The sequence below is a fragment of the Paenibacillus hunanensis genome (assembly GCF_014645615.1).
Lineage (GTDB): Bacteria > Bacillota > Bacilli > Paenibacillales > Paenibacillaceae > Saccharibacillus > Saccharibacillus hunanensis.
Genome location: NZ_BMMB01000010.1, coordinates 1 through 57,671, shown reverse-complemented (window position 1 = coordinate 57,671; position 57,671 = coordinate 1). Strand labels below are relative to the sequence as shown.

The window sequence follows — 57,671 nt, the reverse complement described above, 5'->3', positions numbered from 1 at the left end:
GCGTGGACAGATGCTTGCCAAGCTCAAGCTATTATACGAAATGTTTGGGCTCGAAATGCCTGATGAGGAACTGCCCGATTACTTGCCGCTCATGTGCGAATTCCTGTATGCCGCTGACTGGCGTGGACATCCATCGGCTGCGCAAAATCTCCGTATGCCGATGGCGATTCTGGAGGATGGCACATATCATCTGGTGCAGGCACTGGGCAAGTACAATAGTCCATATGTACATCTGGTGCGGGCGCTACGTCATACGCTGAAGGCATGCATCACACAGGGGGAGCCGGTGAGTGAACATGATTGAGCAGTTTTTATGGGTGATTTTCCCGTACGCATGTATGGTTGTCTTTGTGGTAGGACATATTTTCCGATATCGTACCGATCAGTTTAGCTGGACAGCCAAGTCGAGTGAGTTTATTGAAAAGAAACAGCTGATGCTGGGTAGTATGTTGTTCCATATCGGGATCATTCCGGTCATTATGGGGCATGTGGTCGGTCTGGGCGTTCCTGCTTCATGGATGACGGCGATGGGTGTGAGCGAGCATCTGTATCATATGGGCGCGGTATATGGCGGTGGTCTGTTCGGTGTGATTACGCTGATTGGTATGCTGATCCTTACTTCACGCCGCTTTACGATTCGCAGTGTGCGTAAGCTGAGCAGTGCATCCGATCTTGTAGTTAATACGCTGCTGCTATTCATTGTGTTCATGGGTATGTATGCGACCTTATTCACCAATGCAGTACAGCCCGATTTTGATTATCGGGAAACGATTTCGATCTGGTTCCGTGGATTATTTATCCTACAGCCGGATGCGTCACTCATGCGAAATGTACCCGTTTCGTTCAAAATTCATGCGCTGACTGGATTCGCTATTTTCGCCTTCTGGCCGTTTACACGTCTTGTGCATGTGTGGAGTGTTCCATTGAATTATATCGGTAGAAGTTATATCCTTTATAGAAGACATAAATCGAGCTGAGGAAAGTGGGCGCTGCCTTCTTTCCCTCTTGTATTAGGAGCGCGAGTGAATGAACGATAAAGTGAATTACCAGCGAGAGCTGGATGAGATTCGTGCGTTGTTCGGCTATGATTTTATGGCATTAGCGCTGGCAGAGCCCGCAGAATATCATTATGTGATCAAATGGAAGTACGCTTCCGGTAATCTGAACGAGCGGTTTAAGGATATTGTGTTACAAAGCGGACGTGGTATCGCCGGTATGGTGTTCAAAACAGGCAAGCCATTCATGTTCGCTTCGGTAGAGCAGGATGTGCCACGAGATGCGATGTTTAACTATCCGATCATTCGTACCGAACGGCTAACAAGTCTCGGTGCAGTTCCCGTATGGAATGATACCCGTGTCGCCGGTGTGCTGCTAGGTGGATATCGCAATGATCAGCGTGTCACGCTCCAGATGATGCAGGAGCTGAACGAGCTGGCGCATCTTGGTATCGGAGCGTTGAATGGAAAGGAGTACACCCCGAGTTGAAACCCATGCATGAGCAAGAACAGATCAATCGACTAATGAGCAAGCTGTACAGTCAGAGCAGGGAAGCGATTTTCTTTTTTAATACAGCTGGTCGGGTGTTGTACATGAATCCGGCAGCAGAACGCATTGTGGACGATGAGGTATTACGCCAATTGTATGAAGGACATGCAGAGACGATCTGTCGTGTATGCCGTGGCTATATGAGCGAAACAGAATTGCGTACGTGTATTGCATGCTACTTTACCAATCCAGAGTCCGAGCGATTCTCATCATTTCAAGTGTATCTGGATACAGTTGGCAAAGGAGTTATTCCGTATGCAGCTTCGTACCATACGCTTGCCGATGAGGACGTACATGTATTGATGCTGCGCGATCTATCGCAGCAATTCAAGACACAGGAAAGCTTTTACCAGAATAAGATGATGAAGCATGTCATTCATGCGCAGGAAAATGAGCGCCGCCGTATCTCACGTGAGCTGCATGATAGTGTCGCACAGGAGCTGATGAGCGCGGTCATTGATCTGCGTGTGCTCAAATATATGACCGGTGAAGAAGAGCTGCTCAAGAAAATGCGTCAAACCGAGGAATCGATGACACGTCTACTGGATGATATTCGGAATCTGGCAGTTGAGCTACGTCCAGCGGCGCTGGATGATTTTGGTCTGGAGGCAGCGTTTCGCTCGCATTTTAAACGGATTCAGCAAAGCTATGGGGTCACGATTGGCTTTGAATCGAATCTGGATCAGCAGCGTTATGGCAGTGAGCTGGAGACCGTAGTGTACCGGATTGGACAGGAAGCGATTCTGAATGCGCTCAAATATGCTGATGTGGATCATATTGAGCTGATGCTACGCGAGGAAAATGGACGGATATGGCTAATCATAGAGGATCACGGTAATGGCTTTGATCCAGCGGATGATCCGATCGGCACCGGGCTTGGTCTGTATGGAATGCAGGAGCGTGCTGAGCTGGTGGGCGGTAAGGTAAGTATTTATTCGGAAAAGGGTAAAGGCACACGCATTACGCTGGATATTCCGATTATTAGCAACACGCACGGGGAGGGACAATGATGAAAATCGTAATTGCCGATGATCATGCGATCGTCCGCAGTGGATTCGCGATGATCTTAAATTTTCAACCTGATATGGAGGTCGTCGGCACAGCAGCAGATGGCATCGAGGCTTATACGATGGTGGCGAAGCATGGGCCGGATATTTTGCTGATGGATCTGAGTATGCCACCAGGTGAGAGCGGATTGATCGCTACCGGCAAGATCAAGGAGGATTATCCAGATACGCGTATTCTCATTCTGACGATGCATGATGATGAAGAATATCTGTTTCACGTTCTACGCAATGGCGCGTCTGGCTATGTTTTGAAAAATGCACCGGATGAGGAGTTGCTATTGGCGATTCGTACGATTCACGAAGGAGGCACGTACATTCATCCGAAGCTCGCTACCTCGCTCGTGCGCGAATTTGTTAAGACGAATACAAGTGCGGATTCAGAGGATGTGTATGAGGTGCTGTCGCGTCGTGAACTGGAGATTTTGCCACTGGTCGCTAAGGGCTACAGTAATAAGGATGTAGCGGAGAAGCTGTTCATTTCGGTGAAAACGGTAGAAGCGCATAAAGCCAAAATTATGGAAAAGCTCAACTTAAAAAGTCGTCCTGAGCTGGTGGAGTATGCGCTGCGCAAGAAGATTTTGGACTTTTAAGCTTGGAATGGTAAGAGCGAGAACATTACAGAGCCACTGGACATACCAGTGGTTTTTTGTTGTTCTTTTATTGCTCGTTCAATGTAATGGATACATTTTGGATTTAAATGCTGTCTTTACATAGAGTGTAGCGGTGGTACACGTTGGTATACCATCTAGCTTTACTGTAATTATTAAGCGAGATCATAGCAATATGAAAATGAGCATGCAAAGGAGAATGGAGATGCGGTTATTCGAGCTGTTGCTTGTTCTGTCTACTATCGTATTGTTTGTATGCATGGTTGTGTTTTATCCTAAACGTCGTAAAGCCTTGCTTGGAGCTGGTAGTATCATTGTGCTCGTTATACTCGTATTACAGTGGATCGTAGAAGGGTACCGAATACAGATGCTTTTGCTCTATGGCACTACGATCATACTGGTTATGATTAACGGATGTCGTTATTTTGTAAAAGGAGTATCATTTACTATTCCGCGCAGATTGAAGCAGTTCTTTTATCTAGTTATTGTATTGCAGTTTATTGTGACAGCAGGGTTATTGTATGCCTTCCCTGTGTTTCGCTTGCCAGCACCAACAGGTGAGTTCAAGGTCGGCACACAGACGTTTCATTTTGTAGACATGAATCGAAAAGAGCCATTTGATCCGACAGGAACTAGCAATCGAGAGCTAATCGTTCAGATTTGGTATCCAGCTCAAGCGAGTCAGGGAGCGTATAGGCCATGGATTGCCGACCCTGCGATTTTGCCTTATATAGCTCAGTATTACGGATTGCCTAAGTTTACTTTTCAGCATTTAAAATATGTGTCCAGTTATGCGTATGCAGACGTAGAAGTCGCTTCAGCACAGCAGACCTATCCGCTTATTATCGGGAATCCTGGGAATGGCTCTTCTCGATTCTTCCATACAGTGCAAGCACAGGAGCTCGCAAGTCATGGATATATAGTAGCGGTTATCGACCATACCGATAATACCATTGCCACGCAGCTTCCAGACGGGAGCATAATCACGAATAGAAGTGACGAGTTATTTTCACCGAGTCATGACTATAAGACCGAAAGCGAGCAACGTGACAAGTTGGGGCAGATACTAACCGATGATGTGACATTTGTATTGGATCAATTACAGTTGCTTCAATCTGGGCAAGTCACCAGTTCGCTCAAGGGGAGGCTTGATCTCCAGCATGTTGGCATATTCGGTCATTCCATTGGTGGAGCGACTGCATACGATGCCGCATATGATCCGCGTATTACAGCCGGTATTGATCTGGATGGAGGTCTATATCGATTGCATGACAGAGAGGCTCTACGTAAACCCTTCCTATTCATCAACTCGGCAAGTAATGAGCAAGAGATACAGAGGGTGATCGATCACCACGTCTATACAGATATAGAGCTGGAACAGAAGGGCTCCACAAGAGAGTGGGAGGATGGCATGATGAACGATAAGCAGCTGGAACTAGAGCGGATGCAACAAGCAGTCGCAGCAGGTGGAGGGGTGATCGCCATAGCGAATACAGAGCATCTTAATTTTACCGATGTACAGCTCGTCTCTCCTGGCTTTAAGCTAATTGGGGCTACGGGCAAAATGACACCTGATCGAGCGAATGAGATCACGAATGCTTATATGGTAGACTTCTTCGATCACTATTTAAAAAATCAACCGAGCATATTACTTGAAAAGTCGAATCGCCGCTTTTCCGAAGTGAAATTCATCAATGTATCGCGCTAGCTTAGCATAACGTTAGCTGGAGGCTGGAATAGAAAATGCTCATTAGACCTGTCATCATGACAGGTTTTTTTATATCCAAAATAAACGAACGATTCAGTCTGTGTATACGATCATTTCATCCCTTACTGCGGTTACGGGCATTCCCTCTGCATAGTCAGGGTACTCCCCTATATTCCAACCTGTCGTCAAAATTCTACAATGAGAGGGAAGAGTAAGCAGATAGGAATGAATAAAGTTATAGCGGTGCATGTGATCTTTCGCACAAGGTAGATGAGCTGAATAGAAGATCTATACTCCAGCAAAACGCCGAGCTTATCTGTACGCGAGTATGTGCTTGGTCTACCCATATTTATATGCTCAAGCGCAGCAATGTTCATATGACAGCACTATCGTGTCAACATGTCTGCCTTACGAAAACAGAACAGTCGAGAGTAAAGGGTGAATCGAATGATCAAAAAGATGCAGTTATCTTTGCAGACATTGAATCTGGTACTGGGATTCATGGTCTGGGTTATCATCTCCTCACTGATGCCATTTATCAAAGAGGATATTAGCATTCCACAGGGGAGTCTTGCGATTGTAACGGCGATTCCGGTCGTGCTTGGCTCGATTTTGCGTATTCCGCTCGGGTATTATGCCAATATTGTCGGTGCGCGAGTCGTATTTATGATTAGCTTTATTTTGCTGTTATTCCCGGTGTATTACATTAGCATCGCCTCATCTATGACCGATCTGATCATTGGTGGGCTGTTCCTCGGGATTGGTGGCGCGGTATTCTCCGTAGGTGTTACGTCATTGCCCAAATACTATCCGCGCGAAAAGCATGGTCTGGTTAACGGTGTATACGGTATGGGCAATATCGGTACAGCGATCACGACCTTTTCCGCGCCTGTTGTAGCATCGCAGATCGGCTGGCAATCAGCAGTGCGTCTGTATCTAGTGCTGCTGCTCGTATTTATCGTACTAAACTTCCTATTCGGTGATCGCAAGGAAGCGCGGGTCAAAACACCAATCATCGAACAGATCAAGGGCGTATACAAAAATGAAAAGCTCTGGTATTTCTCGTTATTCTATTTTATTACCTTTGGTTCATTTGTCGCTTTTACCGTCTATCTACCGAACTTTCTCGTTGCCAATTTTCAGCTGGATAAGGTAGATGCTGGACTTCGTACTGCCGGATTTATCGCATTAGCGACATTTCTGCGTCCGGTTGGTGGCTGGCTAGCGGATCGCTTTCAAGCGTTGTTTCTACTTATGTGTACCTTTGCAGTATATACACTGGCTGCCATTTTGCTTGCCTTTTCGCCATCGATCGGTCTGTATACGGTTGGCTGTCTAACGATTGCGGTTAGTGCGGGTATCGGAAACGGAGTTATTTTCAAGCTGGTGCCGTTCTATTTTAACAAGCAGGCAGGCATTGCAAACGGGATTGTATCCATGATGGGCGGTCTGGGTGGCTTCTTCCCGCCGCTGATGCTAGCTGCAATTCACGGACTAACCGGGCAATATTCGATTGGCTTTATGCTACTGTCTCAGGTCGCACTGGCGAGTCTGATTATTGTCGTCTGGATGTATTATCAGGACAAGCTGACACTGGTATCCGATGTATTCAAGTCTACAGCACAGGGCATTCTCGTTACCGACCCTAAAGGTTATATCAAAACGGTCAACCCTGCCTTCACCCGTCTAACGGGCTATACAGAGGAGGACGTGCTGAATCAGCGTCCGAGTATATTAAAGTCGGGGCGTCAGCCGGAGAATTTTTACGAGCAAATGTGGAAGGATATTAAGCAAAAGGGCTTATGGCAGGGCGCTATCTGGAACCGCCGCAAAAATGGTGAAGAATACGTGCAATGGCTCAACATTAGTGCGGTCAAGGATGCCACTGGCGAAGATATCCGGTATGTTGGCACATTCAGCGAGCTAACCGAGCATCCGAACCGATCCTCCTAAACGACATGACCTTCGCTTTATTTATTCACTAAACGCTGTCAGTGAGCAGAAGCAGGTTATCTATGCGTTCCCTAGATCCGAACATGCTGATACATGACAGTACATGACAGATTACCGATACGGTTACACAGCGTATTGATTATAATAAAAAGGAGTCCTTTATCATGAATCCGTCTACTGATCTGCTGGAGCGACCGATGCGCGATCTGCGTATCTCGGTGACTGACCGTTGCAACTTCCGATGCCGATACTGTATGCCAAAAGAGATTTTTGGCGATGATTACGCATTTATGCATGGCTCGGAGCTGCTGTCATTTGACGAAATGGAGCGGCTAGTACGCCTGTTTGTCGGTCTAGGCGTGCGCAAAGTACGGTTAACCGGTGGCGAACCACTACTTCGCCGAGGTCTGCCTGAGCTGATCAGCCGGATTGCAGCTATTGCCGAAGTTGAGGACATTGGCTTAACAACCAATGGATTGCTGCTTGGCGCACAGGCAAAGCCGCTTTATGATGTAGGCTTGCGTCGGTTGAATATCAGCCTTGATTCACTGCATCCACGACGGTTTGGCTATATGAATGGTCGTGGTATTAAGCCAGAGCAGATTCTTAAACGAATCGACTATGCCCAATCGATTGGCTACACGATTAAGATCAATATGGTCGTACAAAAAGGGCTGAATGATGTCGATATCGTGCCGATGGCAGACTACTTTTGTAAACGAGGCATTACACTGCGCTTTATTGAATTTATGGATGTAGGCAATGATAACGGCTGGCAACAACGGTACGTAGTGCCAGAGAAGACGATTTTGCAGCAGCTACGTACACGCTATGCACTGGAGCCGGTTGATCCTCATCATTATGGTGAGGTCGCACGCTACTATCGTTATGCGGGTACAGGTACAGAGATTGGCTTTATTAGCTCGGTATCGGATTCGTTTTGCTCTTCCTGCACACGGGCGCGATTATCGTCGGAAGGAAAGCTATACACCTGTCTATTTGCAACAGAAGGATATGATCTGCGTTCCTTGATGCGCCGTGGCGCCGATGATGTCTTCTTGTTACAGGCAATTAAGCGTGTATGGGAGCATCGACTGGATCGATATTCCGATGAACGTAGCGAGGCTGATCCAGCGCAGCAGACACGTCAGGGCAAAATCAATATGTCTTACATCGGTGGTTAAGATGAATCGATATATTCCGAATCAACATGGAGCCTGGGCGATGCTGGTATTGCCATTTCTATGTGGGATGAGTCTATCTGGAGCGAGCTGGCTACACATTCCGCTATTTCTATGCTGGCTGACGATGTATTTATTCAGCTTCCCGTTATTGCTATGGATCAAGACAGGTCGCAGTGAAAGATATCGTCAGCCGACCCTCCTGTATGGTGGATTGCTATTGCCATTGCTGGGCATTGTCGTCTGGATGGAGCCTCAGTTGCTATGGTATGGCGTAGCATTACTGTTATTTTTCATTCCAAATATGTATTTTGCACGTGCGCGCAATGAACGTGCATTGCTCAATGATGTGCTAGCTATTGCAATGTTTTGCTCGTTTATTTATCCGGTCGCTTATATGGGACAGGAGCTAAATTGGCGCATGACAAGTCAGCTATTCGTGATGCTAGTGCTGTACTTTTGCGGAACAGCAGTATATGTCAAAACGATGATTCGTGAAAAGAACAATCCCTTCTATTATCGCCTGTCTGTCGGTTATCACGTTATCATACTAGTGCTTGCAGGTTGGTGGCATCTGTGGCTATTCGTTCCAACTACACTCCTTCTATTACGAAGTATAATGCTACCCCAGCGACAACTACGTACAAGAACGGTTGGCATGATTGAGCTGGGAGGAGCTTGCATCGTTGGTTCGGTATTCGTGTTACTACCGATAATTTTGTAATTGCATGATTTGCAAAAATAGAACTTTATACGAGGCTATGAGGCTATGAGGCTATGATGATATAAATAACGAAGAACGAAGCTTTTCGCATAGAGTGGAGAATCGCTATACTGGCGATCAACCTCTATAGCTGAAAAGCTTCCTTTGCGTATGTTCCTTGCTTGCTCCAGCTTGGTGAGCAATGATAAGATTAACCCATAATTATATCATTTCAGCCATATCAAGCTACATAGAATAATATAGCTACAGAACGTTCTCAGGTGTGCTCAAGCTTGTATAGTAGATATAGCCTCTAACCCTACAGGTACAATCTGTACAAGCTTGCCGTACACCTGCACGATCTATCCATTTCTGATACCATTTATAACTATATTTATCGCAAAGGAGCGTTCCTATGTCACAATTACAGCTCAAAAATGGCGATACCGTCGCGCTGATTTCCTGCTCAGACGGCATTGCCTGGGGGAAACGAAATAGTGTAGATGAGCTTATTCAGCATTTGAGTGGCTGGGGCTTACGTGTGGAAGAAGCGAAGACGATTATGCAGACGCAGTACGGCTGGAGTGGTAGTCCGCAAGAGCGAGCAGCCGAGCTCAATCGTTTATGTGCAGACCCGAATGTAAAAGCGATCTTTGATATTTCGGGTGGCGACTCGGCGAATGGAATCCTGCCGTATCTCGATTTTGATCAAATTGCACGTTCCCGTAAGCCGTTATTCGGTATGAGCGATCTATCTGTTGTGCTGAATGCGATCTATGCACGTACAGGTGTGGGCGGCTATCATTATCAGGTGATGAACCTGGTACGTCAGCATGGAGAGCAGCAGCGACAGAAGTTTTATGCGACCTTTTTCAGTGGTGGGAATGATCTGTACGATCTTGATTTTGAATTTCTGCGCGGTGAGGATCTGAACGGCGAGCTAATCGGTGGCAATTTACGCTGTCTACTCAAGCTGGCAGGCACGCCCAACTTCCCGCATGCACGCGGACGTGTGATCATGCTAGAGGGATTGAGTGGCAGATTAAAACGCATTATCTCGATGCTGGATCAGCTAGCGCAGACAGGCGCATTGGAAGAGTGTTCTGGTTTGCTGCTAGGTACATTTACCGAGCTGGAGCAATATGGTGAGCGAGATGCGTTACTTGATTATGTGTTGAAAATAACAGCAACGCGCGGGATACCAATTGTGCATACAACAGGCATTGGTCATGGTAGCGATTCGGGTTGTATGATTCTTGGCTAGCTGGTTAGTTATACAGTAATCAATTGAAAAATGATTTATAAACGAATAAAAGCCCTTTTCTGCGCAATCAGAAAAGGGCTTTTTGGTTCATAACTATATAAAATATGTCGCGTTTCTATTCCTATCGTTCAGGATAATGATTGTGACTTAACACAACTTCATATCGTCTTGATTACTCTTTATTAACTATTAATCGAATTATGCTGCCCGCCTTCTTTGGCAGATTGAAAATTACCCTCGCCCACCAGACGACGAATATCATGCTCAGATAGCTTTGGAGCGACAGGCTGCGTGGGAATATCAGCTACTCCACCGGGCATTTCTTGCTTTTCAACGCGGGCAAAGCCTTCGTTAATCTGTTTACCTACCTGTTCACGTTCCTTGCGATCTGTCAGCTGCACTTCTTCTGGAAATTGTGCCATCATTGCGCCTCCTTCAGTATCGTTAATCGTATTGCTTCCTCCATTATTACCCGTGACAGAAAAGCAGCAATCAATGCTCCATAGTGAAGGAGCTGTGATTGCTGCTTAGAGAATAATATAACTTCGATAGTCGGTATTGCAATTGGAACATTGGTTCATGCTTGTGTATTACGACTAGCCCATTCCATTACGATTATCCAGCATATCGATCGAACTACGGAACTACGATACACATCAAGCCTACACTTCCAGTAAAACGCGCATATCTTCCTCCACAGTCGTAATACCTGCAATGCCGAAGTTTTCCACCAGTACATTTACCACATTAGGAGAGAGGAAAGCAGGTAATGTAGGGCCAAGATGAATATTTTTAACACCGAGATAAAGTAGCGATAGCAGGACAATGACTGCCTTTTGCTCATACCAGGCGATATTGTAGGAGATCGGCAGATCATTAATATCGTCCAGTCCAAACATCTCCTGTAGCTTCATCGCAATCACAACGAGAGAGTAGGAGTCATTGCATTGTCCGGCATCAAGCACACGTGGAATACCACCGATATCGCCAAGTGGAAGCTTATTATATTTATACTTCGCGCAGCCTGCCGTTAGAATAACCGTATCCTGCGGCAATTCCTCAGCAAATCGGGTATAGTAGCTCCGCGATTTCATTCGCCCATCGCAGCCTGCCATAACGAAGAAACGCTTGATCGCACCACTTTGTACCGCTTCGGCGAGCTGATCAGCTAATCCTATCACCGTACGATGGGCAAAGCCGCCAATAATCTCACCCTGCTCCAGCTCTGTTGGAGGTGGGCATTGCTTCGCCTGCTCGATCAATACGGAAAAGTCCTTCGGTTGTCCGTTCGTTCCAGCTGGAATATGCTTCACACCTGCATAACCTGTATTACCTGTGGTGTACAGACGATCCACATAGCTATCCTTAGGCGGCACAATACAATTGGTCGTCATGAGAATCGGGCCATTAAACGATTCAAATTCACTCGTCTGCTTCCACCAGGCATTCCCGTAATTGCCGACAAAATGCTCATATTTACGGAAGGCAGGGTAGTAGTGAGCAGGGAGCATCTCGCTATGTGTATACACATCCACACCTGTACCCTCAGTCTGCTTGAGCAGCTCCTCCATATCATGCAGATCATGTCCACTGATCAGAATACCTGAACGCTGACCAACCCCGATATTTACTTTTGTAATCTCCGGGTGTCCATATGTGCTCGTATTCGCTTGATCCAGCATAGCCATCGCATCCACACCGTATTTACCAGCCTCCATTGCTAAAGCGAGTAAGTCAGGCACGCCAAGTGTATCATCCAGCGTAGCTGCCAGCGCACGGCACATGAAACGGTCAACCTCTGTATTGCTATAATGCAAATGCTCCGCATGATACGTATATGCGGCCATACCTTTAAGCCCATACATAATCAGCTCACGCAATGAGCGAATGTCTTCATTCGCTGTCCGGCGTACACCGACCGTCATGGCGATTTGCTCCAAATCGGCATCCGTTTGTCCAGTCCATGTTGTAGCATGAGGTAATGTGACATTCGGCTGAGCGGCAGATGCGTATGTTTCATACACGCGCTGACGTAGCTCCAGCGCGAAGCGAATATGCTGGAAGAAGAAGTCCTTGTCAAAATTAGCATTTGTAATCGTTGTGAATAGCGCATCGGTAATGAATAGATCGACTTCCTTTTCCAGTTCAGCTGACAAAGGAGCTACCGAATGCTGGGCAAGCCAGGCGATGCCTTTCAGTGAATACAATAATAAATCCTGCAAATTGGCGACATCATAGGTCTTGCCACACATGCCTTTAATCGTGCAGCCTGTTCCCTTGGCAGCTTCCTGACACTGAAAACAAAACATCGGTGTCCCATCCATAAAAGTGTCTTGAGCTTGCATTATAAACCCTCCTGATCCTGCGACTCGATGTGTGTCTAACATGACTGGTGTCATCCACAGGTACGTATCGCTCTATGCTGAATTCAGCATATCGTGGATAAGGAGGTGGGCTTGTGATTACAATCACTATAATAGAAAAAGTATTTAGAATTCTAGCAAGGTATGTTGTAGTATAGCAATCACATTATAAGAGCTTACATACACTTGCCAATCGTACAGGTCGTATCGGATCTGGTATATATTGCATCAAGACTAATCCTTTTTTAATTGTCCCTGCACCAGCTGAATAAACTGCTGCGCTGCATAGCCGAGAAACTTATCATTTCGATGCATGATCGCAATCTGGCGTAGGGGAGGGAAGTCTTCAATTTTGATTAAACGCAGGCTTGGATCATTAAGGGAATGGGAGAGAGAGTACGGCTGTAAGCAGGCTCCCACATTGGAACGAACAAATCCATACAACGATGAGGCTGTTGACGTTTCTACTATTATATTGAGATTAAGCCCATGATCCCGGCAATGCGTTTCGATTAGCTCGCGTGCCTTGAAGCCTTTAGGGTAGGCAATCAAGGGCTGATTCCCGATTGTCTCCAGCGTAACCGATTTGCGACCAGCCAGCTCATGTCGCTCTGACACTACAAGTACGAACTCCTCCGCATAGAGTGGAATAGTTGTCAGCCTTGGATCGTTCGTCTCCATTAAAGAAATGCCCACATCGACTTGATTGTTAATGACCATATCTGCAACCTCAATGGCAGAATGAATTTTCAAATGGACTTTGGGGAATTGATGGTGAAAGTCGATCAGAATCGGGGTTAGCCGATAATCCAGCTCCGCAGCCATTAATCCGACGACCAGATTCCCCCCGTCATACTGACGCAATCCATTGATCTCATCGTACGCATCCTGTAGCTTGAGCAAAATGCCTCGCGCCTGCTTGAGCAAAATATATCCTGCCTCGGTCGGTGTAATACGTTTGCCGATTCGGTCAAATAGCTGCATCCCCAGTTCTTCTTCCATTGTACGAATCTGAATACTGAGTGTAGGCTGTGTGATGCCCAGCCGTTCAGCTGCACGTGTAAAATGCAGCTCCTCACATACTGCTACAAAATACTCCAATTGTCTGAGCTCCATATGTTTCTCCCTTCATCATTGCTTGTGACTATCATTATATTATTTTTGATTTATTTTTCCAATCTCTTGCTAGAGCGCATAAACGCTGGTTTTGTCACGTTTTAGACAAATGTAAACGATTTTATAAAATTAAAAATTTGCGCAAACATGAAACAAAAATATTGTATTTTCAAATCTATAATAGTTTTTGTCAATGATAAATACGAAATTGATAGAAAATGTTCAAATTTATCCTTTACAATATGTCAAAATGAGACTATTATAGTAACTGTGATTGATGGTTGTTTACGAAAAGTAATTAAATATTCAAAAAAGTAAGAAAGAAGGCTGTTAACTATGAACGCTTTTTATCTTGATAATGATGGATCGCTGAGAACGGTATTGCGTGGTAAAGATGTACTCGCCAATCCAATTTTGAACAAAGGCGTAGCATTTTCAGAAGCAGAGCGTAAGGCGCTCGAATTGAACGGAATCCTGCCACCAACGATTTTAACGATTGAAGAGCAGGCGAAACGTGCTTACGAACAGTTCCAAAATGAATCGAGCAATCTGCGTAAAAACATTATGCTGGATGACCTGTCGAATCGAAATGTCGTGCTGTACTATCGCTTGCTGAGCGAGCATCTGAGTGAGATGCTGCCAATCGTGTACACACCGACTGTCGGTCAGTCGATTCAGGAATATAGCCAGCACTACCATAAGCCAGGCGGCGTCTATCTCTCGATTGACAACATGGACGGAATCGAAGAAGCGTTCCGTAATAGCGGAATTAACCCTGGCGATATTGATCTGATCGTAGCAACGGATTCGGAAAGCATTCTTGGTATCGGAGACTGGGGCGTAGGCGGTATTAATATCGCAATCGGTAAACTGGCTGTGTACACAGCAGCAGCGGGTATCAACCCTGGGCGTGTATTGCCAGTTGTACTGGATGCAGGTACAAACAATGAGAAGCTGCTGAACGATCCAATGTATGTAGGTAACCGCCATGAACGGATTCGCGGTGAACGCTATGAGCAATTTATCGATCGTTATGTACAAACGGCACTCAAGCTGTTCCCGAATGTATTACTGCACTGGGAAGACTTTGGTAATGTGAATGCACGTAATATCATTAATAAATACGGTGAGCATATGCTGACATTTAATGATGATATTCAAGGTACAGGTGCTGTAACTCTCGCAGCGGTTATGTCTGGCGTACAGGTTAGTGGTACACCACTTCGTGAACACCGTGTACTGATCTTTGGACCAGGAGCTGCCGGTATCGGTAATGCTGATCAGATTCGCGATGCGATGGTTACGGAAGGTCTGACACAGGAAGAGGCAGAGCGTCGCTTCTGGGCATATGACTATCGTGGTCTGCTGACGGATGAAACCGAAGGCGTACTGGGCTTCCAGCAACCGTATCTACGTCCTGCGGCAGAGGTTCGTGATTTTGCAACTGATGCTGACGGTAAGATCAGCCTGCTCGAAGTGATCAAACAGGTGAAACCAACGATCCTGCTTGGTACATCCGGCGTTACTGGTGCATTCAGCGAAGAAGTTATCAAAGAAATGGCGAAGTATGTAGAGCGTCCAATCATCATGCCAATGTCTAATCCAACACCACTGGCTGAAGCGACACCTGCTGATCTGTTGAAATGGACAGATGGCAAAGCGCTAATCGCTACAGGTAGCCCATTTGAGCCGGTTGAATATAATGGTGTCACTTATGAGATCGGTCAATCGAACAATGCATTTGTATTCCCTGGACTGGGACTCGGAGCGATTGTAACGAAGGCAAAAGTATTTACAAAAGGGATGTTCACTGCGGCAGCCGATGCGGTTGCACATGCAGTGGATTCTTCCGCATCAGGTGCATCCCTGTTGCCACACGTTCGTGATCTGCAATCCGTATCATTTGCAGTAGCGGTTGCTGTTGCGAAAGCAGCTGTAGAAGATGGTGTAGCACGCTATTCACCGGAAGATGTAGAGGATGCAGTACGTAATGCAATGTGGCATCCTGTCTATCGTGAGATCAAGCCAGAGCAATTGACTCCGGTAGGCTAAGATTAAGGTAAAAGCTTCATACGATGAACGTAACGGTTCGATAGAAGTAAAGTTTCAATAAGCAGTATTGTGATTTACCAGGATAGATAGCCACGGCTACTTATCACGCAGCACTGAGGAGAATGAATGATAGATTCGACTACGGACTTGGCGATCTATCTTTATATAGAAGGAACACGTTTCGATTGTAATCATGCATACGGCTTACACTAAAAGGGCTGCTCATCCATCAGGACGAGCAGCCGCCCTTTTCGGGGCACTACCTGCACGTCGTTTTGCGCAACATTAAGATGGAGGTCCTGTATCATGTCAGTTGGTCATATTTTTGTGATTTTAATTCCGATTTTCTTTGTTATTATTCTTGGATTTTTAGGTGGACATTTTAAAGTATTCAGTCCAGCTTCTTCCAAAGGCTTGAACACACTCGTTACCAAATTCGCGCTTCCAGCGCACCTATTCATCGGCATTACAACGACCAGCAAGCAAACGCTGATCGAGAAATGGCCTTTTTTTATGACGATGTTTTTGGGCATTATTGGATTTTATGTCATTATGCTGTTGATCATGCGACTCGTATTCCGCATGGACCTGAATACATCTTCGATCTTCTCTCTGAACTCCACTCAGCCATCGTTCGCCTTTATGGGGATTCCGGTACTGGGCAGTCTGTTTGGAGCAGCAGAGGTGGCTATTCCGATTGCCATTACCGGTATTGTCGTCAATGCATTGCTTGATCCAATCGCAACGATCGTCAGCTCGGTTGGTAAAAAGACACAGGCTAGCAGCCAGCAGGATGGAGAGCATCAGAATCTGTTCAAGCTAACCATTCACTCCATTTTGCACGGTTTACGTGAGCCACTTGCCTGTGTTCCATTGATCGGCGTTATTCTGACACTGCTCGGCTTCCATGCACCACAACTGTTGCAGGATTCACTGGATCAAATCGGTGATATTACCTCCGGTGCGGCACTGTTCGCGATTGGTGTTACCATTGGTCTGAACCGTATTAAACTGAGCGGAAGTGCAATCAGCATCTCTGTACTCAAAGTTATCGCTCTGCCACTGCTGACACTGGCCTTCGCCGCTATGCTGGGACTGTCCAGTGATGATGTAACGATGGCGGTATTGCTCGTATCGTTCCCAGGCTCTGCTGTAGCTGCCATGATTGCGACACGCTTTGAAACACTGGAGGTCGAAACGGCATCTTCATTCGTACTTAGCTCCATTTTATCGTTGATTTCACTGCCAATTTTGATCTCATTATTGCTCTAATCGTTGGTAGTTGGAACGAGTATGAAGACAGCCACAGAGAGATTGCATTCTAAACAAATGGCATCCTATCGCCATATACTTTGAATTTAAACTATATAAATTGCAAGTATAACGCGCTGTATGACCGGATTAATACGATGAATAAGCTTCATTTAGATGAAAAGAATATGGATTGATATGCAACAAATATGGATGCTCTTACTTGCTGTACCTGTTCATCCATGTCAATATAATAGAAAGGCTGCTGCAACGGATCGTCATTAGGCGATAGCGAGTAGCAGTCTTTTTTGTATTATCGAAATCTGGATGGGAGCGATATTATATATCATCAGCTGCTTGTAGGATAAAAGGGCGCTCGAATTAGCTAATCGGAGCATATGGAGCATATATAGATAACTAATTCTGAAATGTCCTTATTGTACTGAAGCATAATAGATGAAAGAGGAGCGTGCTGTACATTGGAAAATACGGTTCATATGATGACATTTCAGGCAGAAGCAGCAACAACCTGGCAAGCTCGTGTTGCTGACATGATCGTACATATTCAGCAGGAGGAATACGGAATTCCGATCACACGAGAACAGCAGCCCGATCTACAGGATATTAGAGGCTTTTACCAGCATGGGAACGGTAACTTCTGGATTGCCTGTGTAGGGGAGCAGGTTGTAGGTACGATTGCCTTACTGGATATCGGTGAGCAGCAGGTTGCCCTCCGTAAAATGTTTGTACATCAGGATTATCGTGGTAAAGCATGGGGCGTATCTCATGCACTGCTGACACAGGCGCTCGAATGGGCACGGGAGCGAGGTGTGCAGGATATTTACCTGGGTACAACTCCACAATTCAAGGCAGCTCATCGCTTTTATGAAAAGAATGGATTCGCTGAGGTGGAGCAAGAGAGCTTACCAGAGAGTTTTCCTGTAATGCAGGTGGATAAAAAGTTTTATCGCTATGCTATTTAGGTTCGCTCTTTATTTAGAAGTGAGATAACAATAAAGCATGATTGGATATGAATATGTAGCATCAGGTATATGTAATATTAGGAAAGTTTCCATGTTGCCAACGCAGCAGGGAAACTTTTTTTTATTGTTATTTTTATCGGATCTGTTTTGTATATCATTCCAATAGCGTAATGCTCATGCTAGCGACATCCTGCATAACGTTTGTGCTTATAGATTCACCTGTAGAAATGTTGACAAACTTTTAGCAGAAGATTATATTATTAATCATTAATCGTAATTATTACGATTAATGAGGAGTGAAAAAGTATGAAGAAACGATGGGATTGTCTGATTATCGGTGCAGGTGCTGCCGGTATCGGTATAGGAACGGTACTGAAGGAGCTTGGATTACAGCATTATGCTATTTTGGAGCGACATTCGATTGGTGCATCCTTTGGTATGTGGCCTGATGAGATGCGTTTGATCACGCCTTCATTCACAAGCAATGCGTACGGAATGCTTGATCTTAATGCAGTTGCTTTAAATACTTCACCTGCCTACACACTAAATACAGAGCATCCTACAGGTCAGGAATACGCGAAATACTTGCAAGCATTAAGCGATTATCATGAATTGCCCGTACATTGCGGTATAGAGGTGACTGAGGTACAGCAGGAAGCGGATGGATTCTGTGTGACGACGAGCACAGGGGATTGGCATGCACGCTTTGTCATCTGGGCAGCAGGCGAATTCCAATATCCCCGCTTGGATGCGATTCCCGGCAGTGAGTACGCTATTCATAATAGTCAGGTTACAAGCTGGGCAGCGCTGGAGGGAGAGCAGGTGGTAGTGATTGGCGGATATGAGAGCGGAACAGACGCCGCTATCCACCTGAGCCGATCAGGGAAAAAAGTAACGATGCTGGATCGACGTTCGCGCTTGCTCGACAAAGGCAGTAGTGATCCAAGTATGGAGCTGAGTCCCTACACAAAGGATCGTCTGCGACAGGAAATTCAATATGGGCGTATCTCATTCATCGGCGGTTGCGAAGTGCAGTGGATAGAGCCAGAACCAAATGGTGGATACAACATCTATTGTGAAGATGATCATGGTAAGCAGCATGTGATCCATAGCGAAGCGACCCCGATTCTAGCGACAGGCTTCAGTGGCAGTCTGCACCTGATTGAGCATTTAATACAGCGGAGCGGGAATGGAGCAGTGAAGCTAGGGCCAGCGGACGAATCTCTGATTACACCAGGCTTATTCGTTAGCGGTCCCAGTGTCATGCATGATCAATTGATGTTTTGCTTTATTTATAAATTCCGGCAACGCTTTGCTGTTATCGCGCATCGGATCGGTACATTGCTCCAGTATGATGTGTCTCGGCTGGAGCATTATCGCCGTGAGGGCATGTTCCTTGATGATCTGTCCTGCTGTCAGGAGAACTGCACATGCTGAACGAACGACAGAACCAGCCAACTACGCCGCGTGCGGTGGTGCTGATTGGTCTGGAATCAACGGGTAAGTCTGCACTATTTCGCAGTTTAAGTGGGATGGATACAGGTGCAGAGTCGAATTTTCGAGGCTCGACGGTTACGGTACGTCGTACAGACATGATCATACCCACATCACAATCGAGTGTGGAACTGGTCGATACGCCAGGTATTCGTGTTCAGGATGATAGCCTGACAACAGAGCTGGCCTTGAATATGCTAGGTCAAAGTGACATCGTCCTACTCATCGTTCGTGCTACGCATGCTGCTCGTGAGCTACCGTTACTGTTGAAGATGCTCGACTTGATTGGAAAAAATATCGTCCTTATACTTACCTTTGCTGATCGGGCGAGTACGCTAGTAGAGGCTTACACAACCCACTATCGGCAAATGTTAGGCATTTCTGTACTCGCGGTCGATTCACGGCAACTGGATATAACGACAAGAGGTACACTTTTACAGGCGATAAATATGGCGCGTCCTATGAAACGAAAGCCAGTACTAACAGAGCCACCGGTGGAAGAGATCAAGGAGGCACAGATCACCTGGTTTGAGCATACGACATGGGGAAGAACGGTATCGGTCATTGCCTTACTGCTGCTATTTGCTGTACCGGTATTTCTCGCTTATGTATTATCCGGCTGGCTACAGCCCTTAGCCGATCATTGGTTGCTCGATCCGTTACGTAATCTCACTTTACAGCTTCCTGACTGGTTGAAAACTATGCTTCTGGGTAGCTATGGTGTACTCAGTCTCGGTATCTACTCCTTTATCTGGGCATTTCCAGTCGTACTGTTCGTTGGACTTAGCGTAGCATTGACCGAAGAAAGTGGGCTGAAAGATCGTATTACCGATTCTCTGGATGGGTGGATGAGACGGATCGGGCTGAATGGACGGGATCTTATTCCGGTACTGAGTGGGTTTGGCTGCAATGTGGTTGCTGTATTTCAAAGCCGTACATGTAGCCGCTGCACACGGCGCGCTTGCGTGTCGCTTATTGCCTTTGGCTCTGCATGCAGCTACCAGATCGGTGCCAGTCTATCGATCTTCAGCTCTGGTGGACGGCCGTGGTTATTTCTGCCTTATCTGCTGATCCTCGTGCTGGTAGGTGCGGCTCATACACGGTTGTGGAACAGGCAGTCGTCTAACTTGCAGTCTGTTGTGGTTGGGCGCACATTTTTGCAGTGGCCATCACTGCGAGCGGTGCGCTGGCGTTTGCATGCGGTACTCAAGCAATTTTTAACACAGGCGATGCCGATTTTCCTCCTGATCTGTGTAGGAGCGAGCTTACTGCAATGGAGCGGCATATTGGATCGACTCACAAAGGGAATTGCACCCTTATTGTCTTTATTTGGACTTCCCCATCAGGCGACAGCCGGAATTTTGTTTTCTATACTGCGCAAGGATGGCTTGTTAGTGCTGAATCAGGACGGAGGGCAATGGCTGGTACAGCTGAGTGGAGGGCAACTGCTTGTACTTGTCTATCTCGCTTCCACTTTGACCGCATGTCTTGTTACCCTGTGGACGATCTCAAGGGAGCTTGGAGTCGGATTTGCATTAAAGCTTGCGGGTCGGCAATTACTAACTTCGTTAATAAGCACATGGCTGATTGCCGTGATTGTGATCGCATGAACAGCATAAAGCATAACAAATTAACGCAGACATAAGAGAGCAGATTGGAGGAGCTGTAATGACATTGGACACCTTTACCATTCGCCGAATTCAGCAGATTATGGATGGCTATATCGATGCCAAGGTGCCGGCTTCGATGCGAACTGCGGTACAGCTCGTGTATGAATTAGAGCTGGATGGATTGATTCTATCGGAGCTTCGTCCCTCTGAATCGTTACGTGGCTGGGAGCGAACCGAGTTTGCCTGTCTGCGTTGCCAATCGGATGGCTGCTGGCATGTGTATGCTCGTAAAAATAAGCTATCTGCGCAGGAACCCCCATTATGGAATGCAGTAACCGAAGCGGGTGGGCAGCGTGATTTCGAGCTACAGCTGCAATATGTGGAAGAAGATCCGCTGGAGCTGTTCTGGCCTGATTGGCAGGCACATGATGAGCAGGAGGATTACGTATAGCATGGTCGTCATGCGTACGTGCTGAAGATTCATCTGGCAAAGGAGGTAGAACGATGAATGAAATCGATGATCCACGCATTCCGGTAACTATTGTGACTGGCTTTCTCGGTGCAGGCAAAACAACGTTGTTAAATCATCTATTAACCTCAGATCACGGGCAGAAGATCGCAGTGATCGTAAATGAGTTTGGCGAGATCGGAATTGATCATGAATTAATCGTTGGCGCTGATGATGAGATTATCGAGATGAACAATGGCTGTATTTGCTGTACAGTACGCGGTGATCTGGTGAGGATTGCCTTACAGCTATTGGATCGCAAATTCAGTATGAAAGGGCAAGCCTACAATTTTGATCGGATTGTAATTGAGACGACTGGTCTGGCTGATCCCGGCCCCGTTATTCAAACTTTTCTTGCGGAAGAGCTGCTTGCTCAATTTTTCAAAATGGATGCGGTCGTTACGCTTGTGGATGCGTGTCACGCCCATCTGCATCTGAATCAAGGACCGGAAGCGCAGGCACAGGTTGCTTTTGCTGATATTCTACTATTGAACAAGTCGGATCTGGTTACAGTAGAAGAACGAACGGCGCTCGAAGCACGTCTACGTCATATGAATGTGTCAGCGCCGATCTATCATACCTGTCAATCTACACTGGATGTTCGTTATGTGCTAGATGTGAATGCATTTGATCTGAACCATAAGCTGGAGATTCGTCCGAATCTGCTACATGCTCATCATCACCATCATGAAGATCATGTGCACTCTATCATATTGCAGGACGAGCGTCCAGTGCAATTACAGAAGATCAATCGCTTTATGGATGAGTGGCTGGTTAATCATGCGGAGGATACGTATCGCTATAAAGGTATTATCCATGTGGATCAGGTGGATCGGCGTGTCGTATTCCAGGGTGTGCATATGATGCTGGGCATCAATACCGATCGCAACTGGCGCGATGACGAGCAACGGCTAACTCGAATCGTCATTATTGGCAAAAATCTGGACGAAGCCTGGTTTCAGCAACGGTTTGCAGAATGTATCGTGGAGTCAACAGAGTCGACATTGTGAACTACGATATAACAATAATCATTTGAATTTATAACTAAAGGAGTCCTACAACGATGCAGCAAGATTGGCAGCACGAATCCCTTTGGCCGGACAAATCGGCGAGATTAAAGCTATTTGGTTCGATTCCATCTGTACCTGGAGAAAAACCGATAGAGGCGGAAGGGATGCAAGATTTGCAAAATTCACACCATAATTTTCTGTTTGCTCTGGATCAAGTGGGGATTGGCAATCTTCGTTATCCACTTATTGTCCTCTCGACGTTGTCTCCATCCAAGATGACGACGACAGCCCGATTTCACCTTACGACTTCATTATCCCAACAATCGCGAGGAATTAATATGAGCAGGTTGACCGAGCAACTGGAGCTAGCACGTCAGCATGGATTAAGCGATCGATTCGAGGATTTGAGCACATTAACCCGAAGTCTGGCACAGCATATGCAACAAGAACAGGCGAAGCTAGTGGTCGAGTATGATTGGTATTATGAACGTCAGGCACCACGTAGTGGTCATATTGGACTCAACCATGCTGTTGCCAGATTAGAATTATCTTATTCTACAGATCATTCCTTGCATGTTAAAGCTACGCTTGAAGTGCAGATTACAACACTGTGTCCTTGCTCTCGTGATATTAGTGAATACAGTGCACATAATCAGCGTGGACGGATAACGATGGAGATTACTCCTAAACACGGCTTGCTTCCAGACAATTGGAAGGAGCGCTTGCTTGAGGTGGCAGAGAGTAATGCAAGCAGCATTCCGTATCCGGTGCTAAAGCGTCCGGATGAAAAATATATTACGGAGCAAGCTTATGAGAATGCACGCTTTGTAGAGGATATATTACGCCTTAATGCTGCCGATCTGTACGAGTCAGAGTGGATTGAGAGCTTCACGATCCACTGTCGCAATGAGGAATCGATTCATCAGCATGATGCCATAGGTAGCGTCAGCTATTGCAGAGAATAAGCCTGCGGTATGGAACGAGGAGTGTGACACCATAGATGAAAAAAATAAGTGAACAGGTAATGTTGCTGGAGCTGGAAATGGAATTTATGGGTAGAGACAGTATCATTCATCCGCTGCTTTTATCTGATAAGGGCTACACGATGCTGATTGATGCCGGATTGCCCGGACAGTATGAGCAATTAAGTGATGAGCTAAAGGCAGCAGGTACTGCTCCAGAATTGCTCGATTCGGTGCTATTCACGCATCAGGATCTGGATCATATCGGCTGCTTACCAGAATTAGATGCCGCTAATCGTTATGCGACATTCTATACACATGAAGGAGACGCTCCATACATACGTGGAGAGCGCCCGCTTTTAAAAAATAATGTCGTCCCATGGCAATCGCAGCTGACACAGCTACCACATGGTCGGATTGATCGTTATCTCAGCCATAGACAGCAGTTCCATATCGCAGGTGGGATGGAGGTTATTCACACACCGGGCCATACTTCCGGGCATGTATGCCTTTTACTACGACAGGAGCGTGCTTTAATTGCAGGGGATATCGTATTTTATATCGATGATGAGCTGGTGCTACCACCTGTAGAATTGACAGAGGATTTGCCAGCAGCCATGCATTCGCTGGAGCAGCTGCTGAGCTATGATTTTGATACATTGATCTGTTATCACGGTGGTGTCTGTCATGATGCACAGGCTCGTTTGCGGCGGTTGGTAGAGCAATCATCTGTGCAACGCAGGCTGCACAATGGGTCATATCCGGCTGGTAGTTAGAGTAGCGCGACTAATAAAACAATCGAATTGAAGTTCCTGTTAGATATATGAGGAATACATGGCGTATACAAAAGCTTTACGATAGACAACCCAATAGTAGGGGGATTTGGCATTATAGTCTACCTCAAAAAACAGTCGTTTTCATAAGGGACGGCTGTTTTTTGTGATGTTTTATCTTTTATACATATTCCAATATCCTTCTTCTTCTCATCCTATATCATGCAGGAGATTAAGGGTAAATTGAATGCAAGGTACAAGCACAACTGACCAAAGGGCATACCCAAAGGTACAATATGCTATTGCTCACACCTGATATAATGGAATGACAGGTGAAAGGGTGAAATTATGCAGAATAGTCATCATTTTTCGGGGATCGCCCGTGAAGCCCGAAAGATTACAACATTATGGATCTTTATTATTCAAATTGGTATTGGTATTATCTCCACTTCACTCCAGCAGAAGCCACTATACACTGCGCTACTTATGCTGCTTTTGTTACTATTTATGGGCATGAACTGGATTTTTGATCGTATCCCGCAAAAGTGGCTGTGGATTTATTTTACGGTACAAGTGTTGCTGAGTGTGTCGATTATATGCTTTTCTCATTACGGCTATGCGCTGGCACAACTTGGCTTGTATCCTCTTCTGGCAGGTCAATTTCTCTATGCTTATTATGATAAGGTCAAAATGTTTTTTTTCCTTGCGCTTGGTTATGTGCTTGTGCTCTGGTATACGTTATCAATCGACAATGGAGCCAATCTTGCAATTTCGTTATCGCTTGTGACGGTTATGAATATTATCGTAATTAGCATTGTGAATCTAATGCTACGTCAATATTATGCACGCGAACGCACACAGAACTTTTTGGATGAATTGGAAAAGGCGCACCGGCAGGTCGAGGAGTTAACAGTTACGAATGAACGACAACGGATGGCACGTGATTTGCATGATACTTTAGCACAGGGGCTGGTCGGTATTATTATGCAGCTTGAAGCGATTCATGTACATTTAGGTAAAGGCAATACAGAACGCGCGTATGAAATTGTCTCGTCTTCTATGGATAATGCACGAATCACGCTAGCTGAAGCGCGTGAAGTTATTGATAATTTGCGCTGGGAGTCAGCGAATGAGACTGATTTTGCTTATATGCTGCAAAACGAGGTAACTCGTTTTCAAACGGCTACTGGGATGGCAGTGCAGTCGGATATTACTATTCCTTACGAACTTTCGCCATTACAAATCGAACATAGTCTGCACATTGTGCGTGAATGTCTGACAAATATTGCCCGTCATGCTCAGGCTCAGCATGTAACATTGTCGCTTGGCTCTGTAGACGAGCAGCTAGTCATCCGCGTTACTGATGATGGCCGAGGATTGGATAGCGCGCAGATCGGTAAGCATTCGGGACATTACGGCTTGCTAGGGATTCGTGAACGTGTGCGAATCATGGATGGACAATTTAACATTATACCGAATAAGCCGAAAGGCACCATTATCGAGGTTAACATTCCGCTCAGATAGGAGGGTCATATGAAATATAATGTACTGATCGTCGATGATCATTTTGTTGTAAGAGAAGGACTGAAGCTCATTTTGGAAACGAGTGATGAATATCAAGTGGTCGGCGAAGCAGAGAATGGCCAGATAGCCGTGGAACTAGCACTGGAGTTACAGCCTGATGTAATTCTGATGGATCTGAATATGCCAGTTATGGATGGGTTGGAAGCGATGGAGAAGCTGCAACAGCAGCAGTGTATGATTCCAGTAGTTATCCTGACCACATACAATGAGGACGATCTGATGATCAAAGGGCTGGCGATGGGAGCGAAAGGGTATTTATTGAAGGATTCTAAACGTGAACATCTATTCCGCACACTCGATTCAGCTATTCGTGGTGAAACATTGCTACAACCTGAAATTATGCAAACTGTATTTCAAGCACGTAGCAAAGCCGTATCGTCTACACCGACTCGGACATCCAGTCAGTCGAGCTATTCCGCTGTATTACTTTCCAATCGGGAAAAGATCGTATTACAGGCGATTGCTCATGGGCACCGCAGCAAAGATATTGCCTTTGATATGGGCATTTCCGAACGAACGGTCAAAGCGCATCTAACGAATATTTATAATAAGCTTGGCGTGGATTCGCGAGCACAAGCGGTCGCTTTTGCGATTGAAAAGGGTATCGTACATTTATGATTATTATGTAATTATGATGAATTAGCTTGCATGCAAGTTCTTCATTCTGCCCTTTTGGGCAAAAGGGCAAAAAAAGGGCAATTGCACGTATGGACGATTCGCCTGGTAGATGATTTTGCTAGTCTGTAGACAGGGGTACAGACGATATAAATCATTACAGGAGGATACGACACGTATGAGCAAAAAATGGCCGATGGCCTTCACATCCGCATTATGCATACTGGCACTGGCAGCATGTTCAAGTGAGCCAGCAGCAGTGCAATCGACAACAAGCACGGTACAGATCATGACGGTGAAAAAGCAACCGCTAAACACGAGTTATGATCTGTCCGGTACATTGGAAGCGTATGAGCAGACACCTGTCTCTTTTCAAACGGCAGGTACAGTCACTCAAATTAACAAAGAAATTGGAGATAACGTAAGCAAAGGTGAGGTCATCGCAAGGCTGGATACTGCGGACTTGCAATTGGCGTTACAAAATGCACAGGAAGATGTGTCTGCTGCCTCAGCATCGTTAGCGAGTGCGAGAGCATCGCTTAGCGATGCAAAGGCTGGACAGCAATCTGCTAGAGCAGGCGTTGCTTCCGCACAGGCGAAGCTGGAAAGTGCGCGTATTGGCGAACAGGATGTACAATCAGGTGCACGCTCACAGGAGCTGGCTCAAGCGCAAAATGCAGTCGCGCAAGCCCAAACGGCTTATAACCAGGCAAAAACAGAGGCGGCTCGTTCGCAAACTCTGCTGGATAACGGATTAATGACACAGCAGGATTATGAAAAAGCGCAGACCGCACTTTCCGATGCGCAGGCTACGTTAAATGATGCTCAGCAAAAATTGTCGCTCACTCGTGAAGGGGCAAGCGCAGCGGATCGTGCCAAAGCCGCTTCAGCTGTAAAAGAAGCACAGGTTGGTATCCAGAGCGCTCAGGCAAGTGTAGAACAGGCGAACGCAGGAGTAAGTAAAGCGAATGCCGGTGTACAGCAATCGCAGGCAGCCTATGATCAGAAAGTTGTCGCTGTAGAAACCGCAAGGCTGAATCTATCGCGTGCAAGTATGAAGGCACCGGCTTCAGGAACCATTTTACAAAAAAATCTATCCATTGGTCAGTCGGTCAGTGCGGGTGGAGGAGCAGGCAGTAATGGTAGCTCACCCCTATTTTTAATTGGTAACATCAATAAACTGAAGGTACAGCTACCGGTTGCCGATAGCGACATTTTGAAATGGAAAATAGGTCAGCAGGTTAGTGTGCAATTGTATGATGAAGTGCGCACAGGCAAAGTAAGTAAGCTCAGTCCGCAGACGAATGAGAAAACAGGTTCTATTAACGTGGAAGTCGTGATCGATAATCCACAACGAAGCTGGAAACCAGGTCAGGTCGTACAAGCTTCACGCCAGGTTTCTACCGCAGAGGGAATGCTCGTTCCAGTGACAGCAGTCATTAGCTCGGGTAATCAGCCCCATGTATTCAAGGCTGTAAATGGCAAGGCAGTACAAACGAACGTGAAGCTGGGTAAAGTTTACAATAACCAGTATGAGATCATCAGCGGGCTGAAGATTGGTGATAAAGTGGTCACTACCGGTGCGGATCGTCTATTTAACGGTGATCAGCTAACGGTCGAACAAGGGATAGAGCAAGGAAGTGATGTAGCCCCTACAATAGAAACCAATGCACAGCCAGACAATCCTGCAACGACTGTTAACACAGAGGATGCGGGGGCTACGCAATGATTCAATACTTTGTGAAAAAGCGTAAAATCACCATCCTGTTCTTCATCATGTTAATCGTTGTCGGTATAGCCCAGCTCAGTCAGTTACCCAAACAGCTTATGCCTGACGTTATTATCAAAACAGCTACGGTTACGACTACGTATGCCGGCGCGACACCGGAATTGATGGAAAAGACCGTTACCGAAGTACTGGAACAGAAGATCAAGGAAGTAACGAATCTGAAAAAAATCACGTCCACCTCCAGCAACGGTGTATCCAGTATCGTGGTGCAAGCTGAGGATGATGCGAATGCAACGGATACATGGAACGAATTGCGACGTAAAGTGGAGGATGCACAGGCGGAATTACCTGCTGATGCCGATACACCTGTCGTTAATGACAATCTCACGCAATCCTTTGTCAAATCGTATGTCATTTACAGCCAGGATAAGCAGAATCTATATGCGCTTAACGATCTGATGACGACATGGCAAAGTCAGTTACGTTCCGTTCCGGGTATTACAAAAGTAGCAATTGCCGGAATTCCAGAGCAGCAAGTACGTATTCAATTGAATATGTCCAAATTGCAGCAATATGGTATTACGTGGGAGCGAGTACAGCAGGCGATACAAGGTGAAAATAACCGCGTTCCCACTGGTAATTTAACCTACGATGATCGCACGTATCAGATTACAGTCGACAAGTCGACTGATTACAATCAGCTCAAAACGATTGTAATTTCTCAAAATGATGATCAAATCCCTGTTTATTTGCAGGATGTTGCTACAATCGCAATGGGCAAGGAGACTGAAAGTCATCTGAGTTATTACAATGGTAGTCCAGCAATTTCCATCGATATTAGCAGTCAAACGGGCTCCGACGTACCTACAATGGAGCAACGTTTGGATGCCAAGATGACTTCATTGGAAAAAACACTGCCAGATAAGGTGAAGCTGGAGCCACTGTTTGCTCAAAATAATGAAGTGGATCGCATTTTCAAAGACTTGATCAAGGAAATGCTCATTGCCATTGCAGCTGTTATTTTGATCTGTACACTTGGGATGAACTGGTTGACTGCGGGGTTTGTCGCGCTGGCGATTCCAATCTCGATTGCACTGGGTTTGATTTTTTTACCTGGCATGGGTATTTCGCTTAACCAGATTACGATTGTTGGTTTGATTATCGTACTTGGCATTCTGGTGGATGATGCGGTCGTCGTTAATGACAATATTGAGCGCAGACTGTCCACGTTAGGTGAGAGTCCAACCGATGCCGCTGTGAAAGGAACGAAGGAAGTCGCTGTGTCGATTATTACAGCGACGCTTGCAACCATTTCTGCCTTTGTACCGCTCATGCTGTTGCAGGGTGACATGGGTTCGTTTATACGGCCTATTCCGACCGTCATCTCACTCTGTATGCTGGCATCCATGATTATGTCGTTAACAATCATCCCGATTTTTAGACAATGGTATGAAGAGCGACAGCTGGAAAGAGGCAATCGTCATCATGATCGTCCGGCTGGATTGTTAGGTCGGCAGATTCAAACGGTTAGCAACGGTTATGCGCATCGATTAATGCCGCGTGTTTTGCAAAAGCCACTGTTGATCGCATTGATCGGTCTTATCGTCAGCACAGGTATTTATGGGCTGGCAGCAGTCACGCCTGTTGAACTGTTCCCCACTTCAGAAGATCCGCGTATTACCGTCAATGTATCCTTGCCATCTGGAACTTCATTGCAAGCGACGGATAAAGTTACCGGACAAATTGCAGCGTGGGTACGCAAGCAGCCTGATGTTGAACGAACAGCTTATGCAGCTGGTGGTGGAGCGCCACTACTCTTTAGTGGACTTGGTGACAGTTCCGGTGGTGGAGTGAATAATGGTCAGATTCTAGTTACCGGTAAAGCAGGCATGGATATAGATACAATTACAGAGCAGTGGTCTAACCAATTAAAACAACAATTTCCGGGTATCGAAATATCGGTAAAAGGAGCCGCGCTTGGCGTATCTGTCGGTAAGCCGGTATCCATTCGTATTGCTGGCGACAATCTGGAGGAGCTGCGCAAATTAACCAATAGTGTCAAGCAGATCATTAGTGAAACGCCAGGCACGTATGGTATTACCGATACGATGGGCAATGATAATTATGCACTTGATTTTGTTGTTAATAAGCAGGCGATGGATCGCTACGGGGTGAACTACAAGGATCTTACCCAGACGTTATTAATGATGGGGAGCGGCATTAATGTGGGTGATCTGGATAACGGTCAGCATCTGGTCGATATCAAGTTATATATGAACGATGCCCAGTCCTCCAGTCCAGCGAAGCTGCTGCAACAGGTGAATGTTACGAATGGCAATGGTACACAGGTTCCACTCTCACAACTGGTGCAGATGAAGCCCGGCTTTACGATTCAACAAATTAATCGTTACGATCTGCAACGTGTAAATACGATTGAAGCCGATGTGAATGGACGCACTGCAACTGAGGTAATGGCAGATATGAAGCCTAAGCTAGAACAGATGAATGTTCCTGAGGGCTACACCTGGACAATCGGCGGCGAAACATCCGATCAAGCCGATACATTTGGTGATCTGGGACAGCTATTTGTAGTTGCTGTATTTATGATTTTCATTCTAATCGTGATTCAATTTTATTCCCTATCGATTCCGTTTATTATTATGACTACAGTCTATCTGGCGGCGGCCGGTGCGGTATTAGGACTGTTCATTACACGAACACCTATAGGCTTTATGGCGATTATGGGCATTATTGCACTGGCGGGTATTGTCGTGCGAAATGGTATTGTATTGATCGAATTTATTGAAGATGCAAGGCATGAAGGGATGGAACTGAAAGAGGCGGTCATTCAGGCGGCTTCGGCACGTTTTCGCCCGATTCTGTTAACATCATTAACAGCTATCGTAGGTATGATTCCAATTGCCACGATTGGAGAGCTATTGTTCCGTCCGCTTGGCGTCGTTATTATTTTTGGACTGATCTTCTCTACTGTTCTAACACTGTTTGTTGTGCCATCGCTGTATATGGTTGTAGCGCAGTGGAAGGAAAAGCGACAATGGCGTAAAGAGGAACGTAAACAGCAGCGTATAGATAAGCATAAACAGCAAGGATCTGTACTTTAAAGGATCTATATTTTAATTGAAGGAGACAGAATCATTCTGTCTCCTTATTTACAAATTAGAGGGAGTGAAAGCATGATGACATCCGATCAATCCTTCATATCATCCCCAGCAAATCAACACAAAGTACAACAATACGAAATACCACCATCATCGATTAAAGAAATCGAGCGAATGATTTTCCATCTCTATACAGATGAATTCTACCCCACAACATCCTCTAAAATGCAGCTTTTGATCCGATCGTACATGACGCTTATGAAGCGGCAACAGATGGATCTGGTAGCAAGCAGCAGTAACAATAATGATGAAACTTGCTCCACTAAGGCGGATCACTCAATCGAGCAGAGAGACAGGTTCGAATACTGGCTCAGTCAATTACTGCTAGAGATGCTTCAAATCGCTATAAAGGAACAGGTAGATGTTGGAAATTACAGAGGAAAAGATGGAGAAGATGCGAGAATAAGTGTGCCCCCGTTCAGAAGGGACTCTTTAATTATCCACATTGCGAACTTCCAGTCTCTATTGTCTTCATCTACAAATCATCTGTTGGATCTTGCTTTAAAGCGCATCACTCGTTCATATGAACTAAAAAGCAGGCTCTGTAACCAGCCGCTTGCACCTATGGTTAAGTACATGCGCTGGCAGATGCTAATGATTAGAGAAGAGATGCAGATAAGCTCTACGCAGCGTGTACTGCTCGTGCAGTTATGGCTTGACTATATAGAGAAGCATCCACAGCTACTTCAAATATGGCTATATCATTAATCTGGTCTCTGTACAGCACATACCTATCGTGAATGCTGCTTGGCTTCCTGCTAAGTGTTCCAATAGATGTTCAAGCATTTGCTTACTAAGCTGGTCAAAATTATAGAAAGCATAATCATACAAAAAAAGCTTCACCGAGCGCGCTCGGTGAAGCTTTTTTCATTGTCCACATGTATTATAGTATATCGTCCACATTATAGATTCCGTTCGATAATGAAGGGGATCTAATGGACAGGCTACATTTTTAAAATGATTATCTCAACCACTGTGCGATCAGTGAGAAGGCGATAATGATCAGGAATAGCAATGTAATATGATTCAGGGAGAAAATGAACATTTTCTTCGCCCAGCTATTCACGTCTGCTTCAGTGCCTGCTTTGCTGTAGCTACGGAAGCTGAATACGAGCCAGGACAGGCTGAGCAGGAAGGCAACGCCTGCGATGTACGGGCTAAGCGGCCAGAACATCAGACTCGACAGCACGAGCAGTACCAGATAGAAGTTCGTTTGTGCATACGTGCGTTTTAGACCTTTTACGACTGGAAGCATTGGCACGCTTGCTGCTTTGTACTCATCGAAGCGACGAATCGCAATCGCATAAAAGTGAGGCATCTGCCATAACAGCATCGTTACAACCAGTGCCCAGATTTCCCAGTGTCCCAGATCGCTGGATACCGCTGCCCAGCCGATCAATGGAGGAACGGCACCAGACAGGCTACCTACCTCTGTATTGTAGATCGTTGTGCGCTTCGTCCACATGGTGTAAGGCACCACGTACAGGAACAATCCAAGGAAGCCAAACAGTGCAGCCATCGGTGAGCTCATGTACAGTAAAGCGATCCCGATCAGTGCCATAGTTGTACCGATTGCTAGACCGTTCGGCGCGTCCATTTTACCTGTTACCGTTGGACGTGTTTTGGTTCGTTCCATAATCGCATCGATATCACGATCATATAGATTGTTGAACGCCCCGGCAGAGCCGATGACGAGCGAGGAGCCCACAAATGCTAAAATGATCGCACCGATATGCTCAAAAAAAGATAAATTAAACACATAAATAGCCATGCTCAATCCGGCAAACATCGCAATCAGGTTAGATTTGATGATCCCCGTTTTGATGGTCGCAAAGAAGATGGCAGTAAACGAATTCGCCTGCATAGGTACAGCTTGACCAGTTTGATTTTTCATCTCTATATATGTCACCCGTTTCAGTATTTGATATGTGTCCATCATACCATTTATAAGGTATAAACACGCGATGTAAATGACGTTTTTTAAAATTACGCCATGAATTTGTGAAAACTTTATAACGATTTTCACAAAGGTATAGGAATATTTGTGAAAATATGCCTAAACATTGATTCCACATCAAGATAAATATATACCTAATAGAATAGAAAATCCAGCAAATCGTGTGAAAAATAATGGATAGGTGCGAATGGTCATTGCGGAATTGAGACTAACGTAAAAGGCAGACCTCTATTTAATAACTCTAAATACTACAATATAAACATAACCTATGGTGCTAGTTCGATTTAATCTTGGATCACTTCCATCTTCTCAAGCGTATGAGCAAGCAAAATTCAGTCTATATGCATGTTAAGGCCCGATATAACCGTAAAGCGAATAGAAGCTAGGGCGAAACAACGGATCAGGATAGAAAATAACATTGCGGTTTGCTTTGGCTTTCACCGCATCCAACGTGTAAATGCTGGAATCTATCGCTTTGTTTTGCTATTACAGCGAGATGAAGCAGATGACTATTTTTAAACTAGCACTACGTTTGATAACATATAAATTAATAACTTTACAATATTCTTTTTTTATGATAAATATATGTAGATCAAACTGTAAATATTTACAACAGTAGGAGGTGGATAGGATATTCTATATCGAACAATAAATCATTTTGATTTAGTTGATTGTTTTTCTGCAATTACTCGAATTATTATTAATCGATGTTTAGGCATGTTAATGTGACTGAGTGAACATAGGAAGTAGAATTTGTAGTCTATAATGGATGGATCAAAGATTAAAGCTATGCCTTATGAAGTTAAGCATGTGAGTTTTGTAAATAACTATTTGTTAATTGAACTCATAATTACATATGATTGCATCTGAAAGCGGTTGCTTAATCGTAAAGGGAATTAAAAAAATATCTAAACATTTAACGATAGGGGTCTGCGAGCAATATAATTATACAAAAATTTAAAATGGTTATAGTATATATCACAATAAAAAAGACATAACCTATAACTTGTCTACATATAACAGTGTTAGTGTGATATCTCTTATGCATGAATATAATTCGACACGTAGCTCATCTCAATTCTAAAACACGGAGATTGGGTTTTTTTGTGTCCCAGTATACCGTTTTCTGGAAATGTATGCTGCAGGATTATATATAAAATGACTATAGGTGGAATTAAAATGAATGAATACATAACACGAAGGGGATCTAATATTACAAGTTTTGCACTATTCAAGATTCCATTTCAACAGGTACCCATTCCGTCAATTATACTTGCATTATTAGCCATTTTTGATGGAATTATTATTACTTTGCAAGTGGGAGTAACTACGAGGCTAATTAATATGGTAGTTGCTGGGCCGGACTCTGGACAAATGAGCAATGTTTGGGCTTATTTGCTTCTTTTTATGCTGATCATGGCATATCAATGGCTATCACAAGATTTAAGTAATTTATTTAAAATAAAAATTGATTTGAGCGTATCTGAATATGTTAATGAACAAGCTATCCGAAAAATCTCCCGACTTCAATATTCTCATGTGGAAAATAATGACAGCTGGGATTTGATAAGCAGGGTGAAACTAAAGTTAAGTAAAAATGTTTCAGACTTTTTTTATAATGTACTGGGGTTTGCTACTTTAATTATAAAGATCATAGGTATTTTAATAATGATTTTTAACCAAGTATGGTGGGCCGGTCTCTTTATAGCGGTGCTAATTATTCCGTTAAGCATCTTAGTGAAAAAAGGAGCTAAGGAAAATTATAAGGCTGAGATTGCGATCACGAACAATACACGACGAGCTGAATATTTTGATAGAATGCTAATACAGAAAGATGCTGTGGAAGAACGTGTATTATTTGGATTTAGAGATCACATAAATAAAAAATATAGAGATTACTATGATGAAGCACAAAGAACACGCTTTAAAACAAAGCAAACTTGGTTTATTAAGATGAAAGCAGGAAGTGTTATATCTTCAACTTTTTTAATTTGTATAATATTTTTCTTTTTACAGCCGTTGTTAACCGGGACAATTACAATTGGCTTCTTTATTTCCATATCTCAAGCAATTTTTTCCTTAATTCAGCGGCTGTCATGGGAATTGACGGCATATGTAGACACATTAGCCACAATTAACGAATCTCGAAAAGATATAAATTTGTTTTTCAAATTAGAGGAAGATTCGAATGCTTTAGTGCTACCTAGTAAAGAAGTTTTTCATTTGGATTCCGTCGAGTTTGAAAATGTTATATTTAAATATCCGGGTACCGAGAAAAATATTTTAAATGGTATTAGTTTCAGATTGGAGTCGAAAAAAAATTATGCATTTGTCGGAGCTAATGGTTCAGGTAAGTCGACCATAATCAAGCTTTTAACTGGACTATATCATAATTATACTGGCTTGATTAAAATTAATGGAATAGATATTAAATCGTACCCAGTGAGTGAACGACATGCATTAATAAGTGTACTATTTCAGGATTTCGCACGCTATCAAATTACTTTGAAAGAGAATATTCTCCTAGGTGACATTAATAATTTTGATGCAAATGCTAAGAAAATGAACCAGTTAATAGATCATATGGGGCTTCGAGTTTTAGTGGATGAATTACCTTTGGGGATTAACACAAACCTTGGGAAAATCCAAAAAGATGGCGTTGATATTTCAGGTGGTCAATGGCAACGCATTTCAATCATCAGATCCCTAATTAATCAGGCACCATTGAAAATACTAGATGAGCCAACCGCATCCCTTGATCCTATTAGTGAAAGTATCCTTTATGAAGAATATGAGAAAATGACGAAAGGTAATACAACCATATTAATAAGCCACAGGTTAGGCTCAACCAAATTAGCTGATGAAATATTCGTGGTAGATAATGGTTGTATTGTAGAAAAAGGAACCCACGTGGAACTATTAGCAAATGATAATTTGTATGCTCATATGTTCAGAAGTCAGAAAGAGTGGTATGAACAATGAAAACAAAAAGTGAGAACATATTCACTATCTTCATTAAAGTTTTACCTGATATTTTTCATGGTGCCCCTGTTCATTTTGTATATATGAATATAGTTGCTTTAGTGTATTCAGTTTTGTGGTTTTCTATATTACCGGCTAACAATTATATGTTTGATACCATCATAAAAGCTGCTAACGGCCAAGCCAGTGTAAAGTACGCGATTATAGCTATTCTTATTGTTTTTGCCATATTAACAATACAACATGTTTTCAATGGCTTAAATGCCTACAATAATATGTATCAATACTTTAAGGTATATGGATACCTACATTATCGTATTCATAAGAAAGTGGACCAACTTCCAGCTATAAAATTTGAAGATCCCTCTATAATGGATGACATCAATAAATCTATTAAGGGAAGCGAAAATGCAATGCTTTTAGTAAATATCATAATGAATATGATATTTTTTTATATACCCCAGCTTCTTTTTTACAGTATTTATTTTTATTTTTTAAACCCGTATCTCGTGCTGGTTGTATTTTTAATATTTATACCTCAAGCAATATCCAGCATATTGCAATCGAAATTTCATATAAATCTTGAACAGGAAGTTGCCCCTATTCGGCGGGAGCTAGATAATTACGATAAAAGTTTAACTGGAATTGATTTCTTTAAAGAGACTAGAATGTTACGTGCATATGGATACTTTATAAAGTTATATAAGGACACACAACTTTTATTAAATAGTAAAGCATATGCAGTGGAAAAAAAGATTGCCATGATACGTTTGTACATGGCATTGATGACTCTAACTGGTTATATCGGTGTATTATATATATTGTTGCAAACCGTTCTTTCAGGAGCTATAACGATCGGTTCTTTTGGAGCAATTTTCATATCTCTTTCTTCCTTGCTTAGTATTATTAAAGAGATTACATTTGGTAGTTTTAATGAATTATCCAAGAATTTCGGAACAGTACTTAATTACAAGAATTTTATGAATATGAATCCTACTGAAAAAATGGCTGAACAGAATATTGATTTTTCTAAAGGTATTAAAATAAGTAATGTTTCTTTTCAATATCCTAATACGAATAAGAAAGCACTTAATAATATTAGCCTTCACATTCACAATAAGGAGACCATAGCCATAGTTGGAGAAAATGGAGCCGGAAAATCAACATTAGTCCGACTATTACTTGGTATCTACCGGCCTCAGAGTGGAAGTATTATTATAGGAGACATCGAGAATACGGAGAGAAATCCTTATATACCTCAGAATAATATATCTGCCGTATTTCAAAAATTTCAGAAATACGCGCTGACACTTAAGGAAAATGTGACAATTAGCGATATTAAAAGTGATGATAATATTATAGAACCGATTCAGAATGCTGGACTGGCAGTAAATTCAAAAGATTTTCCGCAAGGGGAACTAACAATGTTATCAAGAGAATTTGGAGGAACAGACTTATCTGGTGGGCAATGGCAACGCGTGGCTATTGCGAGGGGATTATTTCGTAAACATGATTTAATTATTTTAGACGAACCTACTGCTGCCATAGATCCTATCGAAGAATCTAGTATATTTAGAACTTTTAGAGATATTTCTAAAAATAAGATTGCAGTCATCGTAACTCATAGGTTAGGTTCAGCTAAAATTGCGGATCGTATTGTAGTAATGGATGAGGGACAAATTATTGAAGAAGGAACGCATGAAGCTTTAATGAGACTAAACGGGAAATATGCATATATGTTCAACGAACAGGCGAAATGGTACGAACACGAATGAAATTCTCTATAAGCACAATGCTACACTAAAGATAGACTTGATATATTCACTTTATTTTTTCATTCCTGTTTTCAATCTAAGGATGCAATCCATACAGAACGAAGGGAAGGAAATAAGGGGAAAGGACAACTTACAGTGTTAGTGATTTTCTAACACGAGGTTCAATAAAAAGTGATTTTTGCGCAGCAAAATATCTTACAGTTACAGAGCCGCGGGAATCTTCATTCCTTCCCCATTCCAGTAGATTCCCGCGGCTCCACCCGAGTCCGTCCCCTTATTCCTTCCCGAAGTGGTGTATATCAAAAAAGCATAAGTCACTTCTCCAACGCCCAACTTCTTCTAAATTTCTGTTCTAATGCTTCCCAAGCACGACACTCAATTCACGCTAACACTCACCCAGCAACATAGCTAAACGAAAAGCTCCATCAACCTCCAACAGCCTTTTCCACAACCATATTCCGTTCAGCCGCATCAGCTTCTGCCTGCTGATCACGAATTGTCAAGCGACGATGAGCAATTAACAGGAAGGGTAGACCAACCAGCGTAAGCAATGCAAGCGGTATGAATACGTGAATACCACCCTGTAATGCTACACGATCAATAAGCAACCCACCGACAACTGGAGCAACCATCGTACCAATATTGTTAAAGCCCATCGTGCCAAAATACGTGCCTTTCCAGCCCGCAGGAGCAATATGGTCGATCAGCATATCGGTCATCGTAAACATAAGCACTTCACCTACAGTAAAAATGAACACACCGATCATAAATACAGCCAGGTTATGTGCCATACCGAAGATCATTAAGGACAGCGCCACAAGGATATTTCCTATAATCAATGGAACGATCGGACGAAAACGTCTTGCTGTACGCACGAGCGGATATTGAACAATAAGTACAACGACCGCATTCATCGCAAGCATATAGGAAAATATTTTACTACCATTACTGAGATCTGGTGTAATCGCTAGAAATTGGGCTAGCGTGGAATCAAAATGCGCATACCCAAGTACGCAAAAGATCATACCGATCAGAACAGGCAGGAAAATGCGGTCAGACGATGTCACTCGTAATGCTTCCCGAATATTCGGTCTGGCAACGTTATCCGCAGCATGGCTTTGTAGCTTATCGATTGGATGCAAACGGAATTGCAAGACGAGTACAAAGCTATACAGCACGTACACCGCACCCGTAATGTAAAACGGAAACGTCGAAGCACCTGAGCCAAGCTGAAGTCCGATCAACGGGCCAAATACCACGCCGATATTAATCGCAGCATAGCGCATATTGAAGACGAGTAAGCGATGTTCCGGTGGTGTTGTATCGGAGAGCAGTGCGCGTGCAGCAGGCTCGAATGTGGAGCGGCATATTCCGTTCAGTATATTGACGACAAAAAACATCCATACATACTGCGCCGATGCAAAACCGAAAAAGACGAGTGACCAGCCAAATACAGATACGAGCATGACGCGTTTGCGTCCGATGCGGTCAGAGATGTATCCACCGTAAAAGCTGAACAGTACACCAGCGAGTGCACTACCTGCAATAATGAGTCCAGTCTGCGTAGCAGGAACATGCAGTGCTGAGGTCAAGTAGATGGCGAGAAATGGAATGCTCATGGAAGTGACGAGCCTGCCGAACATGGTACCGACAATGATCGTCCAGGCGAGTGGATGGATAGTGGCTAGATTTTTGGCAATCATGTTGAACACTCCTTATATTTTACAAAACGTCAATCAAGTTGTTATCATTGTAAAAAGATAAAAGGAGAAGAAAAAGAGAAGACTTTTTTATATGATCTTCCCCTTTTAATTTTTCTCCTATTAGATCATTGAGATTTTGATGAACATAGGCTATAGGTGCTAGTATGATGGACTCTTTATCGGTCAAAGGAGATATAGGATAAAGCTTGCAGAAAGGATATCATTATGGAACATGATATGATTCAATATTTGCAGCTCTATGAGCGCTTGAACAAAGAGCACGAGTCAGACTATACATGTAGCGTCACGATTGCGGAGCTGGCAGACCTGTTATGCTGTACACCGCGTAATGTCAAGCTGATTATACGCAGATTGGAAACGCATGGATGGATCGTATGGCAACCCGGACGAGGACGAGGAAACAGTTCACGTTTGCAGTTTCTATGCTCCAATGGAGACATGCTTGAAGAGCGCATTCAGCACTTACTTCATCGAGACAAGGTAAAAGAAGCACTTGATCTGGTGAGTGTCTTTGAGGGTGATGAGCATGTGCGAGAGCGCTTGTCTCAGCGGATTAACATCTATCTCGGATTGCATCAAGAGCGAGAAGAGAGCAGCAGACAGGATGTACTACGTATGGTTCGGTATCGACCACTGGGAAAGCTGGATACTGTGCTTGTGTTCAGTGCGTTTGAGATTTTTCTAATGCGGCATATTTTTGATACGCTGGTCGCTTATGATTCGAAAACAGAGCAATTTATACCGAAGCTGGCTCATCTGTGGGAATGTAGCGATGCTGGAACAGCATGGACTTTTTATTTGCGTAAAGGTATTCGATTTCATGATGGCCGATTGCTCACTTCCCATGATGTGCTTGCAACATTGGAGCGAGTTAAGCATAGAGGGGAAAATATTAACTGGCTATACCGGGATATAGAGAACATAGAGCTGTATGATGATTATGCATTCACCTTCCGGCTGAAACGTCCTAATACGATGTTCTTACATCTTCTTTCCAATATTAACATGGCGATTGTGCCGGCACACGAGCAGGCAGAGGAAATTACGATCAATGGCACAGGGCCATTTCGTGTATCGGAATTAAATACGAGTAAAATGTCGCTGACTGCTTTTGACGGCTATTATGGGTATCGTCCGATTCTGGATCGTGTAGATGTCTGGTTTTTACCGCAACAGGGAGGCTCGACTCGTTCATATCGTATGTTAACTGGAACGGATGAGGAGGAAACAGAGCAGAGTAATAGTCGTCAATTAACGCAGCCTGCACTTGGCGGTCGATATTTGCTGTTTAATATGCGTTTGCCTGGCGTACAGCATGATATTCATTTTCGTCGTGCGATACGACTGCTATATGATCGTCAGACAATGCAGGAAGAGCTGCAAGGGGATCGTACCTCACCAGCAGGCAGCTTTTTACCGTGGAAAAGCGCACAGCAAACGTTCGCACGCCACAGTCTGGAGGAAGCCAGAGAGCAGCTCGCTGCCAGCAGTTATAATGGCGAGACGCTCATACTAAGCTTTACCTACAAAAGGGAAGACCGGCTGGAGGCGGAATGGATACAGCAGCGAGCAGCAGCGATCGGTCTTCATTTGGAGCTGGAGGCGCAGGAGGATCGGCTGTTAGGAGGTCATATTGTGCTAGCGGTTGAGGTGCTGGAGGATGACTGGGAATGGGATTTGATTAACTTTTTCTCTAATGAGGTCAATCATCTACACTGTCTGTTAGATAAGGAGCAGCTTCAGGTGCTTCATACCATGCTGTATGATGTGATGCGTCATGAACGTGCCGAGCGCGAGCACATTTTAGAGCAAATGGAGCGTAAGCTACAGGAGGAGCACTGGCTGCTGCTTGGCAACCACATTAACCAGCGAGCGTATTTTAACCGGAGCTTGAGTGGACTACATCTGGATTCGTTCGGCTTTCCGAATCTGTCAACGATGTGGATTCGAGATACATTCTTTATAACTGATAAGAATACCAAAATGTAAAAACCTGTTCAAACGTTGTGAAATTGAAACAAAAATCGGGTAGATATAGGAGAAATAGACGATATTAATGATGAGAGACATGCAAAGCGTTAATCTGCCGAATAGATATAACGCGATTCTTGTTCATAGATAATTTATGACTTTAATTTGTTGTTATACGAATAAAAATGAACGCTTCATATTCTACAAACAGGAATTTACGGCTGAGAGGTCGAAAATATAACTAAGAAACTTAACTTCATCGATTTAAGAATTAAAGATTATGAGGGCCGAACCTATATATTCAAAGTCTAAGTTGTAGTCGAAGGTCGTTGTGGCTGCTCAACGTAAAGATCGGAGGAAGAAGAACGATGATCTATTTTGTACGAAAAAGCGAAGTGGAACAACTTCCATCAGACCCAACTGCGCTGCAACACCGACTGCGACAGATGGTGGATCATAACGAAGCGATTAGTATCGATCGGATGCCTGTTGAGCTACAGCTAGACAGCTTGCAGATGCTTATGGGCAATCCGGTATTTACACCGGTGCTTGTGCAGGGGGAGCATGTGGAGCGATTTTTGCGTTCACCGCTTCGCGGCTATGCAAGTGAGGTGTATATGGAGTCATTAGAGGTCGTAACGAATTATTTGCATGAGCTACAGGAGGAGATTGTTCGTGTATCCGATGTGCTCACCCGTTATCGCAAGGACGATGCGTCACATACGACAGAGCGAGAAAGTATACGTCAGATGCTGATCGATCTGGGTGAACGACGTGAGGTGCTCGCACTGGTGCTACAGAAAATGCGCAGCCGCATCGACGCACAGATGAAGGAAGAAAAAGAACGAATGGCGCGTTACGAGCTGGATGGCGGACAAGTGTGATGGATGTAGGGGAGATCATAGCAGAGCTTTATAGCACTGAGCTAGTGAAGCTTATACAATAAATGATTTATTTTTAATCATGATCCGTGTATAAGTCTAATGATCATAAATGATTATTAATTGCTGGCGTTCGTGTCATCCTATACGTAATGATAAAACGATAAAAAGCAGCTTCTTCACCTAATGAATCTCAGGTGAGAAGCTGCTTTTTTGACTGTAGATACAAGCTATGCAGTCATAGGCTATATCATTATGCAAGTAACACAACGATAGATGTCGTGCGATTCTAGACGCTAGAGACAGCTTGCCAAAAGTACTGTATGCAGTCATAGCTAAGCTATACAGCATAAACATCCTTTTTAGATGAAAACGATCACTTTATTCTGACAAGCCCGCGCTTAATCCAGTGTAGCGATATCGATAACGAAGCGGTAACGTACATCACTCTTCAATACACGCTCGTACGCTTCATCCACCTGGTGAGCATGGATCACTTCGATCTTCGGTGCGATGCCGTGCTCAGCAGCGAAGTCCAGCATTTCCTGTGTTTCGGCAATGCCACCAACGAGTGAGCCGGCAATACTACGGCGACCCATGATGAGCGAGAATACATGATATTGATCCGCTTCAGCCGGAGCACCTACATTGACCAGCGTACCATCTACACGCAGCAGAGACAGATATGCATCCACATTCAGGTTTGCCGATACCGTATTCAGAATCAGGTCGAATTGACCTGCTAGTTCTTTAAATGTATCTGCTTCCTCAGTGGAATAGTAGTGGTGTGCGCCCAGCTCCAGCGCTTCATCTTTTTTGCTTGCTGAACGGCTGAGTGCTGTTACTTCTGCTCCCAGTGCACGAGCAAATTGCAGCGCCAGGTGACCCAGACCACCAACACCGATCACCGCTACCTTTTTACCCGGCCCGATATTCCAGTGCTTGAGTGGTGAGTATGTCGTGATACCCGCACATAGTAGTGGACTGGCTACATCCATTTCCAGTTTGTCGGGAATGCTCACAACAAAGCGATCTGTCACGACAATCTTCTGGCTATACCCGCCATAGGTAGGAGTACCGTCATATTCACGCGAGTTATACGTTTGTACAACGCCTTTGGTGCAATACTGCTCATCTCCACGCTGACAGTATTCGCATTCCCCACAGGAATCCACGAAGCAGCCTACGCCTACACGATCGCCTACAGCGAACTTGGTTACGTCGCTACCTACAGCTTCAACAATACCCGCAATCTCATGACCCGGTACCATTGGGAAAATGCCGCCGCCCCATTCATCATACGCGCTATGAATATCAGAATGGCAAATGCCGCTGAATTTGATATCGATCAAAATGTCATGCGGACGTAGTTCTCTACGCTCAATCGTTGTCTTTTCAAAAGGTGCCTTTGCATGTGATGCACTGAGTACTCGTGTTTGTACCATATTGCCCACTCCTCGTTTTTAAAGTATATTTTCGAACCTCTACTAACTGACAAAGTGACATTAAGTTATGAATGAACACTTACTCATTTATTATATGCAAAATTTAAATAGATGCAATTTTTTGCTATTTTAAACTAATGGCTCACTTTCGATATTCGCCATACTTGTGCCCTGTTGAGAACGTCCAGCATGCTGTAATCTAAAGTCATAGAAAGCAACAACCCCATACACAGGAATAGCTGCAGGCTATTGTGAACACTTCCTTCTTACTTAGCCTTTATCCCGGATCCCTAGTGTTCCTGCTCTCCTGCAGCTGTTCTGTTATTCAGGAGGTTTTACGATGAATACACAGCATAACGACAGCTCATCCGAGCATACTTCTAATATTTCTGCACATTCCAGAGCCGATCATCCATCTCAGCAAGAGCAGAACCCATCGATATCCGTACCCAAGCAACATACAAGCGAGCATGATCTATTCGAAAAAGATAGAAATGAGCAGTGTCCTGCACAATGGATGAATCCTATTTTGCTGCGTCGTTTAGGAAAAGTCGTGCTCCCTTATACAATGAAAAATGACCAGGCTCAAGCATCTGAAAGCGATGAGCTGAGCGATCAAGTACATACACCTAAGCAGCACATCGCTGTCGATCAAGCACTTGCTTCGTTGCTACAAAATATCGAGCAGCTTGGCTATACATTTACACCTGAATTGATTGAGCAGTGTCGCAAGCTATCTGTCGACATGATAGCAGAGCTGTATCAACAAATGGTTCCTGTGTTATCTCAGATGGTTGGAGATCATGTACAGTACGAGCCGATGTATCCTAATTTTCCAGAGCAGGTCATGGAAGCCTCTGCCGCAGAGCTATGGATCAATGCACTCCTGCATTATCGCTTCGGTATTCGTCCCGAATATGATACAATGCTGCGCCCACCTGCGGAAAGAACGGCGCATCTACAACCGATTGGTCTTGCGACAGAAGATACCTGTATTGAAATGCTGCGTAATCTAGCAGCAGCGAATGGTTCATTATCTAATCAGGATAAAGATGATCTTGCTACAGGCTTATGGATGGTTAAAAACGTAGAATGGCTGTTACCTGAACAGATTCCTTATAAAGAAAATGTGGCATTTATCGCTTCCGTGCTATTAGAAGCAGAACGTGCAGATGGGCAGCGATTAAGTGTATATTTTCGTACAGCAACTGATGTGTTGCGTTTAGCCGCAGGTTTGTCTGGACTGCCGACAGATCTGGCTTGGGCGAAAAAATTGCCTCAGCTACGTAATCGCCTGACTAATGTATATAATCTCAATCAGGGCATGCATACACCTCTGTCAGCAGAGCAAGCAGATCATCCGCGAAATGCTTATCATTTCCGTAAGTTTCGCCGAGTAGAGCGTCGATTAATATTAGGACTGCTGGAGCGCGTGGTGAATCCGCTTGAGGATATGGTGCTGTATCGTGAGCAGTGGAAACGGCTGGGAGAGCTACTTCATCCAGGCGAGATGCGAGCTCGTTATCCATATGCTTTTGACGCGTTTACTGCACTGCGCCGTGAACGATCGATTCCAACAATGCGAACAGAGCTGGATCAGGGAATGAAGGAGCATGATCCAGCGGTAATTGCTAAGCTTGGCACACGTCCGGGAGAACTGGCGCGTCGACTGGATGCACTGCTGCGTTCGCAGCCGAAGCATAGTAAGCTGATTATGGAGCAGTTTCAGCTTCATATCGAAGACATGGCTGTGCCTTTACTGCTGCAAATGCTGGCACATTTCAAGCATCGCCAGAAGCGTAGACAATATCGTGTCTTTTTTCCAAAAGGAAATACAGGCAAGGTGGTCGCAATTCCAGATCGCTTACCCGTTTTAAAAAAATCGATCACTATAGAGATTGTGAAGACGATTCAAAGAGAGCTGAAGCGTCGATTCGCTGAACGTTCAGCGCTCGGTTCCGTATATATCGATCCACAGTTACAGCAGATTCCAGTGCCGTGGTCGCAGCGTTCTGCTAGCCAAGCATTACGCGCCTTGCCTCGTGGAAGCCGTGTAGCCCTGCCAGACGGGGATACTGTCCGTTTATTTTGCTGGTGGAAAAATATGGAGGATGAGCATCGTAGCCGTGTCGATATTGATCTGTCTGCGGTGCTGCTTGATCAGGAATGGCAGCATCTTGATACATTAGCGTTTTACAATTTACAGGGGAAATATGGCGTGCATAGTGGCGATATTGTCGATGCGCCTGAAGGTGCTTCTGAATTTATCGATCTGTACCTTTCTCAAGTAAAGAAGCATACACAGGCTCGTTATGTTCTTGTGCAGATTGCTTGTTTTACGGGACAGGCTATTGCGGAGCTGCCAGAGTGCTTTGCTGGCTTTATGATACGCCACGATGAGCGTGCAGGAGAGATTTTTGATCCAGCGACTGTACAGGCGAAGTTTGATCTGACGGTAGAGGCACAGCAAGCGGTTCCGTTTGCAGTTGATTTGCACACGCGTGAGATCATTTGGATGGATGCGATCGTACGTAATCGTAGCTTCCGCATAACAGCAGCAGATAATATGACAGGTTTACAAATGCTGGGGCATGCCTTTACCGATCTACGTCGACCGATGCTGTCAGAGCTGTTCACCTTGCACGCAGAGGCAAGAGGGAAGATTGTACATCGCATCGAAGATGCAGATACTGTATTTGCGTTAGAACAGGGTATTACACCATATCAGACGGATGTGATTTTGGCGGAGTATTTGTAAGAGGTATGAAAGAGTAGGAGTAATTATTCTGATAATTGTGCGCATAGGTAGCATACCACTAGTAGTTTTAAAGAGTTTCGTTTATCGTATTCCAAAAGTGCAGGTTTGAGATTGGAAAGTATCTGTCTCGAATCTGCACTTTTAGAATTTTACGCAAATGCGTATAGTAATTTTATAAAAAGGATGTGCGAAATAGGTGCAAAGTAAGTAAAAAGTAAACGTGCGTGAGCAGAAATAAGACAAGGGAATAAGAAGAAATAATATAAAAACGTATAAAATAAATGATAAAAGCCAGTTATTATAGCCATATAAAAAATAATACAAAAGCAATAGAACAAGTATTCTAACAACGAATATATAATAATCAATTTATCATTATTTTACATAATTATAATTATGTATATAAATAAAGATTGTTTAAAATTATATCGCGATAATGTATAAAAAGCTTCGATTACGGGTAAGTGGATAAAAGGATATACAAGTGGGACAGAATGAGTCGTATGTAACGACTATTCGTCCTTGAGACTGTGCTACACCTTATGCTGAAGAGATTGTCATTCCGTTCTTTGTGTGCGTAGATGTAGCACAGCCCACGTATCATCGTTATTTCGCTAGGAAGCTTAAACTGACTTTCACCAACGAAGGGAGCATTTCATATGACAACCGAAAATCTGAATGCCGCAGCATCAGGCACGTTTACGATTGGCGGCGACCTAAAGGTTAATCGTCTTGGCTATGGAAGTATGCAGCTTACAGGTAAAGGCGTTTGGGGCGATCCGAAGGACCCCGATGAAGCTGTGCGTGTCTTGCAGCGTGCCGTTGAGCTAGGTGTGAATTTTATCGATACTGCCGATTCCTATGGCCCATTCGTGGCAGAACAGCTTATTCGCAAGGCACTACACCCCTATAAGGATGATCTAGTGATTGCGACAAAAGCAGGTCTAACTCGCTCCGGTCCGAACGATTGGCGTCCAGTGGGTCGTCCAGAATACTTACGTCAGCAAGCTGAGCTAAGCCTGCGTCATCTGGGTCTGGAGCGTATCGATCTATTCCAGCTGCACCGGATTGATCCGAAGGTGCCGTTAGAAGATCAGCTGGGCGAGCTGGAGAAGCTGCGTCAGGAAGGCAAAATTCGTCATATTGGCTTGAGCGAAGTAAGTGTAGAAGAATTACATAAAGCCAGCAAAATTACTAAAATTGCTTCTGTGCAGAACCTGTACAATCTATCCACGCGCAAGGCTGAGGATTTGCTAGAGGAAGCAGAGAAGCATGATATTGCCTTTATCCCATGGTTCCCACTGGCAACTGGTAAGCTTGCTCGTGAGGGCGGCCCTTTGGATGAAATCTCCAAGCGTCTCGATGCGAAGCCTGCTCAGGTTGCACTGGCTTGGCTACTACGCCGCTCGCCAGTGATCCTGCCAATTCCAGGTACATCTACGGTATCGCATTTGGATGAAAATATTGAGGCGGCGCATCTGCAATTGAGCGATGAGGATTTTGAAACGCTGGATAAGCTATCGGAGTAAGAAGATAAGCTTTTAAATATAGCTGGTCATTATAATTATGAAACCTCGGGTGTGTACGAAGCACATTCGAGGTTTTTGTTATTTTATGTAGTACAACATAACAAACAGCCTTAAAGCACAGAAGTACACTGCTAGCTGAACATCTGGTCAATCTAAAGCCTCTATTGTCCACAATATATTTTACTTTACTATTCACCTATCAGCCGCTATCCTCGCCCCTGCAATAATATACTATAGCAATTCTCACCAGACAGTTATATTGATATACAAACAACGAGCTACACCGGAAAGGGGTTTGTATATGAGTATGCTGTCTTTTATTTTGTACTGCTTTATTGTTACATTTACACCGGGGCCGAGTAATATTCTTATTCTATCGATCGCCAACAAGGAGGGCACGGCGCAGGCGCTTCGGTATACGTATGGAGCGACCGTAGCCTTCGGATTATTGCTGGCGGCATCGGCAACGCTTAATAGTGTGCTAGCAGCTATTTTGCCTCGTATTATGCTGGGAATGCAGATTGTAGGTAGTCTGTACATGCTGTATCTGGCATATCAGATTTCACGTAAAAGCAAGCCTGCGTCTGGCAATAAAGAGGCGCCTACTACAGCAGGACTCGATACGTTCCGCTCTGGTTTTATCACCCAGTTTGTGAATCCTAAGGTGATTATGTTCACGATGACGGTCATTCCAACCTTTATTATGCCGTATTATTCCGCTGTACCTGCGCTACTGGCAGGCGTGTTCGGCATCACCCTGATCGGATTTCTTGCCTATACAACGTGGGTGATGTTTGGTACAATTTTCAAAACGTTTTTGCAACGGAATCAACGTATTACTAATCTGGTCATGACAGCATTTCTCGTCTATGCAGCGGTAATGATGTGGGTATAAGGAGGACGACAGCATGAATCCAACCGAACGCTTTCAATATAAAAAAGCAGCAGGCATCACAATGCTGTCTGCCAGTATTCAGGATTTTACGTACAAGCGGCATTCGCATCAGGAGTATTCATTTGGGGTGACACTACGTGGAATCCAGCGCTTTACGATGGATGGAAGTCTGCATTTATCTCATTCCAGCGGTGTCATGATGTTCAACCCGGAGCAGGCGCATGATGGTATGGCCAATGGCAGGGAAGGGCTCGATTATGTGATGCTCTATGTCGACCCGGATATGCTGACCGAAGCAGCCGGGCAAAAGGATTGGCTTCGTTTCTCCTCGCCGGTCGTATATGATCCCTTGCTCAATCGACGTATTCTTGAACTATCTCAAGCGATGACGCAGAGTGGTGATGATGCGCTCTGTACGGAGCGTCTCGTCGCGCTAGCAGATAGCCTCGTTCATAACGATCTCACATCAAGCCCTACACAGGACCCGGGCTTGATTCGCAAAGCGAAGGAGATGCTGCATGCGGATCTAGGCGGTGTAATGAAGCTAGATGAGATCGGTCAGGAACTGGAGTTGTCCAAATTCCAATTCATTCGCATGTTCAAGGCACAAACTGGCATTTCGCCCTATCAGTACTTTTTAAATCGTAAAATTGAACACGCCAAGCATCTCATTGAGCAAAAGAAGGATGTGTACGCAGCCGTAACCGAATGCGGGTTCACAGACCTCACGCATTTGAACAAGCATTTTAAAAGTGTGTATGGCATTACAGCGTACGAATATAGGATGTATCTTGGCTAAAATCTTGATATAAAGCGATCACAGGATGTATAGCAGTTAGCCAGGCACGTATAAATAAAATAGAACTTGAAGCAAAAGCCCCTATGTTCAATACATAGGGGCTTCTTCCATTCATGCATTCATATCACGCATTCACATTCAATATATTACCGTACTTCTGCTTGAGCTGCTTAATATCTGCACGCGGTGGAGCGCCAAACATCCGCGCATATTCACGACTGAATTGCGAAGCACTCTCATAGCCGACACGGAAGGCGACATCCGCAGCATCTGCCGACTCAGATAGCAGTATGCGGCGTGCTTCCTGCAAACGAACCTGCTTTTGGAATTGCAGAGGACTCATCGCAGTGACTTCTTTGAAGTTGCGATGGAAGGATGAGACGCTCATGCTCGCCATTTCGGCAAGCTCGTCCACACGAAGCGGCTGCTCATAATGACGGGTAATCTGCTCAATCACTTCGCGGATACGATAGGAGCTACTACCTTCCAGTGCGATCTGTGCCAGCATCGAGCCAAAGCCACCTTGCAATAGCTTGTACAGAATCTCCTTTACAAATAAGGGAGCGAGAAAAGAAATATCTTTTGGCTGATCGAGTAGCTTGGTCAAGCGTATAACCGCATCCAGGAGCGTAGGCTCGGTCTGACCGACAAACAGTGCGCGCCTGGCAGTTTCACGCGTGGGCTGCGTCAGATCAGTTTCATTTAAGACTTCAAGAATCTGAGTTTGCGAAAATTCCAGCTTAAAGCTGAGATAAGGTTCTGCTTGAGAGGCTTGTACGACCTGACCTACGACAGGAAGGTTCATCGAAGCGATCAAATAATTACTGGGTCCGTACGACAGGTGCTCATTTGCTAGAAAAATATCCTTAGCTCCACTCGCAATGCAGCAGAAGCAGGGCTTATATACCTGATACGCTTTGTCGGTCATTTCACGGTGATGAATTAAGAGTAAGGAAGGAACGGCCGTTTGGAATACGCCTTCCTCCGGGCAATGGTGCAGGATGAGAGCAGCCAGCTCATGATGCTGGGTGTAGATGCGCTCAGACATAGGCATTCTCCTTTGGAATCGTTCTATTTATACGAGTACATGCTCGCTAGAAGGCGAGTAGATGTATACGACATGGACTGTAATTGATTATACCTTGCCTATTATTGCTCTGAAAATGGACATGATAGAATTAGGCAATCATTCAATATGAATGAGATACCTCCCTGATCTTGTTTACAAGCATACTATATTCATAGCTACTGCATCTGTATAGCTACGGATGCTATTACAGGATAAGGGAGGTGAAGACGGCTACGTATCGAATGATAGGATGATGGATTATTTTGTTAGCGGAATTTGTATATATCCAACATAACAAATGATCCTATACGGTTACGTAGCTGTGCTTATGCGTCAATGGATACGTTATTTTGAACTCGCTTTAATTCGTCGCCTGAATACCTTGATCAAGCACAAGTCAGAACCAACATTTCGCGTGCTATATGAGGAATCGCTACACCGACTTATGCAAAAGCATGCGGTACAGAATTATCGCAGATCATCGTTGCATCGTGTACAAACCTATTTTCACACTTCATCTCGCTAATTATGAAGGGAGCAATCGATACGATGGAATATACAAAGTTAGGACACACAGGTCTGGACATCTCACGTATTTGTCTGGGATGTATGGGATTTGGCGATGCTAGTCGCTGGGTACATGAATGGGTACTGAATGAGGAGGATAGCCGTAAAGTTATCAAGCATGCGCTGGAGCTAGGCATTAATTTCTTCGATACAGCTAATATCTATTCCATGGGGACAAGTGAAGAGTATGTCGGCCGTGCACTGAAGGAATATGCGAATCGCGATGAGGTTGTTATTGCGACAAAAGTATTCAGCCGCATGCACGAAGGCCCGAATGGTGCAGGCTTGTCTCGCAAAGCGATCATGAGTGAGATCGATAAAAGCCTACAACGCCTGGGCACCGATTATGTTGATCTGTATCAGATTCACCGCTGGGACTATGCGACACCGATCGAAGAAACGATGGAAGCGATGCATGATCTGGTGAAAATGGGCAAGGTGCGCTATATCGGTGCTTCTGCGATGTACGCATGGCAGTTCCAGAAGGCGCTTCATGTGGCAGAGAAGAATAATTGGACACGCTTTGTCTCTATGCAAAATCACCTGAACCTGCTCTATCGCGAGGAAGAGCGCGAAATGCTGCCACTATGTATAGATCAGAAAATAGGCGTTATTCCGTACAGTCCGCTTGCTTCGGGACGCTTAACACGTGATCTGGATACCACGACACTTCGCTCTGAAACGGACAACGTACAAAAGTCCAAATACGATGCGACTATGGATACTGATCGTACGATTATCGAACGCGTAGCCGAGCTAGCCAATCGCTATGGCGTATCCCGCGCTCAGATTGCAACAGCCTGGATTCTGCAAAAGAACCCGGTCAGTGCCCCGATCATTGGAGCTACGAAAATATCGCATTTAGAGGACGCTGCTGGAGCATTGAATGTAAAGTTGAGTGCGGAGGATGTAGCGTTTTTGGAAGAGCCATATGTACCGCATGCGGTTGTGGGAGCGAATTAAGAACTGGAGTTATGAGCAAAGAGTAGGAAAGATATTCGTAAAAAAATCTACTCCATACGTGAGTAACTACACTACAACTATCATTAGATATTTAGACCGATCCTGTGTAGCTAGATGAAGCAGGATCGGTTTTTTGTGCTTTTGTGCTGGCGATTCATATCGTAAAAAAATCATTTTACGAGCGGCATGAAACCAACATTATCGTGATAGCGCAGTAATCATTTTATCGACAATCGATAGTTATCGAAGTCGAATCCGTCGAATTAAGTGTGATAAACCAACTAAAATTATTATTTCATTATATGAAAAATTCACAAAAATAAAATAAGTATACTAAGCTCATATGATATCGTGCAACATACGAGCAATATTGCTACCAACATAAGTATAAAAAGAAATACTTCAACTCCAGCAAATAAACAATAGAAAATCGGAAAAATAGTACACCTCAATTACACCCACCTATCAGCTACAAGCTTCAACCCTATTCATCTTCAAGCATCCATGACTCCCAAACGTTTTATATCACCGGGCGTTCCAATTTTCCAATATCACTCAAAACATTTGGTTTCCTATCCGATTTTTGTTAATCTGAATATACCTCACGAGTAGTATGTCATAAGCAAGGTTATACTTCTATACACTACGGAAGATGGAGGATACATAATCATGACAACGAAGCATCAAGTAGATCAATTAGCAATTGTTGAGTACGAGCCGCGTTATGCTGCATCAATCGCCGATATGTGGAATGCAAGCCAGGAGAGCTGGGGTGGTGAGAGTGCACTGCATACGGAGCAAATGGTTTTACAGGAGCATCATAATAGCCCGCATTTGAATATCTTTCTCGCAGTTATCGGTGAGAAGGTGATCGGGTATTGTAGCTTTTCGCATTATAAGGAAGATGTAGGAGCATTGTATATCGCACTGCTGAATGTACGCCCAGAATATCACGGGCAAAAGGTTGGTAAGAAGCTGGTACTTCGCGCGGTAGAAGAAACGATTAAGCTGGGGTGGCCTCGGGTCGATCTATACACATGGCCAGGCAACGTCAAAGCTGTACCCGCTTACAAAAAAGCCGGATTTTTCTGGGAGCGTCGTGAGGATGTAACCCATCTGATCAACCTGATTCCATCCGTGCTGCAAACGCCTGCTGTTCAGCCGTTTTTTGAAACGATTGATTGGTACAATGACAGCATTCGTGAGATTGCTACCCAGCCCGATGGAAACGGAGAACATGGTTTTGATTATTTTACTTATGAATGGCGTAAGGCTGATCTGTATCTACGAATGGAATATGAACGTACGGGACGCGGTCTGCGTCTGATTGAAACAGATGATTATCTGATCCAAGCTACGATTCCGAAGCAGCATCGCTTACCCTTTGGCGCTAGCTATCCGATCGAGTATGAGCTGATTAACAAGTCAGGCAAGCCGCTTCATGTAGATATCCAATCCCGTAGCCATAAAGGAATCGAATGGTCGTTACAAGCATCTACAGACGTAGTTCATCACGAGACGATTCAAGCCACCTTCGAATTAAAGCCGATCGAGGAGGAGCAAGATCCGTTTCAAACGCATCCAGTCGTTGAGGCTGAGCTGCGTATTAACGGAAAGCTCGCTATATTCAAGCTCGGCGTAGAGCCCCGCTTCCCCGTTCGTGTCAAAATGAACCTTCCACAGCAAACTTGGTATGCAGGCAGAGAGCAGGAGCTGGAAGTATCGCTTGAGAATGAATACGATACCGAACAGACATACCGAATCCGCTGGCCTGAACATCCATTGCTAGCCTTCCGCGAGCCTGAGTCGATCGTGCGTGTTCCAGCACAGGGTCGTCATGCGATCAAGGTAAAAGCAACGCTGCTGGATTATGGCATCTGGTATCAATCGCTGGTGATTGAGCGAGCTACCAAAGGCGCAACGGGCGCTATGGAGCAGCCTGCAACGGATCATGAAGCTTCAACTACAAGCGATGAATCTGTACGTGGCGATCATGCTTCGTCTGAAGCTCCACTTGATACAAGCTATGTCCAGGTGTTGGAGCAACCTGTTAGTCTGGTTTTTCCTGGTGCAGGGTCTACTTTTGGCGGTCAGACAGCCGAGGGCTGGGTAGCATCGAATGGATTGTATCATGTTCATCTGAATAAGCTAACCAACGAGCTGACGATGTATAAAGGAACCGAGTCTGGCGGTATGATCAAGCATCCTCAATTTGGATTGCCTTATGATAATGCGTTTAAGCAGGATCGAGCGATTCGGGTGTCATTCCAGCATGGGGATTCATTTACGATGGAAGCCGAATATGAGCTGGAGTCGCTTCAGCTGCGCCTGATCACCAGTATCCGAATGTATCAGAACGGAATTATTACTCATCACCATCAGGTGAGCAACACCACGGAACAGGATCGTACCGAACCGTTATTTTTAAAAACAAAATTTGAGATGTCGTTCGAAAATAGTATTCTCCCTTACCAGAATCGGTATGTTGATACCGCGCAGGGACCAGCTGCATCGTTTGGCGATTACTGGGTGCTGGAGGAAATCACTGAAAACTGGATTTTCCGCCGTCGGCAGCAAAATAACTGGGGAATCACATGGCCACAGGAGCGTACTTTGCTTCGAGATCACTGGCTGTATGCGTTAGAGCATCCATTAGGCACGTTGCAGGCTGGAGCAACAGTCAGTACGCCGCCGTTAACGATTGCAGGTGGTACATGGAGTAGCTGGCAGGATTTTCGTGCATTTGCGCTGCAAATCGGAAATGAAGAGCCGCTACGTACCGAGCCATCGCTGGATATTCTACTAAACGAAGGTAATCCATTCCTATCCTCCCAGCAGGCTGAATTGAAGATCATCGAACGTAAAAACACCACATTAAGTGGTACGATTATCGCTTCCTCAGATCAGTGGATGAAGCGTCAGCAGTTTGAGCTGGCACAGGCTGATCAGCTGTCAACATGGCAGGATTCACTGACTTTAGAGCCTGTTACACCGGGGGAGCTGGATGTCCTTGAGGTCGTAATGGATATGGATACGTATGAGTTGAAGCAGAAGCGCCTCTTGATTCCTGTATCTGATGAGCCGATGATCAGCAGCGTTATGCAGACGGCTGAAGGGGATGTTCATTGTGTTCGTAATGGTGTGTTAGAGTTTAAGATTAGTGAGCAGTTTGCTCCGGTCGTATTCTCCTTACAGCATGATGGTGTGGAATGGCTGGAGTCTTCTTTTCCAACACCAGGACCGAAAGCATGGTGGAATCCATGGACAGGCGGATTAACGGTGCAGATCAAAGGCATGTCCGCTGCAAGCATGTTGAAGCAGCCGCGAACGGTGTCATTTACTGATATTAAGGATTCACATGGCAATCACTGGTATGGTGTAGCTATCGATGTCCAGATTACAGATCATGACGTCTATAAAGGATTGTCGCTACGTCAATACTATGTGACATTACCAGGTGCTCCGGTGCTTGCATCCTTCGTACATGTCCGTCAACAGACAGGCAATAGCTTTGCACCACTGGTCATTCGTCAATGGAACTATTGGAAGGCGAGCGAGCAGCTAAAGGATAGCCGAGCTTCACTGCGTAATAGAGCAGGTGAATCGATTGTCTATAAAGCAGGCAAGGCAGAGTACCAGACTGGTGCGCCAACAGGAGTTATCCGTTTGGGCTCACATGAACGAACATATCAGATGAATATGATCACAGACACCGAGCATAATCAGAGCGGCATTCTGGTGGATGCTGCTGTCGTATTAACGGAAATGTCAGAGGATATGCATACTCATCATGGTGACGAAGACATGACCACACCGCAATTCCTGGTATTTTCTGAAAACGAATTAGCGGATGAAGTATTCGCTGAGCTAAAACAGATTCGTTTCGATCAACATCTGAATTCAAGCGAATGAGTTCCAAATAAGTGATATGTAGAGCACGCGACATGAGTAGCAGACAGCAATAAACGAGCTTTTTATCATACAAACAATAACTCTACTGTAGAGGAGCCAGATATGAAAATCATTGATGCGCATATCCACTTTTCCGAGATTGAAGCATTCCATGATACCGCACGTACGCTTGCATCGATTGACTATACAACAGATGGGCTACTGGCTGAATTCGCCGCTTCGAATGTTGTTGCTGCTGTCGGAATGGGCGTAACCGAGACGGTAGCAGGCGCTTTCCCGGATAAAAAGGCGGCTAACCCGATGCTGCTTGATCTGAATGATCGTATTCCACACAATGTGTTTACCTGTGTAGGCATTAATCCGGAGACATTGCACGAACCCGGGCAAATCGAGGCGCTTGAGCAGTCTCTATCTGATCCGCGTGTAGTCGGCTTCAAGCTGTATGCGGGTTACTATCACTACCATGTTGGCGACCCGATCTATGATCCGGTATATGAGCTTGCCCGTCGCTATCAGCTGCCTGTCGTTATTCATGGCGGTTTGACGTATGCCGATCAAGGGCTGCTGCAATACTCGCATCCGCTAGCGATGGAGGAGACATTTGTGAAGCATCGCGATATCACCTTTATGCTCTGTCATCTGGGCGATCCGTGGGTACTGGATGCTTCAGCCATGCTGGAGAAAAATCCGAATCTGTACGCTGATCTGTCCGGTTGGATTGTAGGCGATGGAGCTAAGGTACAGCGCTTGATGGGCGAGCAGACGTATGTGGATCATTTTAAGCGTGCAATTGTATTTTCGGAAAAGTATGATCGTTTGCTATTCGGCACCGATTGGCCGCTTGTGCCGCTGGATGCATGGATTGGCTTTATCAAGCATCTGATTCCAGAGCCGCATTGGGAGGATGTATTTTATAATAATGCTTTGACCGTGTTTCCGCGATTGAGGAAATGGATGGAGCAGCAGGGATCGTTGGGGCAACATAGCTAGCGTCTGGATGTAATCCTGAAATATAGTACAGCTCTGAAGAGAATAGCTAAACGTTCTTAAAATGATATATCAACTAAAATATACAAAAGAGCTGCGAACAGATCATTGCCATCTGCTTGCAGCTCTTTTTTTATAAGACGGATTGTCAAGCCAAGTGCGACAGTTCCTCTGAAAAGGATTCGTGAGCGGTTCTCCA

The 57,671-nt window shown here is 44.6% G+C and carries 42 protein-coding genes (1 of these 42 running past the window's edge); 35 read left to right on the top strand and 7 right to left on the bottom strand.

The features are described from left to right. The 10 genes from narJ to IEX62_RS19825 all read left to right on the top strand — a co-directional run. Positions 1–304: the 3' portion of a nitrate reductase molybdenum cofactor assembly chaperone gene (gene narJ, locus IEX62_RS19870; protein ID WP_188777646.1), read on the top strand. 275 nt of this gene lie to the left of the window's left edge; 304 of the gene's 579 nt are visible here — the last part of the coding sequence; its start codon lies beyond the left edge, outside the window; it ends in the stop codon at positions 302–304. After that, complete coding sequence (gene narI / locus IEX62_RS19865) at positions 297–977, top strand: respiratory nitrate reductase subunit gamma (protein WP_188777644.1); 681 nt, start codon at positions 297–299, stop codon at positions 975–977. Before narJ ends, narI begins: the two co-directional genes overlap by 8 nt. Positions 978–1,026: 49 nt before the next feature. Further along, positions 1,027–1,485 (top strand): GAF domain-containing protein, encoded by a 459-nt coding sequence (locus tag IEX62_RS19860; protein ID WP_188777526.1) that lies wholly within the window; start codon positions 1,027–1,029, stop codon positions 1,483–1,485. A 5-nt stretch (positions 1,486–1,490) separates the two neighbouring features. Further along, the gene (locus IEX62_RS19855; protein ID WP_229685983.1) at positions 1,491–2,555 is read left to right on the top strand and encodes a sensor histidine kinase; all 1,065 of its coding nucleotides are present in this window, start codon (positions 1,491–1,493) and stop codon (positions 2,553–2,555) included. Further along, positions 2,555–3,202 carry a response regulator gene (locus tag IEX62_RS19850; protein ID WP_229685981.1) on the top strand — a complete coding sequence of 216 codons (648 nt, stop codon included), beginning with the start codon at positions 2,555–2,557 and terminating at the stop codon, positions 3,200–3,202. Before IEX62_RS19855 ends, IEX62_RS19850 begins: the two co-directional genes overlap by 1 nt. Before the next feature lie 223 nt (positions 3,203–3,425). After that, positions 3,426–4,928, top strand: coding sequence for an alpha/beta hydrolase family protein (locus tag IEX62_RS19845; protein ID WP_188777522.1), 1,503 nt, complete (start codon positions 3,426–3,428; stop codon positions 4,926–4,928). 447 nt (positions 4,929–5,375) lie between these two features. Beyond that, positions 5,376–6,881 carry a nitrate/nitrite transporter gene (locus tag IEX62_RS19840; RefSeq protein WP_188777519.1) on the top strand — a complete coding sequence of 502 codons (1,506 nt, stop codon included), beginning with the start codon at positions 5,376–5,378 and terminating at the stop codon, positions 6,879–6,881. Between the two features lie 164 nt (positions 6,882–7,045). Next, positions 7,046–8,065: a GTP 3',8-cyclase MoaA gene (gene moaA, locus IEX62_RS19835; RefSeq protein ID WP_308422663.1), complete on the top strand. Its 1,020-nt coding sequence runs from the start codon at positions 7,046–7,048 to the stop codon at positions 8,063–8,065. Between the two features lies 1 nt (position 8,066). After that, positions 8,067–8,786 carry a YwiC-like family protein gene (locus IEX62_RS19830; protein WP_188777517.1) on the top strand — a complete coding sequence of 240 codons (720 nt, stop codon included), beginning with the start codon at positions 8,067–8,069 and terminating at the stop codon, positions 8,784–8,786. Positions 8,787–9,180: 394 nt separating this feature from the next. Beyond that, positions 9,181–10,029, top strand: a complete 849-nt coding sequence (locus IEX62_RS19825; protein ID WP_188777515.1) for an LD-carboxypeptidase — start codon at positions 9,181–9,183, stop codon at positions 10,027–10,029. A gap of 182 nt (positions 10,030–10,211) precedes the next feature. On the opposite strand, the gene IEX62_RS19820 is transcribed toward IEX62_RS19825, so the two are convergent. From IEX62_RS19820 to IEX62_RS19810, 3 genes are all read right to left on the bottom strand, one after another. Further along, positions 10,212–10,454, bottom strand: a complete 243-nt coding sequence (locus IEX62_RS19820) for a hypothetical protein (protein WP_229685968.1) — start codon at positions 10,452–10,454, stop codon at positions 10,212–10,214. Positions 10,455–10,691: 237 nt separating this feature from the next. Further along, the gene (hcp, locus tag IEX62_RS19815; RefSeq protein ID WP_229685966.1) at positions 10,692–12,374 is read right to left on the bottom strand and encodes a hydroxylamine reductase; all 1,683 of its coding nucleotides are present in this window, start codon (positions 12,372–12,374) and stop codon (positions 10,692–10,694) included. A 252-nt stretch (positions 12,375–12,626) separates the two neighbouring features. Further along, positions 12,627–13,508 (bottom strand): LysR family transcriptional regulator, encoded by an 882-nt coding sequence (locus IEX62_RS19810; RefSeq protein WP_188777514.1) that lies wholly within the window; start codon positions 13,506–13,508, stop codon positions 12,627–12,629. A 336-nt stretch (positions 13,509–13,844) separates the two neighbouring features. Between IEX62_RS19810 and IEX62_RS19805 the strand changes: the two genes are divergently transcribed. The 14 genes from IEX62_RS19805 to IEX62_RS19740 all read left to right on the top strand — a co-directional run bounded on the left by IEX62_RS19805 (position 13,845) and on the right by IEX62_RS19740 (position 31,966). Next, entirely contained in the window at positions 13,845–15,560 is a 1,716-nt protein-coding gene (locus IEX62_RS19805; protein ID WP_188777513.1) for an NAD-dependent malic enzyme, read from the top strand. Positions 15,561–15,866: 306 nt separating this feature from the next. Then, entirely contained in the window at positions 15,867–16,832 is a 966-nt protein-coding gene (locus IEX62_RS19800; protein ID WP_188777512.1) for an AEC family transporter, read from the top strand. Positions 16,833–17,308: 476 nt separating this feature from the next. Then, positions 17,309–17,794 carry a GNAT family N-acetyltransferase gene (locus IEX62_RS19795; protein ID WP_188777634.1) on the top strand — a complete coding sequence of 162 codons (486 nt, stop codon included), beginning with the start codon at positions 17,309–17,311 and terminating at the stop codon, positions 17,792–17,794. Positions 17,795–18,100: 306 nt separating this feature from the next. Beyond that, positions 18,101–19,231, top strand: a complete 1,131-nt coding sequence (locus IEX62_RS19790) for an NAD(P)/FAD-dependent oxidoreductase (protein ID WP_188777511.1) — start codon at positions 18,101–18,103, stop codon at positions 19,229–19,231. Further along, on the top strand, positions 19,225–20,898 hold the full coding sequence (locus IEX62_RS19785; RefSeq protein WP_188777510.1) for a nucleoside recognition domain-containing protein: 1,674 nt from the start codon (positions 19,225–19,227) through the stop codon (positions 20,896–20,898). Before IEX62_RS19790 ends, IEX62_RS19785 begins: the two co-directional genes overlap by 7 nt. Before the next feature lie 58 nt (positions 20,899–20,956). Further along, complete coding sequence (locus tag IEX62_RS19780) at positions 20,957–21,349, top strand: DUF3024 domain-containing protein (RefSeq protein ID WP_188777509.1); 393 nt, start codon at positions 20,957–20,959, stop codon at positions 21,347–21,349. 53 nt (positions 21,350–21,402) lie between these two features. Then, on the top strand, positions 21,403–22,416 hold the full coding sequence (locus IEX62_RS19775; RefSeq protein ID WP_188777508.1) for a CobW family GTP-binding protein: 1,014 nt from the start codon (positions 21,403–21,405) through the stop codon (positions 22,414–22,416). 53 nt (positions 22,417–22,469) lie between these two features. Beyond that, positions 22,470–23,381 (top strand): GTP cyclohydrolase FolE2, encoded by a 912-nt coding sequence (folE2, locus tag IEX62_RS19770; RefSeq protein WP_188777507.1) that lies wholly within the window; start codon positions 22,470–22,472, stop codon positions 23,379–23,381. A gap of 35 nt (positions 23,382–23,416) precedes the next feature. After that, positions 23,417–24,154: an MBL fold metallo-hydrolase gene (locus tag IEX62_RS19765; protein ID WP_188777505.1), complete on the top strand. Its 738-nt coding sequence runs from the start codon at positions 23,417–23,419 to the stop codon at positions 24,152–24,154. Between the two features lie 345 nt (positions 24,155–24,499). After that, positions 24,500–25,675, top strand: coding sequence for a sensor histidine kinase (locus IEX62_RS19760; RefSeq protein ID WP_188777503.1), 1,176 nt, complete (start codon positions 24,500–24,502; stop codon positions 25,673–25,675). Between the two features lie 9 nt (positions 25,676–25,684). Then, positions 25,685–26,353 carry a response regulator gene (locus tag IEX62_RS19755; protein ID WP_188777501.1) on the top strand — a complete coding sequence of 223 codons (669 nt, stop codon included), beginning with the start codon at positions 25,685–25,687 and terminating at the stop codon, positions 26,351–26,353. Positions 26,354–26,528: 175 nt separating this feature from the next. Then, positions 26,529–28,079, top strand: a complete 1,551-nt coding sequence (locus IEX62_RS19750) for an efflux RND transporter periplasmic adaptor subunit (RefSeq protein ID WP_188777499.1) — start codon at positions 26,529–26,531, stop codon at positions 28,077–28,079. Continuing rightward, the gene (locus IEX62_RS19745) at positions 28,076–31,201 is read left to right on the top strand and encodes an efflux RND transporter permease subunit (RefSeq protein WP_188777497.1); all 3,126 of its coding nucleotides are present in this window, start codon (positions 28,076–28,078) and stop codon (positions 31,199–31,201) included. The genes IEX62_RS19750 and IEX62_RS19745 overlap by 4 nt, the downstream gene beginning before the upstream one ends. Positions 31,202–31,273: 72 nt before the next feature. Next, positions 31,274–31,966, top strand: a complete 693-nt coding sequence (locus IEX62_RS19740) for a hypothetical protein (protein ID WP_188777495.1) — start codon at positions 31,274–31,276, stop codon at positions 31,964–31,966. Between the two features lie 253 nt (positions 31,967–32,219). On the opposite strand, the gene cyoE is transcribed toward IEX62_RS19740, so the two are convergent. Next, the gene (gene cyoE / locus IEX62_RS19735) at positions 32,220–33,152 is read right to left on the bottom strand and encodes a heme o synthase (protein WP_188777493.1); all 933 of its coding nucleotides are present in this window, start codon (positions 33,150–33,152) and stop codon (positions 32,220–32,222) included. A gap of 1,242 nt (positions 33,153–34,394) precedes the next feature. On the opposite strand from cyoE, the gene IEX62_RS19730 reads away from it, so the two are divergent. Continuing rightward, positions 34,395–36,197 carry an ABC transporter ATP-binding protein gene (locus IEX62_RS19730; protein WP_188777491.1) on the top strand — a complete coding sequence of 601 codons (1,803 nt, stop codon included), beginning with the start codon at positions 34,395–34,397 and terminating at the stop codon, positions 36,195–36,197. Further along, on the top strand, positions 36,194–37,972 hold the full coding sequence (locus IEX62_RS19725) for an ABC transporter ATP-binding protein (RefSeq protein ID WP_188777489.1): 1,779 nt from the start codon (positions 36,194–36,196) through the stop codon (positions 37,970–37,972). The genes IEX62_RS19730 and IEX62_RS19725 overlap by 4 nt, the downstream gene beginning before the upstream one ends. 425 nt (positions 37,973–38,397) lie before the next feature. Here the strand turns inward: IEX62_RS19725 and IEX62_RS19720 are convergent, their stop codons facing one another. Continuing rightward, on the bottom strand, positions 38,398–39,672 hold the full coding sequence (locus IEX62_RS19720; RefSeq protein ID WP_373289169.1) for an MDR family MFS transporter: 1,275 nt from the start codon (positions 39,670–39,672) through the stop codon (positions 38,398–38,400). Between the two features lie 228 nt (positions 39,673–39,900). Between IEX62_RS19720 and IEX62_RS19715 the strand changes: the two genes are divergently transcribed. After that, on the top strand, positions 39,901–41,685 hold the full coding sequence (locus IEX62_RS19715) for an ABC transporter substrate-binding protein (RefSeq protein WP_188777485.1): 1,785 nt from the start codon (positions 39,901–39,903) through the stop codon (positions 41,683–41,685). Between the two features lie 350 nt (positions 41,686–42,035). Continuing rightward, on the top strand, positions 42,036–42,551 hold the full coding sequence (locus tag IEX62_RS19710; protein WP_188777484.1) for a hypothetical protein: 516 nt from the start codon (positions 42,036–42,038) through the stop codon (positions 42,549–42,551). A 398-nt stretch (positions 42,552–42,949) separates the two neighbouring features. Here IEX62_RS19710 and IEX62_RS19705 read toward each other — a convergent pair whose 3' ends face one another. Beyond that, positions 42,950–44,002, bottom strand: a complete 1,053-nt coding sequence (locus IEX62_RS19705; RefSeq protein WP_188777482.1) for an NAD(P)-dependent alcohol dehydrogenase — start codon at positions 44,000–44,002, stop codon at positions 42,950–42,952. Positions 44,003–44,333: 331 nt separating this feature from the next. Here IEX62_RS19705 and IEX62_RS19700 point away from each other — a divergent pair, with 331 nt between their 5' ends. From IEX62_RS19700 to IEX62_RS19685, 4 genes are all read left to right on the top strand, one after another. Then, positions 44,334–46,751: a TerD family protein gene (locus IEX62_RS19700; RefSeq protein WP_188777480.1), complete on the top strand. Its 2,418-nt coding sequence runs from the start codon at positions 44,334–44,336 to the stop codon at positions 46,749–46,751. 659 nt (positions 46,752–47,410) lie between these two features. Further along, entirely contained in the window at positions 47,411–48,280 is an 870-nt protein-coding gene (locus IEX62_RS19695) for an aldo/keto reductase (protein ID WP_188777478.1), read from the top strand. 301 nt (positions 48,281–48,581) lie between these two features. Beyond that, a complete protein-coding gene (locus IEX62_RS19690; RefSeq protein ID WP_188777476.1) occupies positions 48,582–49,175 on the top strand; it encodes a LysE family translocator in 594 nt (197 codons plus the stop codon). 13 nt (positions 49,176–49,188) lie between these two features. Beyond that, a complete protein-coding gene (locus tag IEX62_RS19685; RefSeq protein WP_188777474.1) occupies positions 49,189–49,974 on the top strand; it encodes an AraC family transcriptional regulator in 786 nt (261 codons plus the stop codon). A 124-nt stretch (positions 49,975–50,098) separates the two neighbouring features. Here the strand turns inward: IEX62_RS19685 and IEX62_RS19680 are convergent, their stop codons facing one another. After that, positions 50,099–51,022, bottom strand: a complete 924-nt coding sequence (locus IEX62_RS19680) for an AraC family transcriptional regulator (RefSeq protein WP_188777472.1) — start codon at positions 51,020–51,022, stop codon at positions 50,099–50,101. A 570-nt stretch (positions 51,023–51,592) separates the two neighbouring features. On the opposite strand from IEX62_RS19680, the gene IEX62_RS19675 reads away from it, so the two are divergent. The 3 genes from IEX62_RS19675 to IEX62_RS19665 all read left to right on the top strand — a co-directional run bounded on the left by IEX62_RS19675 (position 51,593) and on the right by IEX62_RS19665 (position 57,475). After that, positions 51,593–52,573 (top strand): aldo/keto reductase, encoded by a 981-nt coding sequence (locus IEX62_RS19675; RefSeq protein ID WP_188777469.1) that lies wholly within the window; start codon positions 51,593–51,595, stop codon positions 52,571–52,573. Positions 52,574–53,242: 669 nt separating this feature from the next. After that, positions 53,243–56,485: a GNAT family N-acetyltransferase gene (locus IEX62_RS19670; RefSeq protein WP_188777467.1), complete on the top strand. Its 3,243-nt coding sequence runs from the start codon at positions 53,243–53,245 to the stop codon at positions 56,483–56,485. 102 nt (positions 56,486–56,587) lie between these two features. Beyond that, complete coding sequence (locus IEX62_RS19665; RefSeq protein ID WP_188777465.1) at positions 56,588–57,475, top strand: amidohydrolase family protein; 888 nt, start codon at positions 56,588–56,590, stop codon at positions 57,473–57,475. The last annotated feature ends 196 nt before the right edge of the window (positions 57,476–57,671 follow it).

Excerpts from the sequence above, each read along its gene's own strand:
- IEX62_RS19790 (WP_188777511.1), top strand. The coding sequence starts at position 18,101 with ATGAAGAAACGATGGGATTGTCTGATTATCGGTGCAGGTGCTGCCGGT.
- IEX62_RS19740 (WP_188777495.1), top strand. The coding sequence starts at position 31,274 with ATGATGACATCCGATCAATCCTTCATATCATCCCCAGCAAATCAACAC.
- cyoE (WP_188777493.1), bottom strand. The coding sequence starts at position 33,152 with ATGAAAAATCAAACTGGTCAAGCTGTACCTATGCAGGCGAATTCGTTT.
- IEX62_RS19840 (WP_188777519.1), top strand. The coding sequence starts at position 5,376 with ATGATCAAAAAGATGCAGTTATCTTTGCAGACATTGAATCTGGTACTG.
- IEX62_RS19820 (WP_229685968.1), bottom strand. The coding sequence starts at position 10,454 with ATGATGGCACAATTTCCAGAAGAAGTGCAGCTGACAGATCGCAAGGAA.
- narI (WP_188777644.1), top strand. The coding sequence starts at position 297 with ATGATTGAGCAGTTTTTATGGGTGATTTTCCCGTACGCATGTATGGTT.
- IEX62_RS19825 (WP_188777515.1), top strand. The coding sequence starts at position 9,181 with ATGTCACAATTACAGCTCAAAAATGGCGATACCGTCGCGCTGATTTCC.
- IEX62_RS19695 (WP_188777478.1), top strand. The coding sequence starts at position 47,411 with ATGACAACCGAAAATCTGAATGCCGCAGCATCAGGCACGTTTACGATT.
- IEX62_RS19745 (WP_188777497.1), top strand. The coding sequence starts at position 28,076 with ATGATTCAATACTTTGTGAAAAAGCGTAAAATCACCATCCTGTTCTTC.
- IEX62_RS19725 (WP_188777489.1), top strand. The coding sequence starts at position 36,194 with ATGAAAACAAAAAGTGAGAACATATTCACTATCTTCATTAAAGTTTTA.
- IEX62_RS19780 (WP_188777509.1), top strand. The coding sequence starts at position 20,957 with ATGACATTGGACACCTTTACCATTCGCCGAATTCAGCAGATTATGGAT.
- IEX62_RS19755 (WP_188777501.1), top strand. The coding sequence starts at position 25,685 with ATGAAATATAATGTACTGATCGTCGATGATCATTTTGTTGTAAGAGAA.
- IEX62_RS19750 (WP_188777499.1), top strand. The coding sequence starts at position 26,529 with ATGAGCAAAAAATGGCCGATGGCCTTCACATCCGCATTATGCATACTG.
- moaA (WP_308422663.1), top strand. The coding sequence starts at position 7,046 with ATGAATCCGTCTACTGATCTGCTGGAGCGACCGATGCGCGATCTGCGT.
- IEX62_RS19830 (WP_188777517.1), top strand. The coding sequence starts at position 8,067 with ATGAATCGATATATTCCGAATCAACATGGAGCCTGGGCGATGCTGGTA.
- IEX62_RS19850 (WP_229685981.1), top strand. The coding sequence starts at position 2,555 with ATGAAAATCGTAATTGCCGATGATCATGCGATCGTCCGCAGTGGATTC.
- IEX62_RS19690 (WP_188777476.1), top strand. The coding sequence starts at position 48,582 with ATGAGTATGCTGTCTTTTATTTTGTACTGCTTTATTGTTACATTTACA.
- IEX62_RS19670 (WP_188777467.1), top strand. The coding sequence starts at position 53,243 with ATGACAACGAAGCATCAAGTAGATCAATTAGCAATTGTTGAGTACGAG.
- IEX62_RS19665 (WP_188777465.1), top strand. The coding sequence starts at position 56,588 with ATGAAAATCATTGATGCGCATATCCACTTTTCCGAGATTGAAGCATTC.
- IEX62_RS19760 (WP_188777503.1), top strand. The coding sequence starts at position 24,500 with ATGCAGAATAGTCATCATTTTTCGGGGATCGCCCGTGAAGCCCGAAAG.
- IEX62_RS19680 (WP_188777472.1), bottom strand. The coding sequence starts at position 51,022 with ATGTCTGAGCGCATCTACACCCAGCATCATGAGCTGGCTGCTCTCATC.
- IEX62_RS19685 (WP_188777474.1), top strand. The coding sequence starts at position 49,189 with ATGAATCCAACCGAACGCTTTCAATATAAAAAAGCAGCAGGCATCACA.
- IEX62_RS19805 (WP_188777513.1), top strand. The coding sequence starts at position 13,845 with ATGAACGCTTTTTATCTTGATAATGATGGATCGCTGAGAACGGTATTG.
- IEX62_RS19675 (WP_188777469.1), top strand. The coding sequence starts at position 51,593 with ATGGAATATACAAAGTTAGGACACACAGGTCTGGACATCTCACGTATT.
- IEX62_RS19860 (WP_188777526.1), top strand. The coding sequence starts at position 1,027 with ATGAACGATAAAGTGAATTACCAGCGAGAGCTGGATGAGATTCGTGCG.
- hcp (WP_229685966.1), bottom strand. The coding sequence starts at position 12,374 with ATGCAAGCTCAAGACACTTTTATGGATGGGACACCGATGTTTTGTTTT.
- IEX62_RS19710 (WP_188777484.1), top strand. The coding sequence starts at position 42,036 with ATGATCTATTTTGTACGAAAAAGCGAAGTGGAACAACTTCCATCAGAC.
- IEX62_RS19800 (WP_188777512.1), top strand. The coding sequence starts at position 15,867 with ATGTCAGTTGGTCATATTTTTGTGATTTTAATTCCGATTTTCTTTGTT.
- IEX62_RS19775 (WP_188777508.1), top strand. The coding sequence starts at position 21,403 with ATGAATGAAATCGATGATCCACGCATTCCGGTAACTATTGTGACTGGC.
- folE2 (WP_188777507.1), top strand. The coding sequence starts at position 22,470 with ATGCAGCAAGATTGGCAGCACGAATCCCTTTGGCCGGACAAATCGGCG.
- IEX62_RS19785 (WP_188777510.1), top strand. The coding sequence starts at position 19,225 with ATGCTGAACGAACGACAGAACCAGCCAACTACGCCGCGTGCGGTGGTG.
- IEX62_RS19765 (WP_188777505.1), top strand. The coding sequence starts at position 23,417 with ATGAAAAAAATAAGTGAACAGGTAATGTTGCTGGAGCTGGAAATGGAA.
- IEX62_RS19715 (WP_188777485.1), top strand. The coding sequence starts at position 39,901 with ATGGAACATGATATGATTCAATATTTGCAGCTCTATGAGCGCTTGAAC.
- IEX62_RS19700 (WP_188777480.1), top strand. The coding sequence starts at position 44,334 with ATGAATACACAGCATAACGACAGCTCATCCGAGCATACTTCTAATATT.
- IEX62_RS19810 (WP_188777514.1), bottom strand. The coding sequence starts at position 13,508 with ATGGAGCTCAGACAATTGGAGTATTTTGTAGCAGTATGTGAGGAGCTG.
- IEX62_RS19845 (WP_188777522.1), top strand. The coding sequence starts at position 3,426 with ATGCGGTTATTCGAGCTGTTGCTTGTTCTGTCTACTATCGTATTGTTT.
- IEX62_RS19795 (WP_188777634.1), top strand. The coding sequence starts at position 17,309 with ATGATGACATTTCAGGCAGAAGCAGCAACAACCTGGCAAGCTCGTGTT.
- IEX62_RS19855 (WP_229685983.1), top strand. The coding sequence starts at position 1,491 with ATGCATGAGCAAGAACAGATCAATCGACTAATGAGCAAGCTGTACAGT.
- IEX62_RS19730 (WP_188777491.1), top strand. The coding sequence starts at position 34,395 with ATGAATGAATACATAACACGAAGGGGATCTAATATTACAAGTTTTGCA.